The organism is Streptomyces sp. NPDC026672, from assembly GCF_040638185.1.
Lineage (GTDB): Bacteria > Actinomycetota > Actinomycetes > Streptomycetales > Streptomycetaceae > Streptomyces.
The window spans coordinates 1-57,671 of sequence record NZ_JBEZXS010000039.1 but is presented as its reverse complement, the minus strand read 5'-3'; the positions used below and the strand labels follow the sequence as shown (position 1 = coordinate 57,671).

General features: G+C 73.2%; 47 protein-coding genes and 1 pseudogene (1 of these 48 running past the window's edge). 11 read left to right on the top strand and 37 right to left on the bottom strand.

All coding sequences use genetic code 11. The features are described from left to right. The 10 genes and pseudogenes from AB0F77_RS33570 to AB0F77_RS33525 form a co-directional block, all read right to left on the bottom strand. Positions 1-816: the 5' portion of a hypothetical protein gene (locus AB0F77_RS33570; RefSeq protein ID WP_361955530.1), read on the bottom strand. It extends 159 nt beyond the left edge of the window; 816 of the gene's 975 nt are visible here — the first part of the coding sequence; it begins with the start codon at positions 814-816; its stop codon lies off the left edge, out of view. Further along, positions 813-4,244 carry a DNA polymerase III subunit alpha gene (locus AB0F77_RS33565; RefSeq protein WP_361955528.1) on the bottom strand — a complete coding sequence of 1,144 codons (3,432 nt, stop codon included), beginning with the start codon at positions 4,242-4,244 and terminating at the stop codon, positions 813-815. Before AB0F77_RS33565 ends, AB0F77_RS33570 begins: the two co-directional genes overlap by 4 nt. A gap of 212 nt (positions 4,245-4,456) precedes the next feature. Further along, entirely contained in the window at positions 4,457-5,536 is a 1,080-nt protein-coding gene (locus AB0F77_RS33560) for a S1 family peptidase (protein WP_361955526.1), read from the bottom strand. Between the two features lie 301 nt (positions 5,537-5,837). Continuing rightward, on the bottom strand, positions 5,838-6,743 hold the full coding sequence (locus AB0F77_RS33555) for a S1 family peptidase (protein WP_361955524.1): 906 nt from the start codon (positions 6,741-6,743) through the stop codon (positions 5,838-5,840). 228 nt (positions 6,744-6,971) lie between these two features. After that, positions 6,972-7,534, bottom strand: a pseudogene (locus AB0F77_RS33550) (DUF1684 domain-containing protein); the annotation flags it as partial. Next, positions 7,531-8,832, bottom strand: a complete 1,302-nt coding sequence (locus tag AB0F77_RS33545; protein ID WP_361955522.1) for an NtaA/DmoA family FMN-dependent monooxygenase — start codon at positions 8,830-8,832, stop codon at positions 7,531-7,533. The pseudogene AB0F77_RS33550 and the gene AB0F77_RS33545, both read right to left, overlap by 4 nt. Continuing rightward, positions 8,829-9,908, bottom strand: a complete 1,080-nt coding sequence (locus AB0F77_RS33540) for an LLM class flavin-dependent oxidoreductase (protein WP_361955520.1) — start codon at positions 9,906-9,908, stop codon at positions 8,829-8,831. The genes AB0F77_RS33545 and AB0F77_RS33540 overlap by 4 nt, the downstream gene beginning before the upstream one ends. A 55-nt stretch (positions 9,909-9,963) precedes the next feature. Beyond that, positions 9,964-10,725: an amino acid ABC transporter ATP-binding protein gene (locus AB0F77_RS33535; protein ID WP_361955518.1), complete on the bottom strand. Its 762-nt coding sequence runs from the start codon at positions 10,723-10,725 to the stop codon at positions 9,964-9,966. Between the two features lie 58 nt (positions 10,726-10,783). Further along, a complete protein-coding gene (locus AB0F77_RS33530) occupies positions 10,784-12,562 on the bottom strand; it encodes an FAD/NAD(P)-binding protein (protein WP_361955516.1) in 1,779 nt (592 codons plus the stop codon). Beyond that, on the bottom strand, positions 12,559-13,416 hold the full coding sequence (locus AB0F77_RS33525) for an amino acid ABC transporter permease (RefSeq protein WP_361955514.1): 858 nt from the start codon (positions 13,414-13,416) through the stop codon (positions 12,559-12,561). The genes AB0F77_RS33530 and AB0F77_RS33525 overlap by 4 nt, the downstream gene beginning before the upstream one ends. A gap of 434 nt (positions 13,417-13,850) precedes the next feature. Between AB0F77_RS33525 and AB0F77_RS33520 the strand changes: the two genes are divergently transcribed. Beyond that, the gene (locus AB0F77_RS33520) at positions 13,851-14,804 is read left to right on the top strand and encodes an ABC transporter substrate-binding protein (RefSeq protein ID WP_361955512.1); all 954 of its coding nucleotides are present in this window, start codon (positions 13,851-13,853) and stop codon (positions 14,802-14,804) included. A gap of 23 nt (positions 14,805-14,827) precedes the next feature. Here AB0F77_RS33520 and AB0F77_RS33515 read toward each other — a convergent pair whose 3' ends face one another. Beyond that, positions 14,828-15,976, bottom strand: a complete 1,149-nt coding sequence (locus AB0F77_RS33515) for a DUF5685 family protein (RefSeq protein WP_361955578.1) — start codon at positions 15,974-15,976, stop codon at positions 14,828-14,830. Between the two features lie 313 nt (positions 15,977-16,289). Here AB0F77_RS33515 and AB0F77_RS33510 point away from each other — a divergent pair, with 313 nt between their 5' ends. Beyond that, the gene (locus tag AB0F77_RS33510; RefSeq protein WP_361955510.1) at positions 16,290-16,727 is read left to right on the top strand and encodes a cell division protein SepF; all 438 of its coding nucleotides are present in this window, start codon (positions 16,290-16,292) and stop codon (positions 16,725-16,727) included. 36 nt (positions 16,728-16,763) lie between these two features. On the opposite strand, the gene AB0F77_RS33505 is transcribed toward AB0F77_RS33510, so the two are convergent. Together AB0F77_RS33505 and AB0F77_RS33500 are read right to left on the bottom strand one after the other, a co-directional pair. Then, positions 16,764-17,954: an acyl-CoA dehydrogenase family protein gene (locus tag AB0F77_RS33505; protein ID WP_361955508.1), complete on the bottom strand. Its 1,191-nt coding sequence runs from the start codon at positions 17,952-17,954 to the stop codon at positions 16,764-16,766. Positions 17,955-18,296: 342 nt separating this feature from the next. Next, positions 18,297-19,898 (bottom strand): MFS transporter, encoded by a 1,602-nt coding sequence (locus AB0F77_RS33500; RefSeq protein WP_361955506.1) that lies wholly within the window; start codon positions 19,896-19,898, stop codon positions 18,297-18,299. A 273-nt stretch (positions 19,899-20,171) separates the two neighbouring features. On the opposite strand from AB0F77_RS33500, the gene AB0F77_RS33495 reads away from it, so the two are divergent. Both AB0F77_RS33495 and AB0F77_RS33490 read left to right on the top strand, forming a co-directional pair. Then, on the top strand, positions 20,172-21,431 hold the full coding sequence (locus AB0F77_RS33495; protein WP_361955504.1) for a hypothetical protein: 1,260 nt from the start codon (positions 20,172-20,174) through the stop codon (positions 21,429-21,431). 237 nt (positions 21,432-21,668) lie between these two features. Further along, positions 21,669-22,691, top strand: a complete 1,023-nt coding sequence (locus AB0F77_RS33490) for a phosphatase PAP2 family protein (RefSeq protein ID WP_361955502.1) — start codon at positions 21,669-21,671, stop codon at positions 22,689-22,691. A 105-nt stretch (positions 22,692-22,796) separates the two neighbouring features. Here AB0F77_RS33490 and AB0F77_RS33485 read toward each other — a convergent pair whose 3' ends face one another. Next, positions 22,797-23,012: an I78 family peptidase inhibitor gene (locus AB0F77_RS33485; protein ID WP_361955500.1), complete on the bottom strand. Its 216-nt coding sequence runs from the start codon at positions 23,010-23,012 to the stop codon at positions 22,797-22,799. Between the two features lie 393 nt (positions 23,013-23,405). After that, the gene (locus AB0F77_RS33480; RefSeq protein ID WP_361955498.1) at positions 23,406-24,116 is read right to left on the bottom strand and encodes a transglycosylase family protein; all 711 of its coding nucleotides are present in this window, start codon (positions 24,114-24,116) and stop codon (positions 23,406-23,408) included. A 537-nt stretch (positions 24,117-24,653) separates the two neighbouring features. On the opposite strand from AB0F77_RS33480, the gene AB0F77_RS33475 reads away from it, so the two are divergent. Together AB0F77_RS33475 and AB0F77_RS33470 are read left to right on the top strand one after the other, a co-directional pair. Then, the gene (locus AB0F77_RS33475) at positions 24,654-25,439 is read left to right on the top strand and encodes a hypothetical protein (protein WP_361955496.1); all 786 of its coding nucleotides are present in this window, start codon (positions 24,654-24,656) and stop codon (positions 25,437-25,439) included. 125 nt (positions 25,440-25,564) lie between these two features. Then, the gene (locus tag AB0F77_RS33470; protein ID WP_361955494.1) at positions 25,565-25,984 is read left to right on the top strand and encodes a hypothetical protein; all 420 of its coding nucleotides are present in this window, start codon (positions 25,565-25,567) and stop codon (positions 25,982-25,984) included. Between the two features lie 125 nt (positions 25,985-26,109). Here the strand turns inward: AB0F77_RS33470 and der are convergent, their stop codons facing one another. The 5 genes from der to aroH all read right to left on the bottom strand — a co-directional run bounded on the left by der (position 26,110) and on the right by aroH (position 30,565). Further along, positions 26,110-27,591 (bottom strand): ribosome biogenesis GTPase Der, encoded by a 1,482-nt coding sequence (gene der, locus AB0F77_RS33465; RefSeq protein WP_361955492.1) that lies wholly within the window; start codon positions 27,589-27,591, stop codon positions 26,110-26,112. Between the two features lie 72 nt (positions 27,592-27,663). Continuing rightward, positions 27,664-28,356, bottom strand: a complete 693-nt coding sequence (locus AB0F77_RS33460) for a lysophospholipid acyltransferase family protein (RefSeq protein WP_361955490.1) — start codon at positions 28,354-28,356, stop codon at positions 27,664-27,666. Continuing rightward, positions 28,314-29,000: a (d)CMP kinase gene (gene cmk, locus AB0F77_RS33455; protein WP_361955488.1), complete on the bottom strand. Its 687-nt coding sequence runs from the start codon at positions 28,998-29,000 to the stop codon at positions 28,314-28,316. The genes AB0F77_RS33460 and cmk overlap by 43 nt, the downstream gene beginning before the upstream one ends. A 120-nt stretch (positions 29,001-29,120) precedes the next feature. Then, positions 29,121-30,206 (bottom strand): prephenate dehydrogenase, encoded by a 1,086-nt coding sequence (locus tag AB0F77_RS33450; RefSeq protein WP_361955486.1) that lies wholly within the window; start codon positions 30,204-30,206, stop codon positions 29,121-29,123. Further along, positions 30,203-30,565 carry a chorismate mutase gene (gene aroH / locus AB0F77_RS33445; protein WP_361955484.1) on the bottom strand — a complete coding sequence of 121 codons (363 nt, stop codon included), beginning with the start codon at positions 30,563-30,565 and terminating at the stop codon, positions 30,203-30,205. The genes AB0F77_RS33450 and aroH overlap by 4 nt, the downstream gene beginning before the upstream one ends. Before the next feature lie 238 nt (positions 30,566-30,803). On the opposite strand from aroH, the gene AB0F77_RS33440 reads away from it, so the two are divergent. Further along, positions 30,804-31,265: a Rieske (2Fe-2S) protein gene (locus tag AB0F77_RS33440; protein WP_361955482.1), complete on the top strand. Its 462-nt coding sequence runs from the start codon at positions 30,804-30,806 to the stop codon at positions 31,263-31,265. Between the two features lie 22 nt (positions 31,266-31,287). Next, positions 31,288-32,046 (top strand): nucleotidyltransferase domain-containing protein, encoded by a 759-nt coding sequence (locus tag AB0F77_RS33435; protein ID WP_361955480.1) that lies wholly within the window; start codon positions 31,288-31,290, stop codon positions 32,044-32,046. On the opposite strand, the gene AB0F77_RS33430 is transcribed toward AB0F77_RS33435, so the two are convergent. From AB0F77_RS33430 to AB0F77_RS33365, 14 genes are all read right to left on the bottom strand, one after another. After that, the gene (locus tag AB0F77_RS33430; RefSeq protein WP_361955478.1) at positions 31,957-32,724 is read right to left on the bottom strand and encodes a nucleotidyltransferase domain-containing protein; all 768 of its coding nucleotides are present in this window, start codon (positions 32,722-32,724) and stop codon (positions 31,957-31,959) included. The two genes, AB0F77_RS33435 and AB0F77_RS33430, sit on opposite strands and share 90 nt — an antisense overlap. 3 nt (positions 32,725-32,727) lie before the next feature. Continuing rightward, complete coding sequence (locus AB0F77_RS33425) at positions 32,728-33,753, bottom strand: ADP-ribosylglycohydrolase family protein (RefSeq protein WP_361955476.1); 1,026 nt, start codon at positions 33,751-33,753, stop codon at positions 32,728-32,730. After that, positions 33,750-34,517 carry an NUDIX domain-containing protein gene (locus tag AB0F77_RS33420; RefSeq protein ID WP_361955474.1) on the bottom strand — a complete coding sequence of 256 codons (768 nt, stop codon included), beginning with the start codon at positions 34,515-34,517 and terminating at the stop codon, positions 33,750-33,752. The genes AB0F77_RS33425 and AB0F77_RS33420 overlap by 4 nt, the downstream gene beginning before the upstream one ends. A gap of 112 nt (positions 34,518-34,629) precedes the next feature. Next, complete coding sequence (locus AB0F77_RS33415) at positions 34,630-35,184, bottom strand: TIGR03086 family metal-binding protein (RefSeq protein ID WP_361955472.1); 555 nt, start codon at positions 35,182-35,184, stop codon at positions 34,630-34,632. Then, positions 35,181-36,185 carry a sigma-70 family RNA polymerase sigma factor gene (locus AB0F77_RS33410; protein ID WP_361955470.1) on the bottom strand — a complete coding sequence of 335 codons (1,005 nt, stop codon included), beginning with the start codon at positions 36,183-36,185 and terminating at the stop codon, positions 35,181-35,183. The genes AB0F77_RS33415 and AB0F77_RS33410 overlap by 4 nt, the downstream gene beginning before the upstream one ends. A 106-nt stretch (positions 36,186-36,291) precedes the next feature. After that, the gene (locus tag AB0F77_RS33405) at positions 36,292-37,356 is read right to left on the bottom strand and encodes a pseudouridine synthase (RefSeq protein ID WP_361955468.1); all 1,065 of its coding nucleotides are present in this window, start codon (positions 37,354-37,356) and stop codon (positions 36,292-36,294) included. A 12-nt stretch (positions 37,357-37,368) separates the two neighbouring features. Then, positions 37,369-38,019 (bottom strand): SMC-Scp complex subunit ScpB, encoded by a 651-nt coding sequence (scpB, locus tag AB0F77_RS33400; RefSeq protein ID WP_361955466.1) that lies wholly within the window; start codon positions 38,017-38,019, stop codon positions 37,369-37,371. Next, positions 38,016-38,981 (bottom strand): segregation/condensation protein A, encoded by a 966-nt coding sequence (locus tag AB0F77_RS33395; RefSeq protein WP_361955464.1) that lies wholly within the window; start codon positions 38,979-38,981, stop codon positions 38,016-38,018. Before AB0F77_RS33395 ends, scpB begins: the two co-directional genes overlap by 4 nt. 821 nt (positions 38,982-39,802) lie before the next feature. Beyond that, the gene (locus AB0F77_RS33390) at positions 39,803-40,429 is read right to left on the bottom strand and encodes a hypothetical protein (protein ID WP_361955462.1); all 627 of its coding nucleotides are present in this window, start codon (positions 40,427-40,429) and stop codon (positions 39,803-39,805) included. Next, the gene (locus tag AB0F77_RS33385; RefSeq protein WP_361955460.1) at positions 40,414-41,550 is read right to left on the bottom strand and encodes a ParA family protein; all 1,137 of its coding nucleotides are present in this window, start codon (positions 41,548-41,550) and stop codon (positions 40,414-40,416) included. The genes AB0F77_RS33390 and AB0F77_RS33385 overlap by 16 nt, the downstream gene beginning before the upstream one ends. 387 nt (positions 41,551-41,937) lie before the next feature. After that, the gene (gene ald / locus AB0F77_RS33380) at positions 41,938-43,062 is read right to left on the bottom strand and encodes an alanine dehydrogenase (RefSeq protein WP_361955458.1); all 1,125 of its coding nucleotides are present in this window, start codon (positions 43,060-43,062) and stop codon (positions 41,938-41,940) included. Between the two features lie 134 nt (positions 43,063-43,196). Then, positions 43,197-45,263, bottom strand: coding sequence for a tetratricopeptide repeat protein (locus AB0F77_RS33375; RefSeq protein ID WP_361955456.1), 2,067 nt, complete (start codon positions 45,261-45,263; stop codon positions 43,197-43,199). 164 nt (positions 45,264-45,427) lie between these two features. Next, complete coding sequence (locus AB0F77_RS33370) at positions 45,428-46,054, bottom strand: NUDIX hydrolase (RefSeq protein ID WP_361955454.1); 627 nt, start codon at positions 46,052-46,054, stop codon at positions 45,428-45,430. 101 nt (positions 46,055-46,155) lie between these two features. After that, on the bottom strand, positions 46,156-47,826 hold the full coding sequence (locus tag AB0F77_RS33365; protein ID WP_361955452.1) for a CTP synthase: 1,671 nt from the start codon (positions 47,824-47,826) through the stop codon (positions 46,156-46,158). A gap of 534 nt (positions 47,827-48,360) precedes the next feature. On the opposite strand from AB0F77_RS33365, the gene AB0F77_RS33360 reads away from it, so the two are divergent. The 3 genes from AB0F77_RS33360 to AB0F77_RS33350 all read left to right on the top strand — a co-directional run bounded on the left by AB0F77_RS33360 (position 48,361) and on the right by AB0F77_RS33350 (position 53,407). Continuing rightward, entirely contained in the window at positions 48,361-50,163 is a 1,803-nt protein-coding gene (locus AB0F77_RS33360) for a glycoside hydrolase family 15 protein (RefSeq protein ID WP_361955576.1), read from the top strand. A gap of 88 nt (positions 50,164-50,251) precedes the next feature. Continuing rightward, positions 50,252-51,634, top strand: a complete 1,383-nt coding sequence (locus AB0F77_RS33355; protein WP_361955450.1) for an FAD-binding oxidoreductase — start codon at positions 50,252-50,254, stop codon at positions 51,632-51,634. A gap of 78 nt (positions 51,635-51,712) precedes the next feature. Beyond that, a complete protein-coding gene (locus AB0F77_RS33350; protein ID WP_361955448.1) occupies positions 51,713-53,407 on the top strand; it encodes a PucR family transcriptional regulator in 1,695 nt (564 codons plus the stop codon). Positions 53,408-53,455: 48 nt separating this feature from the next. Here AB0F77_RS33350 and AB0F77_RS33345 read toward each other — a convergent pair whose 3' ends face one another. From AB0F77_RS33345 to recN, 3 genes are all read right to left on the bottom strand, one after another. After that, entirely contained in the window at positions 53,456-54,580 is a 1,125-nt protein-coding gene (locus tag AB0F77_RS33345) for a glycosyltransferase family 4 protein (protein WP_361955446.1), read from the bottom strand. Between the two features lie 355 nt (positions 54,581-54,935). Continuing rightward, positions 54,936-55,697: a hypothetical protein gene (locus AB0F77_RS33340; RefSeq protein WP_361955444.1), complete on the bottom strand. Its 762-nt coding sequence runs from the start codon at positions 55,695-55,697 to the stop codon at positions 54,936-54,938. Positions 55,698-55,753: 56 nt separating this feature from the next. Then, positions 55,754-57,496 (bottom strand): DNA repair protein RecN, encoded by a 1,743-nt coding sequence (recN, locus tag AB0F77_RS33335; RefSeq protein WP_361955442.1) that lies wholly within the window; start codon positions 57,494-57,496, stop codon positions 55,754-55,756. Between the last annotated feature and the right edge of the window lie 175 nt (positions 57,497-57,671).

Genomic DNA, 57,671 nt, shown 5'->3' with positions numbered 1-57,671 from the left:
GACGGCCCGCACCCGGGCGCGCTGGAGCCCCAGGGCCTCGTACATGCCGTACGCGGCGCGCGTCAACGCGGCGGAGTGCGCGGTCGGTTCCGCGAGCGTGCGGCTGCGGGTGGTCGAGGTGCGGTCGGCGTAGCGCACGGTGAGGGTCAGGGCGCCGCAGACCTTCTCCAGGGCGCGCAGCCGGGCGCCCAGTTCCTCGGTGGCCGAGAGCAGGGCGCGGCGGTGCCGGCCGGGGTCCAGTTCGTCGCGGCCGAAGGGGCGTTCGGCGGCCAGGGCGGAGGACACCCCGTTCGGTACGACCCGGCCGCGGTCGACGCCGTTCGCCTTCTCGTGCAGCTCGCGGCCGGCCCTGGCGCCGACCAGGCGCTGGAGCGTGGACAGCGGTGCGGCGGCGACCCGGCCGAGGGTGTCGAGACCGTACTCGCCCAGGGTGCGGGCGGTGGCGGGGCCCACGCCGGGGAGGGCGGCGACGGGCCGCTCGGCGAGGAACTCCGCGATGCCGTCCGGGTCGTCGGGCACCACGCACGTCACCCCGGGCCGGGCGGCGCGCAGTGCCATGCGGGCCAGCATCGGGCCCGGCCCGGCGCCGATCAGGCAGTCGACGCCGTACAGCGCGAGGGCGCGGACCCGGATCACCGGGGCGAGTTCGACGGCGTCACGTCCGAAGTACCGTTCGGCGCCCCGCAGATCGGCCAGCGCCCCGTCCGGCGGCAGCGCCTCCACGACGGGGGTGAACTCCTCCAGCACGTCGAGCAGCGCGGGCAGGGCGGCCTCGCGCGTCGGCGGCGGCTGGAAACGTACGCAGAGGATGGTCATCCCGCACTCCCCGGGCTCTGGTGCCACAACTTCCGTGTCTGTGAAGGCTCTTGGCCCGCGGGCCGCAGATCGGCCCACGGGTGCATCTCGTAGCCGGTGGGCAGCTGGATGCGCCGCCCGTTCGTCGGGTCGCCGCCCGGTTCCGGCAGGGGCTCGGCGAGCCGGGCCGCGACCTCGTCGAGGCCGCCCGCGGCGCGCAGTTCGACGAGGTCGGCGAGGTTCCAGGCGGCGGCGCCCACCACGCTGAGGCTGCGCGGGCCGCGCCGCTGCACCACCCCGCGCACCAGCAGCAGCCAGGAGTGGAAGACGGTGTGGGCGCAGGCGTCGTGGGAGTCGTCGAAGAAGGCGAGGTCGACCAGGCCGGTGCCGTCGTCCAGGGTGGTGAAGATGACCCGCTTGCCGGAGCGGATCGGCGGGGTCTGGGTGGCCACCTTCGTGCCCGCCACGAGGACGGTGTCGCCGTGCCGGGCCTCGCGCAGCCGGCGTGCCGAGACCACGCCCAGCTCCTCCAGGAACTCCCGGTGGTCGTCCATGAGGTTGTGCGAGACGTCCATGGACAGCACACCGAGTTCGGCGCTGAGCCGTTCGGCCGGGGACAGGTCGGGCAGTCCGGCCGGCGCGGTCTTCCGGCCTCCCGCCAGGGGGAGTTGGCCGCCGCCCGCGCCTCGGGCGCCCCGGTGCAGTTCGGTCAGGTGCAGGTGCAGATCGCGCCGGTTGCCGCCGAAGGCGTCCAGCGCGCCGACCTGGGCCAGCCGCCCGGCCAGCGGCCGGCTCGGCCGCGCGCGCTCCCAGAAGTCGAGCAGCGAGGCGTACGGCTGTCCGGCCTCGATCCGTTCCGCCTCGGCCCCGCTGATGCCGTGCACGTCGGAGAGGGCCAGCCGCAGCCCCCAGACCTTCGGTTTTTCAGACACCAGTTCGATACGGTGGGCGACCGCCGACCGGTTCACGTCCAGCGGCAGCACGGGCACCCCGCGCCGCCGCGCGTCCGCCAGCAGCAGCCGCTTCGGGTACATCCCGGGGTCGTGGGTGAGCAGCCCGGCGTAGAAGGCGGCCGGGTGGTGCGCCTTGAGCCACGCCGACTGGTACGTCGGCACGGCGAAGGCGACCGCGTGCGCCTTGCAGAAGCCGTACGACCCGAACGCCTCGATGATCTCCCAGGTGCGCTGAATCGTTTCTGCGTCGTAGCCGCGCTCCGCCGCGTGCTGGGCGAACCAGAACCGGATGCGCCCCTGCGACCCGGGGTCCGACAGCCCGCGCCGCACCCGGTCCGCCTCGCCGCGTCCGCAGCCGGTCATGATGGCGACGATGTCGATGACCTGCTCGTGGAAGACGACCACCCCGTAGGTGCCGCGCAGCGGTTCCTCCAGGTCGGGGTGCGGGTAGCGGACCGGAGCCCGCCCGTGCCGCGCCTCGATGAAGGGCCGCACCATGTCGGCGGCGACCGGGCCGGGCCGGAACAGCGAGATGTCGACGACCAGGTCGTGGAAGTCGGCCGGCTGGAGCCGCCCGACCAGGTCCCGCTGGCCCGGCGACTCGATCTGGAAGCAGCCCAGCGTCTCGGTGGACCGGATCAGTCCGTACGTCGCCGGGTCGCCCGGGGCGATCGCGTCCAGGTCGATCCGCTCCCCCGTCGCCCGCTCCACCTCGGTGACCGCGTGGGCCATCGCCGACTGCATCCGTACGCCCAGCACGTCGAGCTTGAGCAGCCCCAGGTCCTCCACGTCCTCCTTGTCGAACTGCGACATGGGGAACCCCTCGCCGCTGGTCGGCACGACCGGTGTGCGGGAGAGCAGGGAGGCGTCGGACAGGAGCACCCCGCACGGGTGCATGGCGACGCCGCGGGGGAGGGCGTCCAGGGACTCGACCAGCTCCCACAGCCGGCCGTACCTCTCCTTCTCCCCCGCCAGCTTCCGCAGTTCGGGCAGTTCGTCGAGGGCCGCGCGGGCGTCGCGGGCGCGGATGTGCGGGAAGGACTTGGCGACGCGGTCGATCTCGGCGGGGTCCATGGACAGGGCGGCGCCCACGTCCCGGATCGCGTGCCGGACCCGGTAGGTCTCGGGCATGGAGACCGTCGCGACCCGCTCGGTGCCGAACCGGTCGATGATCGCGCGGTAGACCTCCAGCCGGCGGGCGGACTCCACGTCGATGTCGATGTCGGGCAGCACGATCCGCTCCTTGGACAGGAAGCGCTCCATCAGCAGCCCGTGCTCCAGCGGGTCGGCGTGCGCGATGCCGAGGAGGTGGTTGACGAGGGAGCCCGCGCCGGAGCCGCGCGCCGCGACCCGGATGCCCATGTCCCGTACGTCGTCCACCACTTGGGCCACCGTCAGGAAGTAGGAGGCGAAGCCGTGGTGGGCGATGACGTCCAGCTCGTGGTGCATCCGCTCCCAGTACTCCCGCTTCCCGGCATGGCCGCGCAGCACCACGCCCGCCGCGGCCCGTGAGGCCAGCACGCGCTGGGCGGTGCGCCGGCCGGCACCGACGAGGCCCGGCTCGGGGAAGTGGACGGTGCCGATGCCGAGGTCGTCCTCGGGGTCGACCAGGCACTCGGCGGCGGTGGCCCGGGTCTGCTCCAGCAGCCGGTGGGCGGTGTCGCGCCGGAAGCCCGCGGCCTCCACGATCCGCTCGGCGGCCCGCAGCATGCTGTCCGCGTCCTTGAGCCACGCCTCGCCGGAGTCCAGTTCCCCGGCCGGGTCGACGGGGACCAGCAGGCGGGCGGCGTCCAGGACGTCGGCGACCGGGCCCTGGCCGGGGTCGGCGTAGCGGACGGCGTTGCTGAGCACGGGCCGCACCCGCTGCTCGGCGGCGAAGCCGACGGTGCGGGCGGCGAGGCGCAGGGAGCCGGGTCCTGTGCCCTCGCGGCCGTGCCAGACCGCTTCGAGGCGCAGCGCGTCGCCGTAGGTCTCGCGCCAGGGGGCCAGGAGCCGGGCGGCGCGGTCGGGGCGGCCTGCGGCGAGGGCGCGGCCGACGTCGGAGTCGGGGCCGAGCAGGACGGTCAGGCCGTCGCCGTGGTTGCGGGACCGGGGCAGCAGGGGGGTGCCCTCGCCCTCGTGGGCCGCCGTGACCAGGCGGCACAGGTCCGCCCAGCCGTGGGCGCCGTCCCGGGCGAGGAAGGTCACCCGGGGTGTCGACTCGTCGATGAAGGCACCGCCGCGCACGGGGGTGCGGCGCCGCTCCCCGCGTGCGGCCCCGTCCCGCCGTACGGGCTCCGGGGCGGCGACGGCCAGCTCCGTGCCGAACAGCGGGCGGACACCCGCCGCGGCGCACGCCTTGGCGAAGCGGACCGTGCCGGCGAGGGTGTCGCGGTCGGTGAGGGCGAGGGCGTCCATGCCCCGTTCGGCGGCGCGCTCGGCCAGGCGCTCCGGGTGCGACGCCCCGTACCGCAGGGAGAACCCGGAGACGGTGCGCAGATGCGTGAAACCCGGCACCCGCACCTCCCGCACTCGTGAGCCCCAGCCGGCTCTCGAACATCAGTTCCCTACTCCACCGCCCACCATACTCCCATTTTCGAACAGCTGTACGACACCAGAAACAACACCTCCCACCTGCACAAACACCGCTCCACGACCCCGGAAGGCCCCCGGAACGCGGGAGTCCCGCCCCTCGTGCGCGGGGTGGGACTCCGGAGTGGTGGGGTGGGTCAGCCGATCTGGGTGGCCGTTGCCGAAAGGGCCTCCGTGACCGGCTGGAAGAAGGTCTCGCCGCCGGAGGTGCAGTCGCCGCTGCCGCCGGAGGTGAGGCCGATCGCGCTGCTGCCGGAGAAGAGCGAGCCGCCGCTGTCGCCGGGCTCGGCGCAGACGTCGGTCCGGATGAGACCGCTGACCGTGCCCTCCTGGTAGTTCACCGTGGCGTTCAGACCGGTGACCGTGCCGTCGTGCACCTGGGTCGTCGAGCCGCTGCGGGTGACCTTCATGCCGACCGTGGCCTCGGCGGCGCCGGTGATCGGCTGCGCCGAACCGTCGTAGAGGTCGACCTCGCTCGGGTGGTCGACGTCCGCGGTGTACTTCACCAGGCCGTAGTCGTTGCCCGGGAAGCTGGACTGCTCGTTCTCGCCGATGACGCGGCCCGACGGGTCCGACCAGCTGGAGATGGCCTCGGTGCAGTGCCCGGCGGTCAGGAAGTACGGCTGTCCGCCCTTGACCACGTTGAAGCCCAGCGAGCAGCGTCCGCCCGCGCCGGTGATGGCGTCGCCGCCCGCGACGAAGGGCTTGTACTCCCCCTCGGAGCGCTGGAGTTCGGCCGTGCCGCCGAGCCCGTCGACCACCTCGGAGAGGGTGGCCCACTCGGCCGCCGAGACGGTTCTGTCGGCGGTGACGACCACCTTGTTGGTGACCGGGTCGGTCGACCAGGAGGTGCCGGGGATCGTCGCGTCCCGCTTCAACGTGGTGCGCGCGCCGTCGAGTTGGGCGAGCGAATGGGCCACGACCCGGGCCCTGGCGCCGGCCGCCTCGACCGCCTGGGCGGCCGTCTCGTCGAGCACGTTGACGACGAGGCTCTTCGTCTTCGTGTCGTAGTAGGTCCCGGCCGCGTCGGTGCCGAGGTCCCGGACCAGCGTGGAGGCGAGCTTTCCGGCCGCCGGGACCGACAGGGTCCCGGGCACGGCGGTCCTCGGGGCCTCGCTGGCGTTCGCACTCTGGAAGGTGACTCCCGCGGCGACGAGCGCGGCGATTCCCGCGCCCGCCAGGGCGGCCCGCCGCCGGGGTATGCGTCGGTGCTTCAACTCATGTCCTCCTGTGGGGGATCGGACCGTGAGGTTGTGGGGACTTCACGGTCCGAAAGGCCGGTTGACGGGCGCCCACTATTCCGACCCCGACGGAGGCGCACAAGGTGGCCGCGGGAATTCGCACTGCAAACACTACGAGCGAGTAACCCGTGGAGGGGAAGTGACGTCCGATCACGGCTTCGATACGCCCCCCCCCGGCGGTCGGCGGGACCGCGGGCCGGGCAGCGGAAGACCCCCGCACGCGGATCGCGTGCGGGGGCCCTGAGGAACGGTGGAGCGGTGGAGCGGGCGGGGGACGTCAGAAGACGTGGACCCCGTAGGCGCTCAGCGCCTCGGTGACCGGCTGGAAGAAGGTCGTACCGCCGGACGAGCAGTTGCCGCTGCCGCCGGAGGTCAGACCGTAGGCCACACCGCTGTTGGAGTACAGCGGACCGCCGGAGTCGCCGGGCTCGGCGCAGACCGTGGTCTGGATCAGGCCGCTGACGATGCCGTCGGCGCCGTAGTTGACGGTCGCGTTGAGCGCGGTGACCCGGCCGCTGTGGATGCCGGTGGTGGAACCGCGGCGGTTGACCGTGGTGCCGACGGAGGGCGTGGCCGCGCTGGTGATGTCCACGCTGCCCACCGCGCCCGACTTGGTCACCGAGGTGTTGGTGTAGCGCACGATGCCGTAGTCGTTGCCCGGGAACGAGGAGCCCGCGGTGGTGCCGAGGGTGGTCGTGTGGGCCGAGTTGGACCACCAGGTGCCCGCGCCGTCGGTGCAGTGACCGGCGGTCAGGAAGTAGTAGTTCCCGCTGTTGTCCTGCACGTTGAAGCCGAGCGAGCAGCGCCAGCTACTCGCATAGATGGCGTCGCCGCCGGAGATCAGCTTCTTGAAGGTGCCCGGGGTGCGCTTGATGGTGAGCGCGCCCGCGTTGCCGCCCGCCTGCTCCTTGATCTTGGCGATCTCGGCGTCGGAGACGGTGCTGTCGACGGTCACGAGGACCCGGTTGCCGGTGCTGTCGACCGCCCAGGCCGTACCGGGGACGTCGGCCTTCAGCACGGAGTCCCGCGCACTGGTCAGCTGGTTCGCGCTGAACGTCGGTGCCTCGCTCGCGTTCGCGGTGGGGACGGCGATCGCGGCGGCGGCCGCGAGACCGGTGGCCACGGCGATCAGCCGGGTCCGTCTCGCGATGGCGCTACGGGTGGTGGTGCGCTTGATCCTCACTTGTCGTTCCCTCCCAGGGGAAGTCGGGGGCCCGCGTGGGGTCGGGGCCCGTGAGGCGCAGCCGGGGTCACCGTGCCCGGGTTCCGGACCCGACGTGACCCTGACAAGCGCTGAGGGGGAGTATTCGGCCGAACGGCCGGTCGGCGCAAGAGTGGCTTTCGGCCGTCGGTTTTTAAAGGATCTTTACCGAACGAGCTCTCGCTCCCCCGCCCCGATCGCGACGTCCAGCGCGGCCGGATAGAGGAAACGGAACCGGAAGCTGCCCCGCCCACCGGTGGCGTCGGCGAACACACCCCACAGCCGGCCGTCGGCCAACTGCCCCACCTGGAGGGTCAGTTCACGCCCCTCGAGGGAGAAGGCGAGTTCCCCCGCGAGGGCGAGTCCGCGCTCGCGGCCGTCCGCGTTGCCCACTCGCACGGTGCGCGGCGCGCGGGGGTGTGCGGGTCGTAGTCCCGTACGCCCCACACCCCTTCGCGGACCAGCACGACCAGCCTGCGTTCGCCCAGGGTGACCCGCGCCCGCGGCTCGTGGTCGGCGCCGAGGCGGACCTCGCCGGAGAAGGGCCGTCCGTCGAGCGAGAGTCCGTCGGCGCCTTCGGCGGTGAGCACGACCCCGTCACCGTCGGTCCTCCACCGGCCCGGGATGGCCGGAAGTCGCCCGTCCGGACGCCCGTCCGGACGGTCCTCGATCCAGTGGGTGCCCGCCGGCGCGAGCGGCCCATGGGGCGCCGAGACCGATTCCGTGCGCCGCTCGTGCCACTGCTTCCAGGCGTCGGACGCGTCCGACGTCATGTGGTCGGTCCCTTCCGTGCCGGGGCGGACAACCCCAGGTGCGAGCGCAGGGTCGCGCCCTCGTATTCCGTGCGGAACGCGCCGCGTTCCTGGAGCAGCGGCACCACCCGGTCGACGAATTCGTCGAGGCCGCCGGGGATGTGGTGCGGCAGCAGGACGAAGCCGTCGGCGGCTCCGTCCCGCACCAGCGTGTCGAGCGTCCCGGCGACCGCCTCGGGGGTGCCGGTGAGACAGCGGCCGGCCCGTGCCTCGATCACGGTCTGCCAGATGGACAGCCCCTTCTCCCTCGACAGCGCCCGCCACTTCTCGGCGAGCGCGACGGCGTCCCCGTACCGTTCCGGGTCCCGGTCGGCGCCGGGTTCCGGGTCGGTCTCGGGGAGCGGGCCGTCGGGGTCGTATCCGGACAGGTCGGTGCCCCAGACGCGTTCCAGGGCCACGATCGCGCCGCGCGGTGAGACCTGGCGGCGCCGGATCTCGGCCTCCCGTTCGTGTGCCTCGGCCGCGGTGTCGCCGAGGCACACGAGGACGCCGGGCATGACCTTCACCTCGTCCGGTGCCCGGCCGTGACGCACCAGGCGCCGCCGCACGTCGGCGCACAGGGCGCGGCCGGCCCCGGGCGGGCCGGGCCGGGTGCACAGCACGTCGGCGGTGGCGGCGGCGAACTCCCGGCCCTCGGCCGAGTCGCCGGACCTGATCAGCACCGGGTGCCCCTGCGGCGGCCTGGGCAGGCCGAAGGCGCCCGCGACATCGAAGTGCGGGCCCCGGTGCGCGACCGCCCGCGGCGCCCCGTCCGGGGGCCGGGAGTCCCACAACTCCCGTGCCACGGCGACGCTTTCGACGGCCCGCGCATGGCGGTCGGCACGGCCGTGCGCTCCGCCGTACCGGAAGTTGGCGCGGGTGCGGGCGTCGTCGGAGACCACCACGTTCCAGGCGGCCCGGCCCCCGCTGAGGTGGTCCAGGGTGGCGAGCCGGCGGGCGAGGTCGTACGGCTGGTGGAAGGCGGTGTCGGCCGTGGCGGCGAGCCCCAGCCGGCCGGTGACGGCGGCGAGCGCGTGGAGCACGGTGAACGGATCGGGCCGGCCCGCCACGGCCGACTCGTCGATCAGACCCCGGTGTTCGCGCGGCCGCAGCCCCTCGGTCGCCAGGACGAAGTCGAACAGCCCGCGCTCGGCGGTGCGCGCCAGCCGTTCGAAGGAGGAGAACTCGATCTGCGCCCCCGGGCCCTGGCCGGCCCAGACGGCGCCGCCGCCGGCGCCCGGCAGCCGGGCGGCGAGATGGAGCCGCCTGCGTACGGTCATGACGTTCCCCCGGTCATGGCGTAGCGGTTGGCGGGCCGGGCGAGGCCGAGGTGCTCGCGCAGGGTGCTGCCCGGGTAGAAGGTGCGGAACAGGCCGCGGTGCTGGAGCAGCGCGACGGTGCCGTTGACGAGCCGCTCCAGGTCACGGCGCGGCTCGACGGGCACGAGGTGGAAGCCGTCGGCGACGCCGTCCGTGTGCCAGGCGGCGATGAGCTCCGCGAGGCCGACGGGGCCGCCGCGGTACAGCGGGCCGTGCGCGGTCTGCCGGGGGCCGCCCCCGCCGTGGCCCGGTGCGGCGGCGCGCTCACCGCCGCCGAGGTCGACGGCGAGGCTCACCAGGACCCGCGGTGTGCCCGGTGGCCGGCCGAACCCGGCCGCGAGGGAGCGCAGTCGGTCGCGCACGGCGGCGGTCTGCGCGGCGCCGGCGGTGCTCAGCAGGGCCACGTCGGCGTACCGGGCCGCGGTCCGCCGGGCCGCCTCCGCCGTGGCGTCGACCACCCGGACGGGGTGGCCCTGCGGGGGGCGGGGCACGACCGAGGGTCCCTCGACGGAGAAGCCGGTGCCGGTGAAGCGGACCGGGTGCAGCTTGTCCCGGTCGACGAAGCGGCCGGTGGACACGTCGTGCACCTCGGCGTCGTCCTCCCAGCTGTCCCACAGCCGCGCCGCCGCGTCGGCGACCTCGCCCGCCTCCCGCCACAGCGCGTCGGCGGAGCCGGTGCGGCGGCGGCCGAACAGCCGGGCCTCGTCCTCCCCTGCCGAGACCTCCAGCCGCCAGCCGGCCCGGCCCCGGCTGACCCAGTCGAGGGTGGCGACGGCGGCCTGGACGTGGAAGGGCTCGGTGTGGGTGGTGGTCACCGTCGGCACCAGGCCGATGCGGGAGGTCTCGGGCGCCACCCGGGACAGCACGGCGAGCGCGTCGGGGCCGGGGCGGCCGTAGCCGTCGCCGAGCGTGACGAAGTCGAGCCCGCCGCTCTCGGCGAGCCGTACCAGGTCGGTGTACGGGGCGGCGGCGTGCGCCGGCGGCAGGTCGACGGCCGCGGCCAGGTGCAGCAGCCCCCGGCCGTGCGATGAGGTCATGGGCGGGAACCCTTCTTCTCGGGAGCGTGGTCCACGGGTCGGCGGCGCGTCCGGCTCACAGGACCTTCGCGAGGAACGCACGGGTGCGCTCGTGGCGCGGGGCGTCCAACACCTCGGCGGGTGGGCCCTGTTCGACGATCCGGCCGGCGTCCATGAACACCACCGTGTCGGCGACCTCGCGGGCGAAGCCGATCTCGTGGGTGACAATGATCATGGTGGTGCCCCGGGTCGCCAAATCCTTGATGACGTCGAGGACTTCACCGACCAGCTCGGGGTCGAGCGCGGAGGTCGGCTCGTCGAACAGCAGCAGCTTCGGTTCCAGGGCGAGGGCCCTGGCGATGGCGACGCGCTGCTGCTGCCCGCCGGACAGCTGCCGCGGGCGGGCGTCGGCCTTGTCGGCAAGGCCCACCCGGTCGAGCAGCCGCAGCGCGTCCGCCACGGCCCGCGCGCGGGGGCGTCCCAGCACGGACACCGGGGCCTCGACGATGTTCTCCACCACGGTGAGGTGCGGGAAGAGGTGGAAGTTCTGGAAGACGAACCCGATGCGGGTGCGCTGCTTGAGGACCTCGCGCTCGGGCAGTTCGTACAGCTTGTCGCCGGAGCGCCGGTAGCCGATCAGCGTGCCGTCCACGCTGATCGCGCCCCGGTCCACCTTCTCCAGGTGGTTGACGGTGCGCAGCAGCGTGGACTTGCCGGAGCCGGACGGGCCGAGGACGACGGTGACCTCACCGGTGCGGACCTGGAGGTCGATGCCCTTGAGGACGTCGAGCGTGCCGAAGCTCTTGTGGACGGACCTGATGTCGACCATGACGCTCATCGCGGGCATCCCTCGGATCTCGGTGGGGTCGGTGAACTCGGTTCGGGGTGCGCGGTGTTCACGCGTCGGCGGCGTCGGGGCGGGCGCGCAGGAAGGCGAGGACGGCCCGTGCGGTGGCGTCGTTCTGCCGGAACGCGGGGCCTCCGGTGCGCGGCCGGGTGAAGGCGCCGGGGGTGCGGGCGTCGGTGAACGGGCCGAGCGCGAACCGCCGTCGGTGCGGACGGCCGTCCCGGTCGAGGACGCGCCCCTCCTCGGGGTCCACCCGCAGCAGCCCCTCGGGGCTCTCGGCGGCGCCGTCGGCGTGCAGCCCGCGCAGCAGCCCGTCGCGGGCGCGTCCGAGGGTGGGTTCGGGCAGCCGCGCCTCCACCAGCGCCCGTGCGGTGACGGAGAAGCCGGGCACGGTCGGGCTCGACGCCCGGAACACCCCGTCCTCGGCGGTCACGGCCATGTCGGCGCCGACGAAGCGCAGCAGACCGGCCCGGGACAGCGCGAGCATCTGCCGCAGCCGGGGTCCCGGCGGCCCGGAGGCCAGATAGCTGAAGAAGCCGTGCCACCAGGGGCCGATGTCGCCCAGCCGGATCAACTGCCCGTAGACGGAGAGCAGTCCGAGGAAGACGGACAGGTCGGGGCTGTGCCGGGGGTCGTGCCGGCGGGCGAGGTCGTCCTCGATGTGGCGGCGCAGCCCGTCCTGGAAGTCCTCGTGGGAGGCGTGGCGCACGCCGTCGAGCGGGCGGTCGAGCGCGGCGAGGTCGAGCCGGTCGGCCGGCTCGGACACGGCGGCGGCGACGAGGGCGTGCAGGTCGGCGGTGCTCACCGCGGCGGCGTACTTCTCCTCGAAGACGGCCCAGGACACGGCCGTGCGCTCGGGGTGGACGGTGAACAGCCGGTGGTAGTGGGCGAAGCCGAGTTCCTTCTCCACCAGCGGCCACACGTCCCGCCGGAAGTCGAAGCCCCCCGGCCGCGCGAGCAGTTCGTCGATCTCGGCGGGCCCGAGGAAACGGGGCAGCGGGGGCCGCCCGCCGGTCCAGTCGTAGCCGATCTTCGAGTGGTACGGCACACCGCGCCGCGAACCGACGTACAGCACCGGCTCCCGTCCCGAGGGCACATAGGTGTCGCCCTCGTGGCGTCCGCCGCGGCCCTCGGTGAGCAGCACCAGCAGGTCGACGAAGGCGAGTCCGAAGCCGCGCACCAGGACGGGGGCGCCGGGCGCCAGCGCGCCGAGGTCGCTGTCGGCGGTGAAGTCGGGCGGCAGGTGGACCAGCCCGTTGGCGCGGGCGTACCGCGCCAACTCGGCCTGCTCCGGGTCGAGTTCGGCGTCGAGATGGCCGAGGGCGAGAACAACGAGGTCGGCGGGGAGCGGTTCGGTCCTGCCCTCCAGCCACACCCGCTGGCGGCCCTCGGGCGGTCCGTCCACCCGCAGGGCGCGCACGGGGTGGTGGCGGACGGTGACGTCCGGGGGCAGGTCGGCCACCGCCCGGTCGTACACCCAGCGCAGATAGCGGCCCTGGAGCTGCCGGTCGGCGAAGGTCCGGCCGTCGAGGTCAGCCCACTCGTGCAGGGTGGGGCCCTCGCGCACCGGCCCCGCCATCCGCACGGTGTCGTCGGTGAACATGGTGACGTCCTCGGCGTGCGAGTTCATCCACAGCAGCGGGGACTGGGCCGCGCGCCAGATGCGCCCGGCGCCCGGCGGATGCGGGTCGACCAGATGGATGTCGAGGCCCGTACCGTCGTACAGCTCCGGCGCGTTGGCGGCGATCCGCTCGATCAGACCGGCCCCGCGCGGCCCGGCCCCGACGATCACGAGCTGGGCGCGTACCGGGTGTCGCGTCCCGCTCATCGGGCCGTCTCCGTCCCGCGGGCGTAGTGCCTCTCCACGTAGTACTGGCCGACGCCGAGCAGCGAGGTGACGACGGTGTACCAGAGGGTGGCGACCATCAGGAGCGGGATGACCTGGTAGGTGCGGTGGTAGACGAGCTGTACGGAGAAGAGCAGGTCGCTGACGGCGATGACACTGACGATGGAGGTGCCCTTGAGGGTGCCGATCAGCATGTTCCCGGCGGGCGGCACGATGGAGCGCATCGCCTGGGGCAGCACGATCCGCCACAGCCTGCGCCACCGGCTCAGCCCGAGCGCCTGCGCGGCCTCGACCTGGCCGCGGTCGACGGAGAGGATGCCGCCGCGCACGACCTCGGCGGCGTAGGCGGCCTCGTGCAGGGTGAGTCCGACGACCGCCACGGCGACCGGGCCGAGCAGGTTGACGGTCTTCACGCCGAACACCTGCGGGTACAGCGCCCCGATGTTGAACCACAGCAGGAGCTGCACCAGGATCGGTATGGAACGGAACAGCCAGACGTATCCCCAACTGACGGCCCTCAGCACGGGGTTGGCGGAGAGCCGGAACACGGCGAGCAGGGTGCCGAGGGCGAAGCCGAGCACCATGACGACCGCGGTCAGCCACAGGGTGAGCCACAGGCCGCGCAGCACGGAGTCCGAGGTGAAGTAGTCGGCGACGACGCCCCATTGGAACGCCTGGTTGCGCAGGACGGAGGTGGCGGCGAGCCCGAGCAGGACGAGGACGGCGACGGCGGCCGTCCACTGCCCGAACCGGCGGTGCGGGACGATCCGCAGGGTGTCCGCGCGCTCGGGTGTCTCCGGGGCGGCGGGGACCTTGGCGAGGGTGTCGGATGACATGGGAAGGCTCCGTGACGTTCGTCGAACACGGGTGGGTGCCTTCACACGGCGCGCCGGGGGCGCGTACGGCCGAGCCCCTCAGCAGGGCCGCCCATCGAGAGTACGGCGGCGTTTCCCCCCGCTGTCAAGGCCGTCCACACTGTGAGCGGTACGTCTCAAGTCGGTTGACGGGCTTCGGGAGACCTGTTCCACTTGGCCCATGCATCCACAGCAGTGGCTGGTCACCCGCTCCCACATCGACTTCGGTCGCGTGTGGTCCTGTTCCTGTTGAGCCGACCCCCTGCGCGCCCTGCCTGACGGCAGGAGTTCTCCGCGTCCTCCCTGTTTTCAGGGCCCCCCCTTTTTCGTACCGCCGCCTTCACACGCGCACCCCTCCCCTCGCGCTCCCCCTCGTACGTCCGCGCACCCTCATGTCTCCAGGAGACCGCCGCCCGATGCGTACACCTCCGCACGCCCGTCGTCGCCCCTTCCTCCCCTTCGCCCTGATCTCCTCGGCCGCTCTGCTGCTCACCGCCTGCGGCTCCGGCACCGGCACCGGGAACACGTCCGCGGCCGCCGCCGCGGGCGAACCCGCCGCGATCCCGACCACGGACGTCGTCTCGGCCGTCCACGAGAACGCGGCGGCGGCCCGGCTGCTGCCCCCGGGCACGACCCGCGTCACCGTCGCGGTCGCCGTCGGGGGCACCCCGCCCGGCATCACCTACCTCGACGACGGCAGGACGCTGACCGGCCAGGACCTCGACTTCACCCGTGCCGTCGCGCGGGTGCTCGGCCTCGGGCTCAAGGTGGAACAGGCCGGCTTCGAGGCGATCCTGCCCGCCCTCGACAGCGGCAAGTACGACGTGGGCGCCAGCAACTTCGGCGTGACCGACGAGCGCCGCAGAACCATCGACTTCGTCACCTACATCAACGACGGCCAGGGCTTCGCCGTCCGCAAGGACAGCAAGCTGGGCAGGGTCACCGACCTCCGGCAGCTGTGCGGGCTGAACGTCGCGACCGGCGCGGGCACGACGTTCGAGGCCACGCTGGAGGAGAGCAAGCACGTGTGCACGGACGCGGGGAAGAAGGCGTACGCCGTGCAGACCTACGGCGAGCAGGGCGCCCTGTGGTCCTCGCTCCAGCAGGGCCGCAGCGACGTCGTGATGTCCACGATCAACGGTCTGCGCTACTCGGTGGCCCAGCAGCCCGGCCTGAAGTTCCTCAACGAGTTCCACCGCCTGGACGTGGGCTTCGCCTTCAAGAAGGGCACGAAGCTCGCCCCCGCGTTCCGGGCGGCGGTGAACCGGCTGATCGCCGACGGCACCTACGACAGGATCCTTGAGAAATGGGGGACGACCGGCTCGGCCATCCCCACGTCCCGGATCAGCCCCCCGGAACTGAAGGACTGACCGCACCCCCCGGCGGGACGGCGTCACGCGCCGCAGTCGCAGCACTCACAACATTCGCAGCACTCGCAGCACTCACAGCAGTCGCAGCAACCGCCGTCGCAGTCGCAACCGAGGCCCGACCGCCGCTGCCGCGACCACGGCCCCTCGAACTCGTCGGCGCAGCACACCTGGCACGTGCAGCACAGCCCGATCGCCGCCGCGCACCCCGCCCAGAACCCCCGCCGCTGCGGCCCCGGCGGCTGTCCCCCGAAGGGACTGAACGGATTGCCCGGCGGCACCTGGGGGCCGAAGGACGCCTGCGGTCCGTGCCCGCAGGACGCCGTCCCGAACGCCCGGTCCACCGACCGCGCCAGTTCGTGCGCGAGCAGCAGATGGGCCAGCGAGCCGTCCGTGAACTCGACGTCCCGCAGGGCCAGCCGGACGCCGTGCAGCGCGTCGTCGGCGAGCCTGCGCGCCTCGGCCAGGGACGTCCCGGTCGCGGTCAGCGGGTTCCACGCGCCCGACGCGGCGTCGGCCTCCTGGTCCTCCACGGCGTCCAGGAGGTGCGCGAGCCGGCCGAACAGCCGTCCCGCCTCGGCGAGCGGCGCCGCGTTGCCCGGACGTCCGGCGAGCACCGCGGTGTGCGCGAAGGCCGCCGCCGTCGCGGTCTCGGTCGGCTCGGTGACCGTGAGGACCGGCGTCCCGGGCCCGGCCAGCGCCTCTACGCCGACCTGCCGTTCGACGGCGTCCACGAGGAGCGCGGTGTCGAAGCCGACGGCCGAGCCGCCGCGCGCGCCCGCCCGGCCCCAGCGGTCCGCGACGCGGCGGGCGGCGAGCGCGACCGGGCCGCGGGCCAGCAGCCCGTCACCGTCGGCGACATGGTCGTGCACCTTGGCCGAGGCGAGCACCAGCGAGACGGCCGCCGCGAGCCGCGCCCCCTCGCCCTGGGCGACCGGGGCGGTGCGCATGCCGCGCAAGGGGCACGGCCCGGCAGTACGCCGTCGTCCGTCCGCCGTGCCGGACTGAGCCTCCGTCAGAACCGATATGAGGAGCCCGTCGTAGTTCGTCACGATGCGTGCGAGCTGTCCGTGGTCTCCGCGAAGTGCGAGGCAGAGCCCGCACAGATGCGCCATCCACTGGGTCTTGAGGTGCTCACCGAGCCGGTGGGCACAGGGCCTGACGATTCCGAACACGACCATCCCCCGTATCGTGATCCGACGTTGAGCGGCGGCATCGTACCGGTAGTCGGGGGTACAGCAGCAGGGGGGTCCCCTCACCCGCACGCACCACGCATCACCCATACGCCGCGAAGAATCATATTTCACTCATAGTCAGCAGCCGTACGTGGCACGACCCTTGTGGCGCAGGGGCTCTCGACGTACGGGCTGTGCACCAGTACCGTCACAAACCCCCCGCGCGGCGTCTATCCACTTGGCGCGTCATCCGCATCATGGATGACCATAGGGATGCGGAAGGCAAGAAGGACCGCTGTGAGAGGAGGCGTCCATGGGATCGGTACGCAAGGCGAGTGCCTGGCTTGGCCTCGTCGACGACAACGATGACGAGCGCTACTACGACGACGACTACTCCGAAGGGACCGAGCCCGGGGATGCCTGGGTCACCGACCCGCGGGTCAAGGTGGCCTCGGACACCGCCGAGGAGAAGGACCGCCGCATCGGCACGGTGACCCCGGACAGCTTCCGGGACGCGCGCGCCATCGGCGAACTGTTCCGGGACGGCGTCCCGGTCATCATGAACCTCACGGCCATGGACGCCGGTGACGCCAAGCGCGTGGTCGACTTCGCCGCCGGGCTCATCTTCGGTCTGCGCGGTTCCATCGACCGGGTCTCCAACCGGGTGTTCCTGCTGACGCCCGCCGACACCGAGATCATCAGTGGCGACGCGGCCACGCACCGCTCGGACGGCTTCTTCAACCAGAGCTGAGGCAGGGCCGCTCGCCGGCCCTGCCCCGCTTCGGGGTCAGCGGAAGGCGTCGAGTCCGGTGAGCGCCTTGCCGAGGACGAGCTGGTGCATCTCGACGGTGCCCTCGTACGTGAGCACCGATTCCAGGTTGGTCGCGTGCCGCATCACGGGGTACTCCAGGGAGATCCCGTTGGCACCGAGGATCGTCCGTGCGGTACGGCAGATCTCGATGGCCTCCCGTACGTTGTTGAGCTTGCCGAAGCTGACCTGCTCGGGACGCAGGCGGCCGGCGTCCATCCGCCGCCCCAGATGGTGGGCGAGCAGGATCCCCTTGTGCAGTTCGACCGCCATGTCGGCGAGTTTGGCCTGGGTGAGCTGGAAGCCGCCGATGGGCCTGCCGAACTGCTCCCTCGACCTCGCGTAGGCGAGTGCCGCCTCGAAACTGCTGCGGGCCGCGCCCATGGCGCCCCACACGATGCCGTACCGGGCGTGCGACAGACAGGCGAGCGGGCCGCGAAGACCCACGACCTCCGGGAGCACGGCGTCCGCGGGCAGCCGTACGTCGTCCATGACCAGCTCGCTCGTGACGCTGGCGCGCAGGGACCACTTGTGCTTGATCTCCGGGGCGGAGAAGCCGGGGGTCGCGGTGGGGACGGCAAAGCCGCGGATGCCCTCGTCGGTCTGCGCCCAGACGACGGCGACCTCGGCGACCGAGCCGTTGGTGATCCACATCTTGCGGCCGTTCAGGACCCAGTCGCCGCCGTCGCGCTTGGCGTGGGTGCGCATGGAGGCGGGGTCGGAGCCGTGGTCGGGTTCGGTGAGGCCGAAGCAGCCGATCGCCTCGCCGGCCGCCATGCGGGGCAGCCAGTGCCGCTTCTGGTCCTCGCTGCCGAAGCGGTGGATCGCGTACATGGCGAGGGAGCCCTGGACCGAGACGAGGGAGCGGATGCCGGAGTCGGCGGCCTCCAGTTCCAGGCAGGCGAGGCCGTACTGCACGGCGGTGGCGCCGGCGCAGCCGTAGCCGGTGAGGGACATGCCGAGGGCGCCCAGCTCGCCGAGTTCCCTCGCGAGATCCTTGATGACCGGGAGTTCGCCGCGTTCGTACCACTCGGCGATGTGGGGGAGGACGCGGGTGCCGGCCCAGGTGCGTACCGTGTCGCGGACGGCCAGGTCCTCGGGGTCGAGGAGGTCGCTGATGCCGAGGGGGTCGGCGGGGTCGAACGCGGGAAGCTTGGCAGACCCGGACATGAACCCTCCGTCAACATAAACTAGCGCCGCTAACCCCAAGGTACCAGCCACGGCTTCCTGTCCCGGCCCGGCAACTCAAGAACCCCGGGTCGCCACGACCCACCCCACCCGCCCGTAACGGTTGGGCAGGAGGCCAGGCTTTGCCGTGGGGGTTCTTGCCGTTGGTGGGCGTTGGGCTTGGGGTTCTCGGTGTTCGTGGGTGGCTGTGGTCGGCGGGCTCGTGGTGGGGCGCGTCACCTGGCATGGTCCCCTCCGCCGGTCGCCGCCGACGGCGGGTCGCCCTCTCCGTTGGCTCGCCCCTCCCCCAAGTTGCACGGGCGGGCGGGTGGGAAAAGGGGAACGTCAGGCCGATACTCGGGGGCGTTCCGGTTCTCGGGGGGACGGGACCTCCAGGGGGGTGGGGTCGCAGTGCATCACCCTCGGAAGCCGCAGCGCCATCACCGCCCCCAGCAACAACAACCCCGCACTCACGAGCAACGTCACGTGCAACCCGTGCACAAAAGAGTCCCGCGCCGCCCGCCGCAACGCCGCCCCCGGCATCCCCCCGAGCCGCCCGGCCACGTCGTACGCCTCGCCGAGCGACCGCCCCGCGGACGCCGACGCCGACGCCGGCACCCCGGGCACCGACGCCAGCCCGGGGGCGTACGCCGCGTTCATCACACTGCCGAGCAGCGCGATGCCGATGCCCGCGCCCAGCTGGTACGACGTCTCCCCGATCGCCGCCGCCCCGCCCGCCTGCTCGGACGGCGCCTCGCTCAGCATCGACTCGTACGCCCCGAAGAGCGTCGTCTCGAGCCCGAACCCCAGCAGCACGAACCCGAACAGCAGCAGCCCCGCGTTGTCCTCGCCGCCCATCGCGGTGAGCGTCACCACGGCCGCCGCGGTCAGACAGAACCCGTAGCTCACCATCCGCCTCGGCCCCAGCCTGCGCAGCAGCCGCGCGCCGACCAGCCCCGCCGCCATCGCCGCGACCGTGAGCGGCAGCAGCCGCAGCCCCGTCTCCAGGGGGGACAGGCCGAGCACCAGCTGGAGGTACTGCGCCGCGATCAGTTCGAGACCCACCAGCGCGAGCATCGCCAGCACGATGCAGCCCACCGCCGTACTGAACGCGGGCCGGGCGAACATCCCGAGATCCACCAGCGGGGACGCCCGCCGCCGCTGCCGTCGTACGAAGAGGACCAGCAGCAGCGCGCCCACGGCGAGCGGCACCAGGGTGAACACGTTCCACACCGGCTCCCCGCCGCCGAACCGCTTCACCCCGAGCACCACACCGAACAGCCCGGCCGCCGCCATCAGCGCGCCGACCACGTCCCACGGCCCGTCCCGCTCACCGCGCGACTCGGGCAGCAGCAGCCGCCCGACGGGCAGGCTGACCAGCATCAGCGGGATGTTGACGAGGAAGACCGAGCCCCACCAGAAGTGTTCGAGCAGGAACCCGCCGAGCAGCGGACCGACCGCCGCCCCGACCGCGGCCACCGCGCTCCACACCCCGATGGCGACGGCCCGCTCCCGCCGGTCGGGAAAGACCTGCCGCAGGATCGACAGCGTGGCCGGCATGATCATCGCCCCGCCCACCCCGAGCAGCGCCCGCGCCAGGATGAGCACCTGGGCGCTCGGCGCGAACGCGGCCACCGCCGATGCGGCGCCGAAGAGGGTGTAGCCGAGCAGCAGGATGCGCCGGCGGCCGACCCGGTCGCCGAGCGTGCCGAAGAGGATCAGCAGGGAGGCGCAGACCAGCGGGTAGACGTCGACGATCCAGAGCAGCTCCATGGCACCGGGCCGGAGGTCCTCGGTGACGGCCGGGACCGCCACGTGCAGCACGGTCGCGTCGAGGGCGACGAGGAGCAGGCTCACGCAGAGGACGACGAGGACGACCCAGCGGTTGGCACCGGCCCCGGCCACCCGACGGCGCAGCGCTGCGGAGGCCATGGTCGTGCCGGACATGTGCGTACCTCCCAGAAGTTCCCTCGCGTGCGGCGGCTCGGCGGGGTGGGGACGCCCCGTCGTACGGCCGGAGAGGAGCGGGGTCTCCAGCGCCGCTCGAGACGAACGCGAGTGACACGTCAGCGTACGCGAGTTCGTTCCGGCGTCACGTGGCGGACCTCTCACCCTCCACGGGGAAGTCATGTGGGGTACGCCACTCCTCCTTCTCTTGTCCTTCTCTTGACCACGTACCGTCAGCGGGTCCGGTTCCGGGCCGTGCCGATAATCGAGCCCGTGACCGATCTCGCGACCCGCGCGGCACCGCCCCGCGCCCCGTCCCCGCGCCGGGCGGCCCCCGCCCTGCTCGGGTACGCCGCCGTCCGGGCGCTGGGCCTGGTGGTGCTGGCGGTGTGGAGCGACGCGCGCGGCGGGAGCGCGTACACCTTGCTGACCGCCCGCTGGGACGCGCTCTGGTACACGAGGGTGGCGAGCGGCGGGTACGGCTACGAGGTGCGGACGGCCGGCGGCGACGTCCACTCGGACCTCGCGTTCTTCCCGCTGCTGCCGTGGCTGGAGCGGCTGCTGCACGCGCTCACCCCGTGGTCGTACGCCGACGCCGGCTTCGTCGTCGCCCTGCTCGCCTCGCTCGCCGCGGCCTGGGGGATCTTCGCGGTGGCTGACCATGTGTACGGCGGCCGGGCGGGGGTGTGCGCGGTGTTGCTGTGGGCGGTGCTGCCCGTCGGGATCGTGCAGTCGATGGCGTACAGCGAGTCGTTGTTCACGGCGCTCGCGGCCTGGTCGCTGTACGCCGTGCTGACCGGCCGCTGGATCACGGCGGGTGCGCTCGCCGCGTGCGCGGGGCTGACCCGGCCGGTGGGGCTGGCCGTCGTGGCGGCGGTGTGGGCGGCGGGCCTTGCCCCGTTCGTGGGAGATCGGCGCACGCGTGCCGGGGGCGGCGCGCGGCTCGGCGGACACGCCCCCGGCGCGGTCGGCAGCGCCCGCGCCCGGCGCGTTCCGGCGGGGGACGGCGCGTACGGGGAACCGCGCGCCCCTTCCCCGTGGCGCCGCGCCCTCGGTGCGGCCCTCGCTCCGCTCGGCGTCGCCTCCTACGTCCTGTGGGTCGGCCGGCACACGGGCCGGGGCCCGTTCGGCTACCTGGACGTGCAGGCGGGCTGGCGCAACGGCTTCGACGGCGGGTACGCGTTCGCGCGTTTTGTCGCCGGCAGGTTCACGTCGTTCCCGTCGGCGCTCGCCGGGGTGGGTCTGATCGCCGGGGTCGCGCTGGTGATCTGGCTGTACGTCACCTGTGTGCGGCGGCGGCAGCCGCTCGCGCTGCTGGTGTACTCGGGTGTCGTCGTCGCCCTCGCCCTGGGCGCGTCGAGCTACTTCGGGTCCAAGCCGCGGCTGCTGCTGCCCGCCTTCCCGCTGCTGCTGCCCCTCGCCGTGGCCCTCGCCCGGTCGCGCACGTCACGAGCCGCCCTGGTCACGGGTGGTGTGGCGCTCGCGTCGGCGGTGTACGGCGCCTTCTGGCTGAACGGCTCGGGCCCACCATGATCAACAGGTACGCGCAGTGAGCTCCGGGCGAATTCCACGCCATCCCACGGTGAACGAATTCATAAGCGCGTCATAACGAACACCCGGCATGATCAAAGGAATTGAGGGAGTCGGCCGACACGGATTGCGGAATCATGAGAAATTGAGCCACCCCTGAGAGGTTTCCCACATCACATCGTCATCACAAAGCCGGTGATTCGTCAGGGTCGTCAGCTCACTCGCTGTAACGTCGATTGGGTGCGTACCGAACGAAACCTCACCCGTCTGGACCGGGTGTTCGCCAGACTGGACCGCGAGCCAGAACGGCCGGCCCACATCGATGTGCCGAAGATGAGCCGGCACAGGGCCGTTCTGTTCTCCGCGACCCTGGCTTTCTATCTGGCGATCGTGTGGGCCGTCGTGACGACCTCGTGGCTGGTGCGGCTCGACTGGCAGGTCATGTTCTTCCGGCCGTACCAGCAATGGCCGGAGATCCACGCCTTCCTCGACTACTACGTGGTGCTCGGCCAGCGCGGCCCCACCGCCGTGATGGTCGCGGCCTGGCTGGGCTGGCGCTCCTGGCGGCAGCACACGCTGCGCCCGCTGCTGACGCTCGGTACGTCCCTGCTGCTGCTCAACATCACGGTCGGCGCGGCGAAGATCGGCATGGGCCGCCTCGGTCCGCACTACGCCACTGTGATCGGCTCGAACGAGATGGGCCTCGGCGGCGATATATTTCCCAGCGGCCACACCGCCAACGCGGTGGTGACCTGGGGCATCCTGGCCTATCTGGCCTCCACCCCGGGAGCCCGCCGCTGGCTGTCCGCGCTCTCCGCGGTCACCTCGCTCGGCGTCGGCCTGACCACCGTCTACCTCGGTACGCACTGGCTGAGCGACGTGCTGCTGGGCTGGGCCGCGGGGCTGCTGATCCTGCTGGCGCTGCCGTGGTTCGAGCCGCTGATCGCACGGGCCGAGATCGCCCTGTTCGACCTGCGCGACCGCTGGCGGGCACGGCGCGGCCGTCCGGCGACCGCACCGGCCGTACCCGTCACGCCCGTTGCGCTCCCGCCGCGTACCGTCTCCGCCGACGAGCCGGCTCCGGCGCGCGAGCCCGCCGCCTCGGCGCGCACGGCCAGGGCGCCGGTCCATCTGGCGCCGGGCCCGCACACGGCCCGCTCGGACCGCACCCCGGTGACCCCCGCGGGCAGCCGCCGCCCACCGCACTCGGACCGCGTCCCGCGCGGCTCCGCCCCCACCGCCCGCCCCCTGGCGGGCGGCTGACCCGGCGACACCCCGCGGGACCGGTACGCACGGTCCGTCCCGCAAGGCCGAAGGCCCGGTCCCGACGTCCGGGACCGGGCCTTCGGCGCTCCGTCCGGTGTGCGCTCAGCCCTTCCAGGCGCGGGCCACACGGCCGTCGCGCACCTCGAAGTTCAGCCGCCCCGCGCGGTACTCCATGGTGATGATCGCGTCCGGCGGCAGTGCGCGCACGGTCGGCCAGCCGCGCTCGCGCGCGAGCCGTTCGGCCTGCGCCGCGTCGAGTCCGACGTACCCGTCCGGGTCGTCCTGGGGTTCCGCGGGCGGAGGGGGAATCTGTGCCATACGGCCACGCTAGGCCGTCTCCGCCGACCGGGGAAGCCATAACCGGTCCGGGTCGCGCACATCCCTCGCCGGTCACACTTCTGTCACAGGATCACGACACGCGTTTCCGCCGAACTCCGTCACACGTACGGGCGGTTCCACGGGCCTCCCCGGCGCATTCGAACGGAATTCCCGGCGGTTGCGACGCGCCTTCGAATAACGCGCGGGAAAGGACCGGGGGAACACACGGCGTGCCCCGCGCACCCGCTTTCCCGGCCGAATCCGAACGCCCCGCGCGAACCGACGGCACATAGGAATTTCACGGTGCCGCCACAGAACCCGCACGCCGTACGACGACGAGGCCCCGCCCGGCCGTGGGGCCGTGCGGGGCTCGGTGTCCGGTGCGGACCCGCGTCAGACGTCGAGACGCTGACCGGGGACGATCAGGTCCGGATCGGCGCCGACGACGGCCTTGTTGACCGTGTAGAGGCGCTGCCAGGTGGTGCCGTGCCGGGCGGCGATGCCGCTCAGCGTGTCGCCCTCGCGCACGGTGTAGTCACCGTGGGCGGAGTTCCGGGCGGCGTGCTCCGACGCCCGCTTCGGCGCCGCGGCGCGGCGCTCGGGGGCCTTGGCCGGGTGCCTCGGTGCCTTGGCGGGCTTCGACCGCTCGACGGCCTCGGCGGGGCGTACGGCCTTGCTGTGCCCCGCACCGGGGGCGGAGGCCGACGGGGCCGAGCCGGAGGCGCCGGCCCGCGCCGAGCAGACCGGCCAGGCGCCCCAGCCCTGCGCGTGCTGGACCTTGGTGGCGACGGCGATCTGCTGGGCCCTGGAGGCCCGGTCGGCGGTGGGCGCGTAGGCCGTGCCGCCGTACGCCCGCCAGGTGCCGGCGGCGAACTGGAGCCCGCCGTAGTAGCCGTTGCCGGTGTTGATGTGCCAGTTGCCGCCGCTCTCGCACTGGGCGATGCGGTCCCACACCCCGTTGTCCGCCGCCGCGGCGCCGCCGGCCGTGGCCAGCAGTCCAAGTGGGGCGAGCAGCGCCGCGCCGGCGAGGACCGCCGTCGTACGCGCCCTGCGGGCGCCGTCCTTGCGCACGCCGTCACGGGTGGTATCGGCACATTCGGACATGTAGTTCCCTCTCCACGTACCCGGACTCCCCCTGTCCGGGACACCGGTGCCGCGCATGGACGCGGTCCGTCGTGCCCCGTCCTGCCCTCCGGGCCGGGCGGCGGTACTGCCTGCCGACACGGCCGTGGGACGTATCCGGGCGGTGCTCGATGCACACGGCGGAGGAATCTAAGGAGCCGGGGGATCCGATTTCAACCAACTCGGCGTCATTCCAGGCCAGTTGGCTGTTACCGCCGGTATCAGAGATTTTCGGCCACCTGTTTAATGCCCCGATTTCAGGATTTGTCGACCAACGGCCGGGTCAATCTGTGATTCTCTTCACCGCCTCAAATTCCCTTCTGTTGCGCGGAGTTGACGTGGAGTGCCCGATTCCGCACCAGGCGTGACGCTCTGCTCCGGAAGGTTCGATTCGGTTCACGCCGGGGCGTGACTACCGCCACAGATCACCCGTTGTCTTCTTCATGAGCCCCGGAACCCCCGGGACCCATGGGCCGGGAGCCACCCGGCCGCACCGCACCGCATCCCGAGGGAGCCATCGTGCCGCGCATGCTCGACGTCAGTGACGCCGTACGCGCCGAGATCGGCGACGAAGAAGCCGACCGGCTGCTCGCCGGAGAGAACGCCCCGGGCAGTTACGACTGCACGTCGTGCCGCACCCCGGGCGACTCCGAGCAGGAGCGCACCAGCACCGTCCTGTTCATCGGGGACGAGACCGCCGTCCTCGCCTTCGCCCACGCCGGCTGCCTGCCCTCGCAGGTCGTCCAGGTCACCGAGGAGCAGCTCCAGGGCGCGGTCCGCTCCATCAACGGCCACGGCACGCCCGCGGGCGGCCCGCCCCGGACCGCGCCCGAGCAGGCGGTGCTCGGTGTGACCAGCGGACTCGTGCTGATCGCCGGGGAGTTGCACCCGGCGCTCGTCGTGGAGCCGACCGCGCCGATCGTGCGCCCCGGCACGAACGGAGTCGGTGACGACTTCCTTCCGCTCCTCATCGAGCAGGGGTTCATGCCGCTGATCGAGCTGAGCACGGTGCCGCCGGTGCTGCACGGCTGGTCGGTGCTGCTCGCGGTCGGCCAGCTGCACGCGGTCCTCCAGCCCGGGGTCAACGGGGGCCAGCCGGTGGCCTGGTGGCAGGCCCACCAGCCGCTCCAGGTGACCGACAGCTGGCGGGCGGCGGCCAACAAGCACCAGCAGGTACTCATGTTCGCGGCGCCGGTCGGGTCGATCGGGCGTCAGCCGCGGGAGGACCTGCTGCGGGACGCGCTCGACAGGGCGGCGGCGAACGGCAAGCTCGTCGCGGCGACCCTGCCCCTGGCGGGCACGTGAACGCGTAGGCACCGTGGGACATGAGCGCGTGGGCACCGCGGGGCGTGCGGTGCGTCGACGGGCACGGGTTCGGGGGTGGTCGCCCGCGCCCGCATCCCTTCGCGTTTCGGGTCGTTTGGACATACGTGCACGCATATGACGTTTCTCCCCGACGGTCGTCCCTCTCCTCCGTTCCGTCCGCCCGGAGCGCGCAGGACTCACTGGGCGGGCCCTCGGCCACACCGATCTACGACACGCTCTACGCGGAGTGGGTCAAGTCCTTCCGGACACTGCCGGGCGACCGCACCGGCGAGGAGGAGCTGGGGTTCGTGGCCTTCGGGTTCGCCCCGCACAGCACCGGCACGCACGACACGGGCCTGTACGGCTCGACGTCGTACGGCTCCAGCTCGTACAGCGCCTACAGCGCCGGTGCGTACGGCGCCCGGCACGGCGGCGGACAGCAGCAGGTGCAGTGGCAGCGGGTCGGCTCGATCAGGCGGGACGAAACCGGGATGCACCACCACGTCCCGGCGGCGCTGCCGCCCGGACCGCGCCGGGGCATCTGACCCCCGGCGGGCGGGACGACTGAGAGGGGCGGTCCCCGGAACCCGGGAACCGCCCCTCTCTTCGCGTGCCGCGAATCCGCTCTCCGCTTCTTCCCCTGCTTCTTCCGCTTCTTCTGTTTCTTCCGCTACTTCTTCTTCGTGCCGCGCTTCTCGCGCACCCGCACCGAGATGTGGATCGGCGTGCCCGCGAAGCCGAACTCCTCGCGCAGCCGGCGCTCGATGAAGCGCCGGTAGCCCGCCTCGATGAAGCCGGAGGCGAACAGGACGAAGCGCGGCGGCTTGGTGCCGGCCTGGGTGCCGAACAGGATGCGGGGCTGCTTGCCGCCGCGGACCGGGTGCGGGTGGGCCGAGACCAGTTCGCCGAGGAACGCGTTCAGCCGGCCCGTCGGCACCCGGGTCTCCCAGCCGTCCAGCGCCGTCTCGATCGCCGGGACCAGCTTCTCCATGTGGCGGCCGGTGCGGGCGGAGACGTTGACGCGGGGCGCCCAGGCGATCTGGCCCAGCTCGGTCTCGATCTCCCGCTCCAGGTAGTAGCGCCGCTCCTCGTCGAGGGTGTCCCACTTGTTGAACGCGATGACCATGGCGCGGCCCGCCTCGACGGCCATCGTGACGATGCGCTGGTCCTGCACCGAGATGTTCTCGGAGGCGTCGATGAGGATGACGGCGACCTCGGCCTTCTCGACGGCGGCGGCCGTGCGCAACGAGGCGTAGTAGTCGGCGCCCTGCTGGAGGTGGACCCGCTTGCGGATGCCGGCCGTGTCGACGAACTTCCAGGTGACACCGCCGAGTTCGATCAGCTCGTCGACCGGGTCGCGGGTGGTGCCGGCGAGTTCGTTGACGACGACGCGCTCCTCGCCGGCCACCTTGTTCAGCAGGGAGGACTTGCCGACGTTCGGGCGGCCGATCAGGGCGATGCGGCGCGGGCCGCCGATCGCGGTGCCGAAGGTCTGCTCGGGCGCCTCCGGCAGCGCCTCCAGGACGGCGTCCAGCATGTCGCCGGTGCCGCGGCCGTGCAGCGCGGAGACGGGGTGCGGCTCACCGAGGCCGAGGGACCACAGATAGGTGGCGTCGGCCTCGCCGTTCGGGCCGTCGACCTTGTTGGCGGCCAGGACGACGGGCTTGCCGGCCTTGCGCAGCAGCCGGACGACGGCCTCGTCGGTGTCGGTGGCGCCGACCTTGGCGTCCACGACGAAGACCACGGCGTCGGCGGCCTCGATCGCGTACTCGGCCTGGGCGGCCACGGAGGCGTCGATGCCGAGGACGTCCTGCTCCCAGCCGCCGGTGTCGACGACCTTGAAGCGGCGGCCGGACCACTCGGCCTCGTAGGTGACGCGGTCGCGGGTGACGCCGGGCTTGTCCTCGACGACCGCCTCGCGACGGCCGATGATCCGGTTCACCAGGGTCGACTTGCCGACATTGGGACGGCCGACGACGGCGAGCACGGGCAGCGGGCCGTGGCCCGCCGCCTCGATGGCGCCCTCGACGTCCTCGACGTCGAAGCCCTCTTCCGCCGCGAGCTCCATGAACTCCGCGTACTCGGCGTCGCCGAGCGCCCCGTGCTCGTACTCGTGCTCGGCCGAGCCGTCGGGCTGGATCTGGTCGTTCATGAAGTCCGTACCTCGTTCATCGTGGTGATCGGTGGAATCCCGCGGAACGGTGATCCACTACTCGAGTGTCGCCTAACGCCCGGTGAGACGCCTGGCGGTTTCCAGGTGGCTGGTGAGCTGCTTCTGGATGCGTTCGGTCGCCTCGTCCAGCGCCCTGCGCGTACGCCGCCCGGTGCCGTCGTCCGCGTGGAACGGGTCGCCGAAGACGACGTCGACACGGGACCGCAGCGGGGGCAGTCCCCTTATCAACCGTCCCCGCCGCTCGGAACTTCCCAGGACGGCGACAGGCACGATCGGCGCCCCGCTGCGCACCGCGAAGTAGGCGAGGCCCGCGCGCAGCGAGGCGAAGTCGCCCTCGCCGCGGGTGCCCTCGGGGAAGATGCCGAGCACTCCCCCGTTGTCCAGCACGGCGAGGGCGTTGGTGATCGCCGTGCGGTCGGTGCCGTGGCGGTCGACCTTCAGCTGGCCGATGCCGCGCAGGAACGGGTCGAGCGGCCCGATGAACGCCTCCTTCTTGATCAGGAAGTGCGTCGGCCGGGGCGCCACGCCCATGACCATGGGGCCGTCGATGTTGTGCGAGTGGTTCACGGCGAGGATCGCGGGGCCGCTCTCGGGCATCCGCCAGGCGCCGAGCACCCGGGGCCTCCACAGCCCGTACATCAGGCCGACGCCGATGCGCCGCCCGACGTCGGCGCCGCGCTCCGACGCGGGAGCCTCCCCGCTCACTTCGTGTCCCGCTTCTCCCGGACGAGGGCGACGACGCACTCGACGACCTGCGGGAGCGTGAGGTCGGTGGTGTCGACCTCGACCGCGTCGTCCGCCTTGGCGAGCGGCGAGGTCTTGCGGGAGGAGTCCGCGGTGTCGCGCTTGATCAGCGCCTCGCGGGTGGCGTGGACGTCGGAGCCCTTCAGCTCACCGCTGCGGCGGGCGGCGCGGGCCTCCGGGGAGGCGGTGAGGAAGATCTTGAGGTCGGCGTCGGGCAGCACGGTGGTGCCGATGTCCCGGCCCTCGACGACGATGCCGCCCTCGGCGCCGGAGGCCAGCGTCCGCTGGAGCTCGGTGATCCGGGCGCGCACCTCGGGCACCGCGCTGACCGCGCTGACCTTGGAGGTGACCTCCTGGGTGCGGATCGGCCCGGCGACGTCGACGCCGTCGACGCTGATGGCCGGGGCGGCCGGGTCGGTGCCCGAGACGATCTCCGGCTTGCCCACGACGGCGGCGACGGCGGTCGGGTCCTCCAGGTCGATGCCGTTGGTCACCATCCACCAGGTGATCGCCCGGTACTGGGCACCGGTGTCCAGGTAGCTGAGGCCGAGCTGCGTGGCCACGGCCTTCGACGTGCTCGACTTGCCCGTGCCGGAGGGTCCGTCGATGGCGACAATCACGGGACGGGCGGCGCCGTTTTCCACGGGGGGACACCTTCCTGGTGTGCGATGCGGGAGGAGGGGGGCCGCGATGGTGCCCTGCACAAGGTTACTGGGTTCGGGTGACGCCTCCGTCCCGGCACCGCACGCACCGGCGCCGGTCCCCTACTGCCGCAGCGACCACCCCTGCTGCCGCAGCGCGGCCGACAGGGCGCCCACCGCCTTCGGCTCGACCATCAGCTGCACGAGGCCGGCCTGCTGCCCCGTCGCGTGCTCGATGCGCACGTCCTCCACGTTGACCCCGGCCCGCCCGGCGTCGGCGAAGATCCGGGCCAGCTGACCGGGCTGGTCGTCGATGAGCACCGCCACGACCTCGTACTCCCGCGGCGCGGACCCGTGCTTGCCGGGCACCCGCACCTGTCCCGCGTTGCCGCGCCGCAGCACGTCCTCGATCCCGGCGCCGCCCTCCCGCCGCTTGGCCTCGTCGGAGGACTGGAGCGCGCGCAGGGCCCGTACGGTCTCGTCGAGGTCGGCGGAGACGTCCGCGAGGAGGTCGGCGACCGGCCCCGGGTTCGCGGAGAGGATGTCGATCCACATCCGGGGGTCGGAGGCGGCGATCCGGGTGACGTCGCGTATGCCCTGCCCGCACAGCCGTACGGCGGCCTCCTCGGCGTGCTCCAGGCGCGCGGCGACCATGCTGGAGACCAGGTGGGGCATGTGGGAGACGAGTGCCACGGCGCGGTCGTGGGCGTCGGCGTCCATGACGACGGGGACGGCGCGGCAGTGCGAGACCAGTTCCAGGGCGAGGTTCAGGACCTCGGTGTCGGTGTCCCGGGTCGGTGTCAGCACCCAGGGCCGGCCCTCGAAGAGGTCGGCGCTCGCGGCCAGCGGCCCGGACTTCTCCCGGCCGGACATGGGGTGGGTGCCGATGTACGGGGTCAGGTCGAGGCCGAGCGCCTCCAGCTCGCGGCGCGGGCCGCCCTTGACGCTGGCGACGTCGATGTAGCCGCGGGCCAGGCCCCGGCGCATGGCGTCGGCGAGGACGCCGGCCACGTGCGCGGGCGGGGCGGCGACGACCGCCAGGTCGACGGGACCGTCGGGGGCCGCGTCGGTGCCGGCGCCGAGCGCGGCGGCCGTACGGGCCTGCTCGGGGTCGTGGTCGGTGAGGTGGACGACGACGCCGCGCCGGGCGAGGGCGAGCGCGGCGGACGTGCCGATGAGTCCGGTGCCGATGACGAGTGCGGTTCTCACTGGGCGATGTCCTTGCGCAGGGCGGCGGCGGCGCCCAGGTAGACGTGGGAGATCCCGGCGCGAGGCAGGTCGGACTCGACGTGGGCGAGGATGCGTACGACACGGGGCATGGCACCCTCGATGTCGAGTTCCTGGGCGCAGATCAGGGGGACGTCGACGATGCCGAGCTTGCGGGCCGCGGCGGCCGGGAAGTCGCTGTGCAGGTCGGGCGTGGCCGTGAACCAGATGCTGATGAGGTCGTCGGCGGTCAGTCCGTTGCGTTCCAGGACGGCGCCGAGCAGGGCTCCGACCTGCTCGTCCATGTGACCGGCCTCGTCCCGTTCGAGCTGGACGGCCCCCCGGACCGCTCGTACCGCCACGGCGCTGCTCCTCGGTTCGATCGTGTGCTTCGGCTCCTGTGCGTCCAGCGTAGTCAGCCCGTGACCGGTGGGTGCGCGGCGCCCGCCCGCTGAGACACCCCCGGCGGGGCTGTCCGACGGATGATGCGCACCTTTTGTTGCGCCCTGCGGCTATTTACTTCTTCTTGGGGCTTTCCGGTGCCAAGATGCTGCTGCTCCGCTCGGAGCGATTCCCCCCCTCGGTGTTCGGAGTGACGACATGACCGACGGTTCGACACGACGCGCGGTCCTCGCGGCCGGCGGGGCGGCGCTGGCCGCGACCTGCACGGCCTGCGGCGGCGGCGGAGGGGACGGCGGCGGCTCGGCCCCGACGTCCCCGGCCCCCACGGATGCGGCCCCCACCACCGCGGCCACCAGTCAACCGGGCGCCGCCGGGCAGGCGCTGGCGCAGGTCGCCGACGTCCCGGTGGGCGGCGGCCGGGTCTTCCCCGCGGTGAAGGTCGTGGTGACCCAGCCCACGCAGGGCAGCTTCAAGGCGTTCTCGGCGATCTGCACCCACCAGGGCTGCACGGTGAACCGGGTCGCGGACGGCACCATCGACTGCCCGTGTCACGGCAGCAGGTTCCGGGTGACCGACGGCTCGGTGACCCACGGCCCGGCGACCCGGCCGCTGCCCGAGAAGAACATCACCGTGGACGGAAACTCGATTCGCCTGGCGTGAGCGGACCCGTAGGCTCGCGGCCATGCACCCCCACGACCTGGTCCGCGACCACACGGTGTACGCCTGTGTGACGGGCTCGCGCGCCTTCGGTCTGGCCACGGAGGACAGCGACACCGACCGGCGGGGCGTCTTCCTCGCCCCCACCCCCCTGTTCTGGCGCTTCGAGAAGCCTCCGACACATGTGGAGGGCCCGGCCGAGGAGCAGTTCGGCTGGGAGCTGGAGCGCTTCTGCGAACTGGCCCTGCGCGGCAACCCGAACGTCCTCGAGTGTCTGCACTCGCCGCTGGTGGAGCACGTCGACGACACGGGCCGTGAACTGCTCGCGCTGCGCGGGGCGTTCCTGTCCCGGCACGTGTACGACACGTTCACCCGCTACGCGCTCGGCCAGCGCCGCAGGCTCGACGCCGACGTCCGCATGCACGGGGCACCGCGCTGGAAGCACGCGATGCACCTGCTGCGGCTGCTGGCGAGCGCCCGTGACCTGCTGGAGACGGGCGAGTTGCGGATCGACGTGGGCGACCGCCGGGAGTCGCTGCTCGCGGTGAAGCGGGGCGACGTCCCGTGGCCGGAGGTCGAGGCGCGGATGGCCCGGCTCGCCGAGGAGGCCGAACGGGCCCTGCGGCGCTCCCCGTTGCCCGCGGAGCCGGACCGCCGGCGGGTGGCGGACCTCCTGTTCCGCGCGCGCAGCGCCTCAGCCCTGCGGGCCGGGGCCGTCGAGCCGCAGCCGCACCACGAAGTCGTGCAGGGCGTCCCGCGCGGTGGGGGCGTCCGGCAGGTGTGAGACGCCCTGGGCCTCGTCGAGAACGGTGTGCAGCCGCTCCACGTCGGCCTTCGCGCGCGCGTGGTCGATGTCGGCGAGCCCGTGCTCGCGCCGCGCCTTGGCCTCGATCAGCTCGCCCAGGTAGCCGGGCGCGTGCGCCGATTCGGCGGCGAGCGTGGGCAGGTGGGCCAGCACCCGGCCGCTGCGCATCAGGTGGATGCCGGTGAGCAGCACCCGGAAGGTGTAGAGCAGCGGCTTGAGTTCGCCGGTCTTCTCGAACAGCCGCCACTGCGTCGCCGCGAATCCCCGGTAGTGGTGCGCGTGGTGGCCGGTGAGGACGCCGGGGGCCAGCGCGGCCAGTTCGCGGTGCGCCTCGCCGGTGTGCACGACCAGCGGCGAGAGCAGCTGCTCCAGGACGTAGCCGTTGCGGCGCAGCATCAGCCGGACGAACTTGCGCAGGTCGTGGGTGACGAGGTCCATCTCCACGCCGTACCGCACCCAGGTCCGCGCCCTGGTCTCCTCGGGCTCGCGCAGGCCCACGAGTTCGGCCGCGGGCAGCAGGTGGGCGCCGCGCACGTCGAGGTCGGAGTCCTCGGACGGGAAGCCGTACAGATGGGCGCCGGAGACCGTGGCGAAGACGACGGGGTCGGGTTCCCCGGCGATGACCGGGGCCAGGTCGGTGTGGAGGTGGTCGATCATGCCTCAAGCGTCCCAGAGCGCTCCCAGGGTCATCAGGTCGCCCTGGTACTCGATCCGGTCCGCCCAGGCCGTCGGCCAGGCGTCCTCGCCGTGGTGGGCGCCGGCGAAGGCGCCGGTCAGGCAGGCGATCGAGTCGGAGTCGCCGGAGCTGCACGCGGCCCGGCGCAGGGCGGTGACCGGTTCGCCGGGGAAGAGCAGGAAGCAGAGCAGTCCGGTGGCGAGGGCCTCCTCGGCGATCCAGCCGGCGCCGGTGGCCAGGCAGGGGTCGGCCTCCGGGTCGGGGGCGCGCAGGGCGGCCTCCAGCCGGTCGAGGACGCCCAGGCAGTCGTCCCAGCCGCGGGCGATGAAGTGCTCGGGCGTGGGGTCCTGCGCGCGGGTCCACAGGTCGCCGAGCCAGCCCCGGTGGTAGCGGGTGCGGTTCTCGTGGGCGTACGCCCGCAGCAGCGCGGGGAGTTCGGCGGGCCCGGTGTCCTCGGCGAGCAGCCGTACGGCGCGGGCGGTGAGGTCGGAGGTGGCCAGGGCGGTGGGGTGGCCGTGGGTGAGGGCGGACTGCAACTGGGCGGCGCCCGCGCGCTGTTCCTCGCTGAGGCCGGGGGCGAGTCCGATCGGGGCGACGCGCATGTTGGCGCCGCAGCCCTTGGAGTCGATCTGGCTCGCCTCCTGCCAGGGACGGTCCTCCTTCTTCAGGAGGTTGCACGCGACCATGCAGGTGCGTCCGGGTGCCCGGTTGTTCTCGGGCGACTGGTACCAGTCGACGAACTCCTCGCGCACGGGCCGCTCCAGCCGCTTGGGCGCGAGCACGCCGCGGTCCATGGCGGTGCGCAGTCCGCGGCCGAGCGCGAGGGTCATCTGGGTGTCGTCGGAGACGATCGCGGGCCTGGGGAGGTCCATCTCCCGCCAGGGTCCGAACTTGGCGAGTATGGAGGGCACGTCGTTGAACTCGGTGGGGAAGCCCAGGGCGTCGCCGAGGGCGAGGCCGAGCAGGGCTCCGGTGGCGGCTCGCCGGTGCGCACCGGTGTGTGTGGTCATGCGGGGCGTCCTTCCGGGGACGATCTCTGCAGGGGCGGGTGCAGGACGGTGGCGGTGCCGGCGCGGTAGAGCGCGGCGGGTTTGCCCCGGCCGCCGGTCAACCGGGCGGCGCCCGGGACGGGTTCGACGAAGCCGGGCGTGGCGAGCACCTTGCGCCGGAAGTTGGGCCGGTCGAGCGCGGTGCCCCAGATCGCCTCGTAGACCCGCTGGAGCTCGCCGAGGGTGAACTCGGCGGGGCAGAAGGCGGTGGCGAGGCAGGTGGACTCCAGGCGGGCGCCGAGGTGCCGGTGGGCGTCGGCGAGTATGCGGTCGTGGTCGAAGGCGAGCGGTCCTGCCGTGTCGTACGGCAGCCAGCGCGCCTGGGCGGCGTCGCCCCCGCCGTGCGGTTCGAGCGCAGCGAGGTGGGGGTCCCCCCGGACGGAGTCTGGGGGAGGGTCGGGCAGCAGCGCGGTGAAGGCGACCGAGACGACGCGCATCCGGGGGTCGCGGCCGGGTTCGCTGTAGGTGCGCAGTTGCTCCAGGTGGAGCCCGGAGACGTCGGACAGGCCGGTCTCCTCGGCGAGTTCGCGCCGGGCGGCGCGTTCGGCGGACTCGTCGGGCAGCACGAAGCCGCCGGGCAGCGCCCACCGTCCGGCGTACGGCTCCTGTCCGCGTTCGACGAGCAGCGCGTGCAGGGTGCCCGCGCGCAGGGTGAGGACGGCGAGGTCGACGGTGACGGCGAAGGGTTCGAAGGCGTGTTTGTCGTAGCCCGGCGGTGTGGTCACGCCCACTCCCCCCGTCCGGCGCGACGCGCGCACGACTAATAGTCGTAACGACTATAAAGAGCGGGCGTCGCCGCCACAACCCCCGTGCGCCGTCCCGGACTTCGCCGCGGGTTCACTCCTCCGGGGGGCCGTGGCGCCCGAGGAAGCCCAGCAGCCGGACGTCCGGGCGGGCGTGGGGCGGCACCGCGAGCGGCGGGGCGAACCGCACGCCCCGGTCCTGCGCCGCAACCACGCACCGCGCCACGGACAGCAGTTCGGCGGCGAGCGGGCCCGGGATGGGCCGCGGCCGGCCGGCGGCCTGGGCGACGTCCCAGCCGTGCACGGTGATCTCCACGGCGCCCACGGCGGCCATCACCCGTACGTCCAGGGCCCGTTCGCCCACCAGGACGCGCTCCCCCGGCCCGGCCGCCCAGGCGCCGAGCAGGGCGCAGGCCCGGGTGCGGAAGGCGCAGGCCACGTCCCCGCCCGGCGCGGTCGGGTACGGCCCGACCCGGCCGCCGGTCAGCCCCTCGTGCAGCGCGTCCACCGAGTCGTCGAGGTGCCCGAGCAGGTCCCCGAGGTCCCACGCGGGGCACGGCGTGGCCCGCCGCAGGCTGCCCGGCCGCACCTCGGCCACGCTGCCCAGCGCGTAGGCGAGCGCCCGCTCCAGCAGCTCGCCGGCGTTCACGACTGCTCCCCGGGCAGCACGAGCAGAGCGTGTTCGGGCTCCAGGAGCAGCCCGAACAGGGGGAAGACGGCGGGGTCCCGGAAGGCCGTGATCCGGGCGATCGCGCCCCGTCGCACGGTGAGGACGTGCACCGAGTGGGGGCGCGCCGCACCGTCCGGGTCTCGGGCGTACATCGCCGTGGCCGGCTGCCCGTTGGCGCGCGTCGGCAGCATGAGCGCGCCGTGCCGGTGGTGCCCGCGGGAGGTGAGGAAGCGCAGCACGTCGCGCCGCCCGGCGAACCACTCGGGGTTGGGCGGCATCTCCAGCTCCACGCCCTCCTGGAGCAGCCCGACCAGCGCCTCGGTGTCGGCGTTCTCGAAGGCGGCCATGTACCGGTCGAGGACCGCGCGTTCGGCGACGTCGTCCGGCTCGGCGACCAGGTCCTCCTCGGGGGCCAGCTCGTCGAGGCGGGCCCGCGCGCGTTGCAGCGCGCTCTTCACCGCGACCTCGGAGGTCCCGAGCAGCGCGGCGACCTCGGACGCCCGCCAGGCCAGCACGTCCCGCAGGATCAGCACGGCCCGCTGCCGCGCGGGCAGGTGCTGGAGCGCGGCGACCAGCGCGAGCCGCAGACTGCCGCGGGCGGCCACGACGCTCGCCGGGTCGAGGAGCGCGTCGGGCAGCGGCTGGAGCCACGGCACGTCCGTCAGGGGGGCGCTCAGCGGCCCCTCCGGCGCCTCCGAGGGTCCGCCGAGCCCGGTGGGCAGCGGACGCCGCGCACGGCCCTCCAGCGCCGTCAGACACGTGTTGGTGGCGATCCGGTGCAGCCAGGTCCGCAGGCTCGCCCGGCCCTCGTAGCCCTCGAACGAGCGCCAGGCCCGCAGATACGTCTCCTGCACCAGGTCCTCGGCCTCGTCCGCCGAGCCCAGCATCCGGTAGCAGTGCGCGAGCAGCTCCCGCCGGTACGGATCCGTCAGCCGTACGAACTCCTCGCGGTCCGTGTCCGGTCCCGTCGTCGCAGTCATGCCCGCTCCCTCCGTCCGTCGTCATACAGACCGGCGGGAGGGCGAAAAGGCATCGGCCGGCCCCGGACGAATCCGGGACCGGCCGCTGCGGGGGGGGTGCCTCCGGCTAGAGGTCGACCTCCTGCATCAGCATGCCGACCTCGGTGTTCGACAGGCGGCGCAGCCAGCCCGACTTCTGGTCGCCCAGGGTGATCGGGCCGAAGGCGGTGCGCACCAGCTTCTCGACCGGGAAGCCGGCCTCGGCGAGCATGCGGCGCACGATGTGCTTGCGGCCCTCGTGCAGGGTCACCTCGACCAGGTAGTTCTTGCCGGTCTGCTCGACGACGCGGAAGTGGTCCGCGCGCGCGTAGCCGTCCTCCAGCTGGATGCCGTCCTTGAGCTGCTTGCCCAGGTCGCGCGGGATGGGGCCGACGATGGCGGCGAGATAGGTCTTCTTCACGCCGTACTTGGGGTGGGTCAGCCGGTGCGCCAGCTCGCCGTGGTTGGTGAGCAGGATGACACCCTCGGTCTCGGTGTCGAGCCTGCCCACGTGGAACAGCCGGGTCTCGCGGTTGGTGACGTAGTCCCCGAGGCACTGCCGGCCCTCGGGGTCCTCCATCGTCGAGACCACACCGGCGGGCTTGTTCAGCGAGAAAAACTGGTACGACTGCGTGGCGACCGTCAGGCCGTCGACCCTGACCTCGTCCTTCTCCGGGTCGACCCGCTTGCCCTGCTCGGTGACGATCTCGCCGTTGACCTCGACGCGCGCCTGGTCGATCAGCTCCTCGCAGGCCCGCCGGGAGCCGTAGCCCGCGCGGGCGAGGACCTTCTGGAGGCGCTCGCCCTCCTGCTCGGCGCCCGGGAACGTCCTGGGCGGCCGGACGTCCTTCTTGTCCGCGTACCGCTCGCGGTTGCGCTCCTCGGCCCGGGCCTCGTACTCGCGGGAGCGTCCGGGTGCCGTGCGCCCGTCTCGCTGCTGGGCCTGCTTGGGGCCGCCCTTGGCGCCGCCGCGGGCCGCGCCGCCGCGCCCGGACTTGGGGCCGTCCTTGGTGGCGCCGGGGCCCACGTCGTAGCGGCGCTCCTCGGGGCGGGGCTTGCGAGGACGGCCCTGCCCCTGCCGCTCGTCCCTGTTGTTGCCGGCACCGCGGTGGTTACCGCGCCCGCCACTGTTGCCGCTGCCGCTGCTTCGCATCAAGTTTCCGTCTTAGTCGTCTGCGTCGTCTGCCCCGGGCGCGTCGGGCGCGTCCGGGTCGAACGACGGTACGCCCTCCTGGGTCTCCGCCTCGATCGCCTCCGCCTCCGGGAGGAAGGGCGCGAGCTCCGGGAGCTCGTCCAGGCCGCGCAGGCCCATCCGCTCCAGGAAGTAGTTCGTCGTCCTGTACAGGATCGCACCTGTTTCGGGTTCCGCGCCCGCCTCCTCGACCAGACCGCGCTGGAGCAGGGTTCGCATCACGCCGTCGCAGTTGACACCGCGGACGGCGGAGACGCGGCTGCGGCTGACCGGCTGGCGGTAGGCGACAACGGCCAGGGTCTCCAGGGCGGCCTGGGTGAGGCGGGCCTGCTGGCCGTCGAGGACGAAGCCCTCGACGGCCGCCGCGTACTCGGGGCGGGTGTAGAAGCGCCAGCCGCCCGCGACGAGGCGCAGCTCGAAGCCGCGGCCCTGGGCCGTGTACTCGTCGGCCAGTTCGCGCAGCGCGGCGGCGACGCGGCGCCGGGGACGCTGGAGGATCTTGGCGAGGTGTTCCTCGGTCGCGGGTTCGTCCACGACCATGAGGACCGCCTCCAGGGCGGGTCTGAGGTCGAGGCCGGCGACGTCGCCGGGTCCGGCCGGGGTGTCGGTGGTCCGCTCGCTCACGCCTTCTTCTCCTCCTTGGGCTCCTCCGGGGACCGGTCGAACTCGTCGGTCACCCTCGGTGTCTCCGCGTCGTCGCCTCCGGTCCAGCGCACGAGCAGATCGCCGAGCGCCGTCTCCTGTTCGAGCGCGACGGCCTTCTCCCGATACAGCTCCAGCAGGGCGAGGAAGCGGGCGACGACGGTGAGCGTGTCGTCGGTGTCCTCGACGAGCGTGCGGAAGCTGGCCTCGCCGAGGTCCCTGAGGCGGGCCACGACGATCCCGGCCTGCTCCTGCACGCTGACCAGGGGGGCGTGGATGTGGTCGACGTAGACCTGCGGCTTGGGCCTGGGCTGCATGGCCTTGACGGCCAGCCTGGCGAAGCCCTCGGGGCCGATGCTGATGACGACCTCGGGCAGCAGCTCGGCGTGGTGGGGTTCGAGGCCGACGGTACGGGGGTGGCGGCGGGCCTCCCGGTCGAGGCGGTACTGGAAGATGTCGGCGATCTGTTTGTACGCGCGGTACTGGAGCAGCCGGGCGAAGAGCAGGTCGCGGGCCTCGAGCAGGGCGAGGTCGGCCTCGTCCTCGACCTCGGCGGCGGGCAGCAGGCGGGCGGCCTTGAGGTCGAGCAGGGTGGCGGCGACGACGAGGAACTCCGTCGTCTGGTCCAGGTCCCAGTCCGGGCCCATCGCCCGGATGTGCGCCATGAACTCGTCGGTGACCTTGGACAGCGCCACCTCGGTGACGTCGAGCTTGTGCCGCGAGATCAACTGCAACAACAGATCGAACGGCCCCTCGAAATTCCCCAACCGAACAGTGAAAACCCCGTCCACCTGCTCCGCCGCGGGGACCTCGGCGGGCTCGGCGGATGCCGGACCGGCGGAGGCCGACCGGTCGCCGATCCGAACGGGCAACGATGCCCCGGCAGAGACAGCAGAGCCGCCCCACGCGGGCGAAGAGGGCACGGCGGGAGCCACAGGGGCCACCGCGGGCTCGGCGGCATCGCCAGGCGCCGGAACTGGCGGAGACGGCTCGGCATCGGCCCGGGTGGGCCGCGGGGACTCGACGGGCTCACCGTGCGCGGAGGAAGAAGGCGGGGCGGGGACCTCGGCGGGCGCGGCGGCGTCGGGGGGTGCCGCAGCGGTGGTGGCCGACCGGGCATCGATCCGGGCGGGCCGCACCGGCTCGGCAGACCCAGCGGAATCGCCCTGCGCGGACGAGGAGGACGCGGCAGGAGCCGTGGGGGCCGTCGCGGGCTCGGCGGCATCACGAAGCACCGGTGCGGATGGAGACGGCCCGGCATCGGTCCGAGCGGGCCGCGACGGCTCGACAAGCCCGGCGAAATCGCCCTGCGGGGACGAAGTAGGCACGGTGGCGGGCTCGACGGCGTCGCTCCGGGCGTGTGACAGCAGCTCAGCGGACCGGGCGGAGTCGCCCCGCGCGGGCGAAGACGACGCGGCGGGGGCCGTCGCGGGCTCGGCGGTGTCGTGAGGTGCCGGAGTGGGTGGAGAGGGCTCGGCGTCGGTCCCGGCGGGGCGCGGGGGGTCGGTGGAGGCGCCGGGCTCGGGTGGGGGAGGCGGTGCGTGGGGCGGAGTGGTGGGGGCCCTCGGGGGTGTCTCGGGCTCGGTGGGGGCTTCCGGGGTGGGCCGGGTGGGGGCTGGTGGGGTGGGGGGCGTGGCCTCGGGTGGGCCCGGTGGGGTTGGGCGGGGGACGCCCGGGCCTCGGCCCAGGGGGCGTCTGCGGCCGGCGGGAACGTCGTTCGAGGTCATAGCCGTCGCAGGCTATCGTCTGGTGCCCGCGGTGCCGACTACCGGCCGCGCAGCCGCCGTACCAGGATGCTCGCGTCGCCCCGCGACTCCAGGTCGGCCAGCACCACGGCGACCGCTTCCCGGACGATCCGTCCCCGGTCCACCGCGAGTCCGTGCTCACCGCGGAGCACGAGCCGGGCGTGCTCCAGGTCCATCAGCTCCTCGGCGGAGACGTACACGGTGATCTTCTCGTCGTGCCGCTCCCGCCCGCTGGGCCGCCGGGCCGCGGCCCGCCCCCGCTTGCCACCGCCACGCTGCTGCTGGGACTGGGCCTGCGCCTGGGCCCCGGCGGCCGCCGCGGCGCCGCCAGAACCTTCCTGCGCCGGCTGCCCCTGCCGCCGCGCGGCGGTCCGTTCCCCCGCCGCCGGGGCGGTACGGCTGCGGGACTCGCCGGCGTCGGCCGGCTCCGCCTCCGTGGCCACGTGCTCCGCCCCGTCCCCGTCCCCGCTCTGCACGGGCACGGACTGCGGCGCGTCCTCGGCGGCGGCCGGATCGCTCTCCCCCGCGGGTGCCGGCACCCGGGCCTCGCCGTTCGCCGGGCGCCGGGGAGTGGACGGCTGGAGCGCCATTCCCCCTGTCGTACGGAACAGTTCGTCGGCCCCCGGCAGACTCACTCGGCGTGACACCGGGCGAGCACCTCCCTGGCGAGCTGGCGATAGGCGGCGGCACCGACGGAGTTGGAGGCGTACGTGGTGATCGGCTCGCCCGCGACCGTGGTCTCCGGGAAGCGGACCGTGCGGCCGATGACCGTGTGGTAGACGTGGTCGTCGAACGCCTCGACCACGCGGGCCAGCACCTCACGGCTGTGGACCGTGCGCGAGTCGTACATCGTGGCGAGGATGCCGTCCAGTTCCAGCTCGGGGTTGAGCCGCTCCTGGACCTTCTCGATGGTCTCGGTCAGCAGCGCCACACCGCGCAGCGCGAAGAACTCGCACTCCAGCGGCACGATGACCTTGTGCGCGGCGGTCAGCGCGTTGACGGTGAGCAGACCGAGCGAGGGCTGGCAGTCGATCACGATGTAGTCGTAGTCGTCCATCAGCGGCTTCAGCGCACGCTGGAGCGTGGACTCGCGCGCGACCTCGGAGACCAGCTGGACCTCGGCGGCCGACAGGTCGATGTTGCTCGGCAGCAGGTCCATGTTGGGTACCGCGGTCTTCAGGAGCACCTCGTCCGCCGACATGCCCCGCTCCATGAGCAGGTTGTAGACGGTGAGGTCGAGCTCCATCGGATTGACACCGAGTCCCACCGACAGCGCGCCCTGCGGGTCGAAGTCCACGAGCAGCACACGACGGCCGTACTCCGCGAGCGCGGCACCCAGGTTGATGGTCGACGTCGTCTTGCCGACGCCGCCCTTCTGGTTGCACATCGCGATGATCGTCGCGGGTCCGTGATCGGTCAGCGGACCCGGGATCGGGAAGTACGGCAGCGGGCGCCCGGTCGGGCCGACGCGCTCGCGACGCTGGCGCGCCGCGTCGGGCGCGAGCGTGGCCGCATACTCGGGATCGGGCTCGTACTCGGCGTCGGGGTCGTAGAAGTGCCCCTCGGGCAGTTCGTCGTAGTCGGCGAAGTGGTTGTGGGGCGCGCCACTTCCGTCGCCGGCCATGGCGTTCACGTGATGGCCATCCATGCTCTGGGGTGCTGAGTGAGTCACGCCTGCGGACCGGTGACTCTGATGGGCTGCGAAGGTGCGCACAGCGACGGAGCCGACAGCCTCGAATCCCGCAGGGCCCTGGCCCCGGACAGGCATTCCTGGTTGACCACCCCCGGGAGAAAATGTCGACTCATTCACAAGTCGTCTTACCTCCTTGGTGACCAGGGAACTTCTAGACAGGTCAGCGTGGCACCATGCCGACGGTTGGCGACTCTATGGCGTGTCGGGCGTCCGCAGCAACACAATCCGCCGGACCCGGCCGGATGTGTCGGCAATGAAACATCCCTCTGTCAAGGGCGTACGGCCGTCGCACAGCAGGTTTCACCGGTGTGCGAATCGGTCGAAGGGTTACGTTCGAGGCGAGTTGACCGAGTGCCGCAAAGTGACCATACACACATCCGGCCGGACCTTGTGGGGCAAGGTCCGGCCGTGCGTATGCGGTTGACGCGACGTGTTGACGTATCGCCTTTACGAAATGGTGACTTAGCCGAGCAGGCTCTCCAGGTCCGTGTGCGGCAGACCGTGCGCCTCGGCGACCTCGCGGTAAACGACCTTGCCGTCATGGGTGTTGAGGCCCCTGGCGAGCGCCGGGTCGCGCCGCAGGGCCTCCGCCCAGCCGTTGTCCGCGAGGGAGACGATGTACGGCAGCGTCGCGTTGGTGAGCGCGTAGGTGGAGGTGTTGGGCACCGCGCCGGGCATGTTGGCGACGCAGTAGAAGACCGACCCGTGGACCTTGAAGGTCGGCTCGGCGTGCGTGGTGGGGCGGGAGTCCTCGAAGCAGCCGCCCTGGTCGATCGCGATGTCGACAAGGACACTTCCCGGCTTCATGCGGGAGACCAGCTCGTTGGTGACGAGCTTCGGGGCCTTGGCGCCCGGGATGAGGACGGCGCCGATGACGAGGTCGGCCTCCAGGCACGCCTTCTCCAGCTCGAAGGAGTTGGAGACGACGGACTGGATCTTCGTGCCGAAGACCTTGTCCGCCTCCTTGAGCTTGTTGATGTCCTTGTCGAGCAGGGTGACGTGGAAGCCCATGCCGACGGCGATCTGCGCGGCGTTCCAGCCGGAGACGCCGCCGCCGATGACGACGGCCTTGGCGGCCAGCACTCCGGGGACGCCGCCGGGCAGCACCCCGCGGCCGCCGTTGGCGCGCATCAGGTGGTAGGCGCCGACCTGCGGGGCGAGGCGGCCGGCGACCTCGGACATCGGGGCCAGCAGCGGCAGGGCGCGGCCGGGCAGCTCGACGGTCTCGTAGGCGATGGCCGTGGTGCCGGACTCCAGGAGGGCGTCGGTGCACTCCTTGGAGGCGGCCAGGTGGAGGTAGGTGAAGAGGGTCTGGTCCTTGCGGAGGCGGTGGTACTCCTCCGCGATGGGCTCCTTGACCTTCAGCAGCAGGTCGGCGGTGGCCCACACCTCGTCGGCCGTCTCCAGGATCGCCGCGCCGGCGGCCACGTACTCCTCGTCCGGGATCGACGAGCCGACACCGGCACCACGCTCGATGACGACCTGGTGGCCGTGGCGCACCAGCTCATGGACGCCGGCGGGGGTGATGGCCACCCGGAACTCGTTGTTCTTGACCTCGCGGGGGATGCCGACCTTCACGTCGATCACGGTCCTTGGCTCAGAGGGTGTGGGGCATGGTGACGCAATCCCGGGCACGCAGGGCACACCAGGAGACACCGCAGGAGAACGTGCGGCAGAGCCAGTCTAATGAAGGTGTTCCGACTGTCTAGCCTTTCATTGCATCAATCTTTGCCGGGTGTACTACGGATTTCGCAGGCGTTAGCGCCGTGTTCCGGCTCTGGATCACCGGTGGAGCCGTCCGGCGGCTCCTCTCCCAGCATGCGCTCGGCCGTTCCCCGGTGCAGGCGGGCCGCGGCGCCGTCCCCGAGGTGCTCCAGCGTGTCGGCCAGGCGCAGGTGCAGGGCGGCCTGGAGCCGTACGTCCTCGGCGCGGCGCGCCCACTCCACCGCCTCCTGGCAGGTGTGCAGCGACTCCTCGGGCCGGCCCGCGTACTCCTGGACCCGCGCCAGTTCGCTCAACGCCCGTGCCTGGGCCGCGACATCACCGTTCTTACGATGTCCGGAAACCGCCGCCCGCCAGTTGCGCAGCGCCTCCCCGTAGCGGCCCGCGTAGGTGTGCGCGGTGGCGATGCGGCCGTACAGCCGGGCGGCGTCGGCGCGCTCGTCGCGGGCCAGCCGCTGGGCCAGGGCGCGGCCGAACCAGTCGGCGGCCCGGTCGTGGTCCCCGAGCTCCTGGTGCGCGCCGCCTACGGATTCCATCGCGCGGCCGGTCGCGTACGGGTCGTTCGCCTCGCGTCCGGCGTCCAGCGCGGCCCGGTAGCGCACCAGCGCGTCGGCGGTGCGGCCGGTGCGGGCGTCCAGGTCGCCGAGGTTCAGCAGGGCGGCGGCCTTCTCGCGGGGCAGGTCGCGGCGCTCGGCGACGTCGAGGACGAGGCCGTGGACGCCGTACAGGTCGGGGGCCGCCGCCTGGGTGCCGACGTGCGCCACCATGGTCCTGACGAGCTGGGACATCAGCCGGCGCGCCAGGGTGTCCAGCTCGCCGTCGGCGACGGCGAGGCGGGCGGAGGCCAGCAGGGCGGGCCGGCGCACGGACAGCCACTCGGCCGCCGCGCGGGGGTGGGGGAAGCGCAGGGCGCGGGGCAGTCCCTGGAGGCGCTGGCGGGCCTCGGGGTTGTCGGTCTCGGTGATGGCGCGGCAGGACTGGAGCAGCCGCACGGTCCGCTCCAGCATGCGGGCGCGGGCGAGCTGGAGTTCACCGGGACGGTCGTGGGTCTCGGCGTAGGCCCGCAGCAGGGGGTGGAGGCAGCCGGGGACCTCGTACTGCGGCAGCGGGGACGGTACGGCGTGCAGCAGGCCGAGGGCGGCGAGGTCGTCCAGGGTGGTGCGGGCGGCGCCGACCGAGCAGCCCGCGAGGGCCGAGGCGGTGTGCGGGTCGACCAGACCGGCCGGGGCGAGGGAGAGCAGGCGCAGGGTCCGGGCGGCCGGGGCGGGCAGGTGGTCGTGGACGAGACGGAAGACCCGGCCGAGCGGGGTGGTCTCGTCACTCTCCGCGTGCAGCCGCTTGGCGAGATCGGCCACGGACACGGTGGGGCGGGCGGCGAGCCAGCCGCCGGCCAGGATCAGCGCGGCGGGCTGGGCGCCGCACACCTCGACCAGTCCCTCGGCGGAGCGCGGGTCGACGGTGACGCGGACCGAGCCGGTGTAGCGGGTGAGCAGTTCCAGGGCCGACTTGGTGTCCATGCCGCCGAGGGTGCAGGGGCGGACGTCCGGGATGCCGGTGAGGGGGCCCGCGGAGACGGCCACGACGAGGCAGTCCGGGGAGTCGGGGAGCAGGGCGTCGACCTGGTCGGCGCCGACCGCGTCGTCCAGCAGGAGCAGCGTCCGGCGCCCGGCGAGGGCGTCGCGGAGGTCTCCGCTGAGGTCGTCCTCGGAGGCGCCGGGCGGGGTGGGCAGACCGAGGGCGGTGAGCAGTTCGCGGGCGGCGCGCTCGACCGGTACGGGGGTGCCGTCGGGTTCGCGGAGGCGGGCGCGCAGCACCCCGTCGGGGTAGCGGTCCGCGACCCGGCGGACGAGTTCCTCGGCGAGCGCGGTGCGCCCCGAGCCGGCCCGGCCCGCGATGAGCAGCACCCGCGCGCGCGGGGCCTTGCGACCGGAGAGGGTGTCGAGTCCCGCGCGCTCGATGTCGGCGCGCAGTTCCTTCAACTCCCTCGCACGTCCCAGGAACTGACTCTCCGTGGCCTGGTGTCCCGACAGCTGTACGCCGTCCGTGTCCACCGCCTGATCCGTCACGGGCAACACTCCCGTCCCACCTGTTTTCGGCTCACTCTCGAATGAGCCTAGTTCACGCTCTGCGACGTTCCGGGCGGAGCGCGACGGGCACGTCCCCCGATCGGATCAGCCGATGGTCACATCGGACGAGGAACGGGCGGCGAGGACGGGCGGGGGCGGTGGGCTCAGGACGCGAAGGGACGCGCGGGCCACGGCGCGTCGGCCGGCCGCAGCGCGTCGAGTCCCGCGCCGGTGCGCGCGGCGACCAGCGAGAGGACGCCCACGATCAGGCAGTTGTTGTGCAGCTCCCCCGCGAGCGCGCCCCGCACCAGCTCGGCCACGGGCACCCGCGCGTGCTCCAGGTCGGTCTCCTCGTCCTCCGCCGCGAAGCGCTCGCCCTCGGCCTCGGACAGATCGCGGGCGAGGAAGACCCGTACGGCCTCGTCGCAGCCGCCCGGCGTGGTGTAGACGTCGGTCAGCACCCGCCAGTCCTCCGCCTTGACGTGGGCCTCCTCGTACAGCTCCCGCTGGGCCGCGTGCAGCGGGTTCTCGCCGGGCACGTCGAGCAGGCCTGCGGGGATCTCCCAGAGCTTGTGGCGGACCGGGTGGCGGTACTGGCGGATGACCAGGACCCGGTCCTGGTCGTCGAGGGCGAGGACGGCCACGGAGCCGGGGTGCACCTGGTAGTCGCGGCGGACGACCGACCCGTCGGGCATGACCACCTCGTCGGTGCGCACGGAGGTCTTGTTGCCGACGAAGGGGGTCTCCGTGGCCCGGATCTCCCACTCCACGGGGGTGTCCTTGATCGTCATGCCCTGCCGCCTTCCACACGTGCTGGAACGGTTCCGGCCACACGGAACCGGGGTGCCCGCCCGGTGGGGGCGGGCACCCCGGCCACCGTACAACCGGCGTACTACTTCGAGTTCGCGCCCTCGTCCGCGGCCCGCCGGCGCTCGACCGACGCCTTCACCAGGCCCGCGAACAGCGGGTGCGGGCGGGTCGGGCGCGAGCGCAGCTCCGGGTGCGCCTGCGTGGCCACCAGGTAGGGGTGGACGTCGCGGGGGTACTCGACGTACTCGACGAGCTTGCCGTCCGGGGAGGTGCCGGAGAACTGGAGGCCGGCCTTCTTCTCCAGCTCCGCGCGGTAGGCGTTGTTCACCTCGTAGCGGTGGCGGTGGCGCTCCTCGACGTACTCCTTGCCGTCGTACACCTCGCGCACGATCGAGCCCTCGGCCAGCTTCGCCGGGTACATGCCCAGCCGCATGGTGCCGCCCATGTCGCCCTCGCCGGCGACGATGTCGAGCTGCTCGGCCATGGTGGAGATGACCGGGTGGGCGGTGCCGGAGTCGAACTCGGTGGAGTTGGCGTCCGGGATGTCGGCGAGGCCGCGGGCGGCCTCGATGACGATGCACTGGAGGCCGAGACAGAGACCGAGCAGCGGGATCCGGTTCTCGCGGGCGTAGCGGATCGCGCCGACCTTGCCGAGCACGCCGCGGTCGCCGAAGCCGCCTGGGATGCAGACGCCGTCCACGTCGGCGAGCTGTGCCGCGGCGCCCGCCGGGGTCTTGCAGTCGTCCGAGGTGACCCACTTGATCTTGACGCGGGCCCGGTTGGCGAAGCCGCCCGCGCGCAGCGCCTCGGTGACCGAGAGATAGGCGTCGGGCAGGTCGATGTACTTGCCGACCAGGGCGAGGGTGACCTCGTGGTCGGGGTTGTGGACGCGGTCGAGCAGGTCGTCCCAGGTCGTCCAGTCCACGTCGCGGAAGGGCAGGTCCAGCTTGCGCACCACGTAGGCGTCCAGGCCCTCGGTGTGCACGACCTTCGGGATGTCGTAGATCGAGCGGGCGTCGGGGCAGGCCACGACCGCCGCCTCGTCGACGTCGCACATCAGCGAGATCTTGCGCTTGATGGCCGTGGGGACCTCGCGGTCGCAGCGCAGGACGATCGCGTCCGGCTGGATACCGATGTTCCGCAGGGCCGCGACCGAGTGCTGGGTGGGCTTGGTCTTCAGCTCGCCCGAGGGACCGATGTAGGGCAGCAGTGAGATGTGCACCACGAAGACGTTGTCCCGGCCGACCTCGTGGCGGACCTGGCGGACCGTCTCCAGGAAGGGCAGCGACTCGATGTCGCCGACGGTGCCGCCGACCTCCGTGATGACGACGTCGACCTCGTCGGTGGCCATGCGCCGGATGCGGTGCTTGATCTCGTTGGTGATGTGCGGGATCACCTGCACCGTGTCGCCCAGGTACTCGCCGCGCCGCTCCTTGGCGATGACCGTGGAGTAGACCTGGCCTGTAGTGACATTGGCGGTGCCGTCCAGGTCACGGTCTAGGAAACGCTCGTAGTGTCCGATGTCCAGATCGGTCTCGGCTCCGTCGTTGGTGACGAAGACCTCACCGTGCTGGAACGGGTTCATCGTGCCCGGGTCGACGTTCAGGTAGGGGTCGAGCTTCTGCATGACGACGCGCAGTCCCCGTGCCTTGAGCAGCATGCCCAGGCTGGAGGCCGTGAGGCCCTTGCCGAGAGAGGAGGCGACACCCCCGGTGACGAAGATGTGCTTGGTCGTCGTTGATTTGGGCGGCATGGCCAAGAGGGGGCTCCCGTGGTCTCGGTACGAGGTGCGGTACGGCTGCCGGACCGGAGGTTGCCGGGGGTGCCGTCGCTGCGGTTCGGGGGACCCCTTCGGTCATTCCGGCCGCGTGGGGCTCCCACCGGTCCACGGGCTACCAGGGTATCAGCGCCCCACGGCCGCGACTTCCGGCAACGCTCCGCACACGCACGGACACACGCGCGTACTTCTCACCGGCTTCTCACCCTGTGCTCACTCGTTCGGCGCACACGGGTTGCCCGGAGCGGCACGCAGATCATCTACGTGCGTCGTATCCTGCTCGGACATTCGCTGCCGAGCCCGGCCGGCAACACGGCACACCCCCGCCTGTTAACCACCGGAACAACGAGAGCTCGTCAGTTCGTTGAGCATGGAATGCCGTTTTGCCCGTATGGCCGGACGACAACCTTGCTTCACCGCTCAACGACGCACATAAACGACCCCCCAATGACCGCACTAGCGACCCCCTTGTCCCAAGGGGGCGACGTGGCCGTTCGACTGGAGTTGCACGTGGCCGGGCGCATCGAGGATTACGCACTCATCGGAGACATGCAGACCGCTGCCCTGGTCTGCCGGGACGGCACGGTGGACTGGCTGTGCCTGCCCCGCTTCGACTCGCACGCCATCTTCGCCGGTCTGCTGGGCACGGAGGAGCACGGCTTCTGGCGCCTCGGCCCGGCTCACGCCGCCGACGCCGAGCCCCCCACCGCCGCCCGGCGCACCTACCGGGGCGACTCGCTGATCCTGGAATCCGAGTGGGACACCCCGCGCGGCACGGTGAGAGTGACGGATTTCATGCCGCCGCGTGACGGCGCGCCCCAGCTCATCCGGATCGTGGAGGGCGTCACCGGCCGGGTGCCGATGCGTTCGGCCCTGCGGATGCGCTTCTCCTACGGCCGGGTGGTGCCGTGGGTGCACAAGCACGAGGGGCGCACCGTCGCCGTCGCGGGCCCGGACTCCGTGTGGTTCGACACCAGCGCGGAGACGTACGGGAAGTCCCTGACGACGTACGCGGACTTCACCGTCGCGCCCGGCGACCGGATCGCGTTCACCGTGTCCTGGCAGCCCTCGCACAAGGAGCCGCCGCCGCTGCCCGAGCCCGAGCAGTCGCTGGAGGCGACCGAGGAGTTCTGGCGCGAGTGGGTCGAGCACTGCACGTACCACGGGCCCTACCGCGAGGCCGTGATCCGCTCCCTGATCACCCTGAAGGCACTGACCTACGCCCCCACGGGCGGCATCGTGGCCGCGCCCACGACCTCGCTGCCCGAGGACATCGGCGGCGTCCGCAACTGGGACTACCGCTACACCTGGCTGCGCGACGCGGCGATCACCCTGTCCTCGCTGCTGCGCACCGGCTACCGCGAGGAGGCCCGCGCCTGGCGCGAGTGGCTGCTGCGCGCGGTCGCCGGCGACCCGGAGAACCTCCAGATCATGTACGGCATCGCGGGCGAGCGCGAGCTGGGCGAGGCCGAGCTGGACTGGCTGCCCGGCTACGAGGACTCCGCGCCGGTCCGGGTCGGCAACGGAGCGGCCCACCAGCTCCAGCTGGACGTGTACGGCGAGGTCACCGAGGCGCTGCACCTGGCCCACATGACCGGTCTTGCCCGCAACGACTACGCCTCCCTGCTCCAGCTGAAGCTGATCCGCTACCTGGAGGACCACTGGGACGAGCCGGACGAGGGCATCTGGGAGGTGCGCGGGCCGCGCCGCCACTTCGTGCACTCGAAGGTGATGGCCTGGGTCGCGGTGGACCGCACGATCAAGCTGCTGGAGTCCGGGGAGGCGGACGGCCCGCTGGAGCGCTGGCGCGAGCTGCGCGACGACATCCACCGGGACGTGTGCGAGAAGGGCTACGACAAGGAGCGCAACACGTTCACGCAGTCGTACGGCTCGAAGGAGCTGGACGCCTCGCTGCTGCTCATCCCGCAGATGGGCTTCCTGCCGCCGGACGACAAGCGGGTGATCGGCACCATCGAGGCGATCCAGCGCGAGCTGTCCACGGCGGACGGCTTCATCCTGCGCTACCCCACCGAGGGCGAGCACGAGGGTGTGGACGGCCTGCCCGGTGACGAGGGCGCCTTCCTGGCGTGTTCGTTCTGGATGGCGGACGACCTCGCGATGATCGGCCGCGTGGACGAGGCCCGCAGGCTGTTCGAGAAGCTGCTGTCGCTGCGCAACGACCTCGGGCTGCTGGCCGAGGAGTGGGACCCGCGCCGCAAGCGCCAGGTCGGCAACTTCCCGCAGGCGTTCAGCCATGTCCCCCTCATCGACACGGCCCTGCGCCTGACGGCCTCCGGGGCGTACGGCGGCTGAGCGGCGGAGGGTCGCCGACGCGACCGGGTGACCGGGCCCGCCTAGGCTGGGAGCGGACGATTTCCCCTTTTCCGGAAAGGGGGCGGCCATGGCTTCCCCTTCGAAGGCGGGCGCGGCCCTGGCCGCGCTGCGCGAGGACCTGACCGGCGACGTGTTCGCGCCGGGGGACGCGGGCTACGACGACGCCCGCGCCGTGTTCAACGGCCTGATCGACCGGAGACCGGCGGTGATCGCGCAGTGCGCGGACGAGGCGGACGTGGTCCGGGCCGTGCGGTTCGGCCGGGACCTCGATCTGCCGATCGCCGTGCGCGGCGGCGGCCACAGCGTGGCCGGCATGGCGCTCGGCGACGCGGCGCTCGTGATCGACCTGCGCCGGATGCACGAGGTGACGGTCCACCCCGGCGCCGAGGCGGTACGGGTGCAGGGCGGGGCGACGATGAGCCATCTGGACCGCGCCACCCAGCCGCACGGTCTCGCCACCACCGGCGGCCGGGCCTCGACCACCGGGGTCGGCGGCTTCGTCCTTGGCGGCGGCACCGGCTGGCTGGACCGGGCGTTCGGACTCGCCGTCGACAACCTCCTCGGCGTCGAGCTGGTGACCGCCGACGGCGAGCGCACCCACGCGAACCCGGACGAGCACCCCGAGCTGTTCTGGGCCCTGCACGGCGGCGGCGGGAACTTCGGCGTCGCCACGGCGCTCACCCTCCGGCTGCACGAGCTGCCCGCCTTCGCGATCGCCCTGGTCCTGTTCGAGCCGGAGTTCGGCCCCGACGCGGTGCGCACCTTCCGCGAGATCCTGCGCACGGGTCCCGACGAGGCGGGCGGCGGCGTCCTGTACGTCACGGCGCCTCCGGAGGACTTCGTGCCCGAGCAGCTGGTGGGGCGGCTCGCCTGCGCCGTGCTGCTGACGTACGCGGGCGGCGAGGAGGACCTGCGCAAGCTCGCCGAACCGCTGCTCGCGCTGCCGCACGCGGGCGAGGTCGTCGGGGCGATGCCGTACGCCGACGTGCAGTGCATGCTCGACGATCCGGCCGGCCAGCGGAACTACTGGTCGGCGGAGTACCTGGCCGACCTGCCCGACGAGTACGTGGACGTCTACTGCGCCCGCGCCGACGGCATGCCGGTGCCGTCCGGCACCCAGCACGTCCTGTTCCCGCAGGGCGGCGCGATCGCGGCGGGTCCGTCCGAGTACCCGGTGCCCTACCGTGCCGCGCCCTGGGTGGTGCACCCCTTCGGCATCTGGTCGGACCCGGCCGACGACGAGCGGGCCAGGGCCTGGGTGCGCGACGTGCGCGCCGACGCCCGGCCGTGGAGCACCGGCGCGGTCTACCTCAACTTCATCGGCGACGAGGGGCCGGAGCGGGTGGTGGCCGGGCTCGGCGAGGAGAACGCCGTGCGCCTCGGGCGGGTGAAGCGGCAGTACGACCCGGACAACGTGTTCCGCTTCAACCACAACATCAAGCCGCGCTAGCGGGGCGGCCCGGCACCCGGTGCGGGCCCCTCGGTCCCGGGATGTCCCCAGGGTGGCCGCGCGGGTAGCGTCCGCTGCATGAACAGCGGCAGCGGCGGTGCGGAGGACGGGGCGGCGGGCGGGACGGAGCACGGGACCGATGGTGGGGCCGGGACGCGGGGCGCCGGGATCACGGTGCGGCGGGCGCTGGAGCTGCCCGGACTGCGCGGCGGGCTCCCGGAGGTCCTGGCGGGCGCCGACCGCCTTGAGCGCACCGTGCGCTGGGTGCACGCGGGTGAGGTTCCGCACATCGCGTCCCTGCTGCGGGGCGGCGAGCTGCTGCTGACCACGGGCTACGGCCTCGGCACCCGGCCGGCCGAGCAGCGCGCGTTCGTGCGCACCCTCGCCGAGCGCGGGATCGCGGCCCTCGTCGTGGAGCTGGGTCCGCGGTTCGCCCGGCTGCCCGCGGCCCTGGTCGACACCGCGCGCGGCGCCGGGCTGCCGCTGGTGCAGCTGCACCGCGAGGTGCCGTTCGTGGCGGTGACCGAGGAGATCCACACCGAGATCGTCAACGGGCACTACGCGCTGCTCCAGCGGGCGGAGGAGGTGCACCGGCGGTGCACGCAGGCGCTGCTCGGCGGGGGCGGGGTGCCGCAGGTCCTGGAGATCCTGGCCGGCTTCGGGGACAACCCGGTCTTCCTGGAGACGCCGGACGGGCAGCTCCTGTACGCCGCCGGGTCGGGGCCCGAGGGCGCCGACCCGCTCCAGGTGTGGGAGGGGCTGCGCGGCCGGCGCGGGGACGGTGGGACGCCGCCGCCCGCCGGTTCGGTCCTGGTGGACGTGCCGGGCGGTGGCCCGGGGGCGGGCGCGGTGCGGGCCCGGCTGGTGGTGCTGCCGGTGCACGGGCCGTCGGCGCCCGTGCACCGCATGGCCGCCGAGCGCGCCGCGGGGCTGCTGGCCGTCGTGCTGATGCAGGCCCGCCAGGAGGAGGAACTGGCGGCGCGCGGGCGGGGCGACTTCCTCACCGACCTCGCCGAGGGGCGGATCGACGCGGAGGACGCGCCCGCGCGGGCCCGGGTGCTGGGTTTCCGGCCGGGCGCGGGACCGCTGCTGCCCGTGGTGATGCGGCTGGGCGGCACTCCGGCGGCCGGTGGCGCGTGGGCGGTGCTGGCACGGGCGGTCGGGGAGGAGCTGGCGTCGGTGGGGGTGCCGATGCTGCTCGGTGTGCGGCCGGTCGAGGGGCGGGTGCCGGTACTGGTGGGGCTGCGCGCGGAGGGGGAACGCACGGCCGTGGCGGACCGGGTGGCGGCGGCGCTGCGGGCGGGTGCGGAACGGGCGGGGGTACGGCGGACCGGTGCGCCGGCCCCGGTGGTGGTCGTGGGCGTGGCGGGCGGCTGGGCGGCGGCGTCGGCGGGGCTGCGGCACGCGGCGGAGACGGCGGCGGCCGCGCAGGGGCTGCCGGAGCGGGCCTGGTACGACGCCCGGCGCCTCGACATCGACCTGCTGCTGTGGCGGTTGCGCGACCATCCGGACCTGGCGGCGTTCGTGGACCGGGCCGTCGGGCCGTTGCGGGACCACGACCGCCGGTCCAGGCCGCCGCTGCTGCCCACGCTGGAGACGTATCTGGCGCACGCGGGCCGCAAGGCCGAGACCGCGCGCGAGCTGCACCTCAACCGGCAGACCCTCTACAACCGCCTGGCCCGCATCGGCGAACTGCTCGCCACGGACCTGGACGACCCCCAGACGGTACTGACGCTGAACCTGGCCCTACGAGCCCGCAGACACGTTCCGTAACCTCCCCGGGAGCCGGTAACTCCCCCGGGGGGCACGGCAGAACGGCTGTCAGAGAGGCGACGGCTGGGTCAGTTCGTCGTAGATGCTGAGGACTTGGGCGACCGTTTCGTCCTCGGTGGGCCAACTCTCGGCCTGGCGTGCGCCCTTGTCGCGCAGTTCGTCGCAGCGGGCGGGGTCGCGCAGCAGCCGCAGGGCGGCGTCGGCGAGAGCCTTCACGTCGCCGTAGGGGACGAGTTCCGCGGCGTCGCCCACGAGGTCGGGGGTGCCGCCGACGGCCGTCGCGACGAGGGGCACCCGGGCGTGCAGCGCCTCCTGCGCGAAGACCGAGCGGGACTCCCAACTGCTGGGCAGCAGCGCGAGATCGGCGGCGGCGAGGAGTTCCCCCGCGTCGTCGCGCACCCCGAGGAGCCGTACCGGCAGTTCCTCGTCCTCGATGCGCCGCTGGAGCTCGGGCCGCAGCGGCCCCTCCCCCACGACGACGAGCAGCGGCACGGGGTCGAGTCGGCACAGCGCCCGGCTGGCGTCGAGCAGGACGTCGTAGCCGCGCCGGGGTTCGAGGGGGCCGACGGCGACGAGCAACGGGCGTCCGGTGGCGCCGAGTTCGGCACGCAGCTTGGGGCGCCGGCGGTCGGGGTCGTCGGGGTTCACGGTCCTGCGCCGGCCGGGCAGGCCGATGCCGGCGAGCCGGGCGTCTCGGGCACCGGCGCGGCGGACGCGGTCCACGAGGTCGGAGCTGGTGCCGAGCACGACGGTGGCGCTGCGCACGACCCGCTTCTCCAGCATCCGCTGGAGATGGGCGCGGGCGCCCTCGGCCTCCGCCCGGTCGTGCCAGGTGACGACCAGGGGGGTGTGCCGTCCGCTGAGGGCGAGGACGGCGCGGAAGGAGGCGTGCAGACCGTGGGCGTGGACGAGGTCGGCGTGCGCGCAGGCGGTGCGGAGCGCGGCGAGGGAACCGGGGTCGGTGCTGCGGGGGACGTGGACGTGGTCGGCGCCGACCCCGCCGAAGTCGTAGGCGTCCTCCGCCTCGTCGGGGGCGCACACCGTGACGCGTACGCCTCTTGCGACGAGCCCCGCGGCCAGGGACCGCACGTGCGCGCTGCTGCCGACGTTGCCTCCGCCGAGCACCTGCACGGTGCGCAGCGGCGACTGACCGTGCGGTGCGTTGCTGCTCACTGGGCTCCTGATTCGGCGTCGAACGGTCACGACGAGACGTACAGAAGGTATCGGGCATAGGGGGGTACCGCGTGCGCCTCCCGCACGTAACGCGTTCCTGCCAAGGATGCCAGGACGCACGGGTGTTCCGGGAACCCGAGGAAGCCGCACCCCGGGGAGACCCACGGCAATGCGCCATCACATGTCACCCACAAGAGTGAGCATTTCCCCGAACCGGCCGATGGACAGGGGGCGCGCACGGGGCACTGGGGGCGCATGGGAAGCACATCAAACCGAACACACGCGCGGGCGCACACCTCCGACGCCCCCTCCCCGCCCGCCCCGAATGGCCCGAACCATTCCTTGTACCCACCACCTAGCCACGGCCGGCCCCCCACCGCGCAAACCCACTCACCCACTCCCCGCCCCACGCCGCGAGCACCACCCCCACCGCGTGCGCGAGCAGCCCCGCCCGCCCGTGGGACACGACGGCCGCCGCTCCCACCGCGGCGCCCAGCCCATGGGCACCCGCGTCACCGAGCATCGCGCGCCCGGCGGCGTCCTCGGGGAGCACCGCCGCCGCCGCTCCCACCGCGGCCGCGGCGAGTTCCGCGCCCGGCCCCGCGCGCAGCAGACCCGGTATGCCCAGCGCGAGTACCGCGGCGGCGGCCCGGCCGGGGCGTACGTCCACCAGGTTCACGAAGTGCGCGGTACCGGCGATCACCACACCCGCGAGCACCTTGTCGGGCCACCGCCGCTTCAGCGCGGCCCCCGCGGCCAGTCCCGCCGCCGAGATCCCGAACAACTTGACGGCCCCGCTGGTGACTTCGCCGTCCCGCAGCGCGGTCAGATGCGCGCGGAAACCGCGCCGCGCGTCACCGGCGACGTCGTCGTGGGCACCGCAGGCCCCGGCCGCGAGGACCGCGAACGCGGCGGCGGGGTGCGTCCGCGCCGCCCCGGCCGCCGCCCCCAGCACGCCGGCGGGTCCCGCGTACAGGTCGACGACGCGTCCGGCGTGATTGGTCCGCAGCCAACGCCCGCGCCCACCGGGCGCCGTGGCACGCAGCACGACGGTTCCGGCCCGGGTGAGCACGGCGGCGAGAACGAGGGCGGCGGCCCCACGACGACGAGTGATCATCCCGCCACCCTAGGGGCCGGGCCGCACCCCGGGGACCCGTCGCCGGGCCCCCGTTGTCAGCCGTCCGTGCGGGCCGTTGCGAGGAGTTCTTCCGCGTGGGCTCGGGCCGTTTCGGAGTCCTCCTGGCCGGCGAGCATCCGGGACAGTTCGCGCACCCGCTCCTCGCCCTCCAGGACCTTGACGCCGGAGCGGGTGACCGAGCCGTCGTCGGTCTTCTCGACGAGGAGCTGCCGGTCGGCGAACGCGGCGACCTGGGGCAGGTGGGTGACGACCACGACCTGCGCGGTCTTCGCGAGCTTCGCCAGCCGCCGCCCGATCTCGACCGCGGCCTTGCCGCCCACACCGGCGTCGACCTCGTCGAAGAGATAGGTCGGCACGGGATCGGTCCCCGCGAACACGACCTCCACGGCGAGCATCACACGCGACAGCTCACCGCCGGACGCGCCCTTGGCGATGGGCCGCGGCGGCGCGCCGGGGTGCGGGGCGAGCAGCAGCTCGACCTCGTCGGCGCCCGAGGGCCCGTACCCGACCGTGCGCCCGCCGACCTCGACGCCCTCGGGGTCCTCGGTCTGCCGGATGTCGAAGGACACCCGCGCGTGCGGCATGGCGAGGGAGGCCAGCTCGGCGGTCACCGCGGCGGCGAACCGCTCGGCGGCCTCCGTGCGCGCGTCGGTCAACGCCTGGGCGAGCCCGCCCAGTTCGGCACGGAGAGCGTCGCGTTCGGCGGTCAGCTCACCGATCCGCTCGTCGTCGCCGTCGAGTTCGGTCAGCCGCGCGGCGCCCTGCTCGGCCCAGGCGAGCACGGAGGCGATGTCGTCGCCGTACTTGCGGGTGAGGGCGTTCAGCGCGGCCCGCCGCTCCTCCACGGCCGCGAGCCGCAGCGGGTCGGCGTCCAGGTCGTCGGCGTACCCGGCGAGTTCGCCCGCGACGTCGCCCAGCAGGATGCCGACCTCGCCGATCCGCTCGGCGAGCGAGGCGAGCGCCGGGTCGTGGGAGCGCACGGCCTCCAGGGCGCGGTGGGCGCCGGCGACGAGGGTCGCCGCGTCGACGCTCTCGGGGTCCTCGGGGTTGCCGGCGAGCGCGGCGTGCGCGGCGGTCGCGGCCGACGACAGCGCCTCGGCGTGCCCGAGCCGCTCGGCCTCCTCGGCCAGCTCCACGTCCTCGCCCGCGCGCGGTTCGACGGCGGCGACCTCGTCGAGGCCGTAGCGCAGCATGTCGGCCTCCTGGGCCCGCTCGCGGGCGCGGGTGACGATCTCGTCCAGCTCGACGGAGGCCGCCCGCAGCCGCCGGTACGCCTCCGCGTACTTGGCGAGGGGGCCGGCGACCGCGTCCCCGGCGTACCGGTCGAGCGCCTGCCGCTGCCGGGACAGCTTGAGCAGCCCCTGCTGGTCGGTCTGCCCGTGCACGGCCACCAGTTCGTCGGCCAGCTCCGCCAGCATGCCCACGGGCACGCTGCGCCCGCCGAGGTGCGCCCGGGAGCGCCCTTCGGCGGAGACGGTACGGCTGATCAGCAGCGCCCCGTCGTCGAGCTCGGCCCCGGCCTCCTCGGCCCGTACGACGGCCGCCGTGCCCTCGGGCACGGCGATCCGTCCCTCCACGACCGCGTTCTTGGCGCCGATCCGCACGAGCGCCGGATCCGCGCGCCCGCCGAGCAGCAGGCCGAGGCTGGTGACCACCATGGTCTTGCCCGCACCCGTCTCACCGGTGACGGCGGTGAATCCGGGCGACAGCTCGACGACGGCATCGTCGATGACCCCGAGCGACCGTATCCGCATCTCCTCCAACACGGACACGACCATACGAGGTCCGACCCGGGAAGTGCGAGGCGCCCTTGTCACTCACCCGGGTGTCGACGCCCAGCGGGGGCCCGGACAGGCCCCTAGGGCGTGTTTCGAAAGTAGCGCCGTCCGCCCGGAGGGCGGGGCCCGCGGCGTCTGGTGCGTGCAGTCGCAAGGCGGAGGATCGCCCTCGTAC

What these genes read in the sequence shown, in the direction of transcription:
- AB0F77_RS33545 (WP_361955522.1), bottom strand. Translation starts at nt 8,832, where the DNA reads ATGACCGTACGCAGGCGGCTCCATCTCGCCGCCCGGCTGCCGGGCGCC.
- AB0F77_RS33540 (WP_361955520.1), bottom strand. Translation starts at nt 9,908, where the DNA reads ATGACCTCATCGCACGGCCGGGGGCTGCTGCACCTGGCCGCGGCCGTC.
- AB0F77_RS33535 (WP_361955518.1), bottom strand. Translation starts at nt 10,725, where the DNA reads ATGAGCGTCATGGTCGACATCAGGTCCGTCCACAAGAGCTTCGGCACG.
- AB0F77_RS33530 (WP_361955516.1), bottom strand. Translation starts at nt 12,562, where the DNA reads ATGAGCGGGACGCGACACCCGGTACGCGCCCAGCTCGTGATCGTCGGG.
- AB0F77_RS33525 (WP_361955514.1), bottom strand. Translation starts at nt 13,416, where the DNA reads ATGTCATCCGACACCCTCGCCAAGGTCCCCGCCGCCCCGGAGACACCC.
- AB0F77_RS33520 (WP_361955512.1), top strand. Translation starts at nt 13,851, where the DNA reads ATGCGTACACCTCCGCACGCCCGTCGTCGCCCCTTCCTCCCCTTCGCC.
- AB0F77_RS33510 (WP_361955510.1), top strand. Translation starts at nt 16,290, where the DNA reads ATGGGATCGGTACGCAAGGCGAGTGCCTGGCTTGGCCTCGTCGACGAC.
- AB0F77_RS33505 (WP_361955508.1), bottom strand. Translation starts at nt 17,954, where the DNA reads ATGTCCGGGTCTGCCAAGCTTCCCGCGTTCGACCCCGCCGACCCCCTC.
- AB0F77_RS33500 (WP_361955506.1), bottom strand. Translation starts at nt 19,898, where the DNA reads ATGTCCGGCACGACCATGGCCTCCGCAGCGCTGCGCCGTCGGGTGGCC.
- AB0F77_RS33485 (WP_361955500.1), bottom strand. Translation starts at nt 23,012, where the DNA reads ATGGCACAGATTCCCCCTCCGCCCGCGGAACCCCAGGACGACCCGGAC.
- AB0F77_RS33480 (WP_361955498.1), bottom strand. Translation starts at nt 24,116, where the DNA reads ATGTCCGAATGTGCCGATACCACCCGTGACGGCGTGCGCAAGGACGGC.
- der (WP_361955492.1), bottom strand. Translation starts at nt 27,591, where the DNA reads ATGAACGACCAGATCCAGCCCGACGGCTCGGCCGAGCACGAGTACGAG.
- AB0F77_RS33440 (WP_361955482.1), top strand. Translation starts at nt 30,804, where the DNA reads ATGACCGACGGTTCGACACGACGCGCGGTCCTCGCGGCCGGCGGGGCG.
- AB0F77_RS33435 (WP_361955480.1), top strand. Translation starts at nt 31,288, where the DNA reads ATGCACCCCCACGACCTGGTCCGCGACCACACGGTGTACGCCTGTGTG.
- AB0F77_RS33430 (WP_361955478.1), bottom strand. Translation starts at nt 32,724, where the DNA reads ATGATCGACCACCTCCACACCGACCTGGCCCCGGTCATCGCCGGGGAA.
- AB0F77_RS33425 (WP_361955476.1), bottom strand. Translation starts at nt 33,753, where the DNA reads ATGACCACACACACCGGTGCGCACCGGCGAGCCGCCACCGGAGCCCTG.
- AB0F77_RS33410 (WP_361955470.1), bottom strand. Translation starts at nt 36,185, where the DNA reads ATGACTGCGACGACGGGACCGGACACGGACCGCGAGGAGTTCGTACGG.
- AB0F77_RS33405 (WP_361955468.1), bottom strand. Translation starts at nt 37,356, where the DNA reads ATGCGAAGCAGCGGCAGCGGCAACAGTGGCGGGCGCGGTAACCACCGC.
- AB0F77_RS33385 (WP_361955460.1), bottom strand. Translation starts at nt 41,550, where the DNA reads ATGCCTGTCCGGGGCCAGGGCCCTGCGGGATTCGAGGCTGTCGGCTCC.
- AB0F77_RS33370 (WP_361955454.1), bottom strand. Translation starts at nt 46,054, where the DNA reads ATGACGATCAAGGACACCCCCGTGGAGTGGGAGATCCGGGCCACGGAG.
- AB0F77_RS33365 (WP_361955452.1), bottom strand. Translation starts at nt 47,826, where the DNA reads ATGCCGCCCAAATCAACGACGACCAAGCACATCTTCGTCACCGGGGGT.
- AB0F77_RS33355 (WP_361955450.1), top strand. Translation starts at nt 50,252, where the DNA reads ATGGCTTCCCCTTCGAAGGCGGGCGCGGCCCTGGCCGCGCTGCGCGAG.
- AB0F77_RS33350 (WP_361955448.1), top strand. Translation starts at nt 51,713, where the DNA reads ATGAACAGCGGCAGCGGCGGTGCGGAGGACGGGGCGGCGGGCGGGACG.
- AB0F77_RS33340 (WP_361955444.1), bottom strand. Translation starts at nt 55,697, where the DNA reads ATGATCACTCGTCGTCGTGGGGCCGCCGCCCTCGTTCTCGCCGCCGTG.
- recN (WP_361955442.1), bottom strand. Translation starts at nt 57,496, where the DNA reads ATGGTCGTGTCCGTGTTGGAGGAGATGCGGATACGGTCGCTCGGGGTC.